Here is a 54,772-nt window from a genome sequence, read left to right as displayed (position 1 = left end):
GTCGTCGTCGGAGCCGGCGGGCTCTGAGCCGGTGGCCTCGAGGTCGGCGAGGATCGCCTTCAGACGGTCGAGGGTCGAGAGGATCAGGGTCACCGAGGCGCCGCTGACGGGCAGGCCGTCGCGGAAACGTCCCATCAGGGTCTCGGCGGCGTGGGCGAGCGCCTCGAGGCGCGGCAGGCCGAGGAAGCCGCAGGTGCCCTTGATGGTGTGGACCAGCCGGAAGATGTTCCGGAGGATCGTCTCGTCGTTGGGGTTCTGCTCGAACCTCACGAGTTCCGTATCGACGGTATCGAGGTGCTCGCTGCTCTCGGTCAGGAATTCACGCAGCAGATCGTCCATCGACGGTACTCGTTCACGCAGCACGACAAGTCCGTGCAGTCGCGACAGTGAACGAGAGAGGTTAGGGAAGCGTTTCGCGCAACCTTTCTAGGCGCGAAGATTAGGTTGACACCCGTTTACCTTTGGACACAACCTCGTGTTCGTGCTTCACGCGAGCCCGGTGTCGCCGGGCCCCTCCTCCGTCGCAGCGGCGGGCGCCGCGCCGGGCTCGGCGTGGACCGTCACGGTGTCGCCCTCGATGGACAGCGACACGCGCATGCCCGCCGCCCGCGCCACGAGGCCGGCGTAGAAGGCCAGGATGCCGTGAGCGTCGACGGTGCCGGTCTCGGAGCGGCCCGCGATCAGCTCCTCGACATGCGGCGGGATGCGCGCGTAGCTGCCCTTGGCCTTGATCGTCATCGTCGCTTCCTCGGCGGTGCCGGCGACGACCACGTCGAGCAGGCCGCCGCGGGGGATGGCGCCGGTGGCGATCATCACGAGGTTGAGGAGCAGCTTGACCTTGTTCTTCGGGAACAGGGCCTGCGGCGCGCTCCAGGTGAGCTGCGTCTTCTCGTCCGCGAACATGCCGCGGGACACCTTCTCGGCGTCGGCGAGATCGATGGAGGAGCCGGCCGAGCCCGCCGCCCCGAAGGCGATGCGCGCGAACTGGAGCCGGGCGGAGGCCGTCTTGGCGCTCTTGCGAATCAGGTCGAGGGCGAACTCGCGCATCGACTCGTCGGAATCGTCCTCCAGCACCTCGAGACCGTTCACGATGGCGCCGACCGGGCTGATGACGTCGTGGCAGACGCGCGAGCACAGCAGGGCGGACAGGTCGAGGGCGTCGAGGTTCAGGGCGGTCATGGCGCGCTCCGCGCGAGGGGCTTCCGATCGGTAGGCGGCACGGATAGACGCCGCGCCGGCCTTTGGAAAGCGTTCGCGGTCCCGGCCGTCGACACGGGGACGGCCCTCGGGCATGACGACCCGATGACACCGAGCCCGACCGAACGCGCCGAGATCGCGGCCGCCCTCGCCGAGATCGCCTGTGCGGCGGGCGAGGTGCTCCGGGCCCATCACGGGGGTCCGTGCGCGCATCACCTCAAGGAGGACGGCTCCCCGGCGAGCGTCGCCGACCTCGAATCCGAGCAGCTGATCCTCGCGGCGCTGGCGGCGCGCTGGCCGGGCATCCCGGTGATCGCCGAAGAGACCTGCCGCGCAGTGCGGCCCGCTCCGCTGTTCTTCCTGGTCGACCCCCTCGACGGGACGCGCGAGTTCCTCGCCCGCAGCCCGGAGTACGCGGTCAACATCGCCCTCGTCGCAGGCGAGCGGCCGGTGGCGGCGGCGCTGGCCGCGCCGGGCCTCGGCCGGGTCTGGTTCGCCGGCGATACGGCGCGGGAGGCGCCGGTCGTCGAGGGGCGGCCGGGCGCCGACAGAGCGGTGCGGGTGCGGGCGGCGCCGGCGGAGGGTCTCACCGCGCTCGTCAGCGGCCGGCATGGCGACGCGGCGACGGAGGCCTGCCTCGCCGCGCTGCCCGTCGCCGGGCGACGCGGTGCCGGCTCGGCCCTGAAGTTCGGCCTCGTGGCCTGCGGGGAAGCCGATCTCTACGTGCGCTGCGGCCCGACCATGGAATGGGACACGGCCGCGGGCGATCACATCGTCGCGGCGGCGGGCGGCGCGGTCGTCACGCCCGACGGCGGCCCGATCCGCTACGGCGGGCACGGCGACGGCTACCGCAACGGCCCCTTCGCGGCGCTCGGCGACAGGGGGCTCGGCGAGCGGATCGCCGAGAGGATCGCCTTGGCGGCCGGCTAATCCGGGGGCGTGCCCTCGGTGACGCCGCGCAGCGCCGGCCACTCCGCCTCGGCCCGCCGGACGAGGTCCGGATCGGCGAGCGCGGCGTCCCGGCGATCGCGATCACGGAACAGGTAGAGCCGGTTCTCGATCACCGCGAAGATCAGCGGATCGGCGTCGACGATGCGCCTGTTCGCCATCCCGACCGGATCGAAGCCGCCGAGGCGCGGCGCGTAGGCCGCCGGATCCCGGCGGAAGGCCTCGCGATTGGCCGCGCCGACGAAGCGCCAGACCCGGCCCCGCCAGGAAAGCTCGAAGGCCGGGTGCCCGGCCCTCGGGCCCTCCGGCAGGAAGTAGCTCACCGGATCGAAGCCGCGCAGCGCCAGCAGGTCGACGTCGGGAAGCGCCGGCAGGGCGTGCGCCGGCCCCGCTCCGAGCAGCGCCAGGGCCAGCGATTGACGGCGCGTTAACCACATCTTGCGGAATTCCGGTCCATGCTCGCGTCCGAATCGTGGGTCCCTGCGCCCGCGCTTCCCGCACGGTTCGTACGCACGAGGCGGCGCGGCGCAAACCTCTCCGGCGAGCCGGCGTCCACCCGTGACGGGTTCGGCCGCAATTGCCGGGTTCAATCGGCCCGGGCCGGTGGCGACGCCCCTCGCCGCCCCGCCCGCGACGGAGCGGCTCCGGCCGCCGTGGAGGACGCATGACGACCCCAGTTCACACCCGCGCCGACCGGCGCGCCAGCCTCGCCCTGATGCTCGGCCTTCTCGGCTCCGTGGCGCTCGGCGGCGTCGCGACCCAGGCCCGCGGCGAGGACCCCGGCAACCCGGACGCGTTCCGCCCCGCCGAGATCGTCGACTCCGGCCACAAGTTCTTCGGCTCGGTCTCCCGCGGCTTGGCCCTCACGGTGCAGGAGGCGACGCGGCGCTGGGGCGAGCCCAACGGCTACATCCTCGGCCAGGAGGCCTCCGGCGCCATCGTCGGCGGCCTGCGCTACGGCGAGGGCACGCTCTACACCCGCAACGCCGGCGAGCGCCGGATCTACTGGCAGGGCCCCACGCTGGGCTTCGACGTCGGGGGCGAGGGCGCCCGCACCATGATGCTCGTCTACAACCTGTCGAGCGTGCGCGACCTCTACCGCCGCTTCGGCGGCGTCGACGGCTCCGCCTACTTCATCGGCGGCTTCGGCATGACGGCGACGACCTCGGACGGCATCGTCGTGGTGCCGATCCGCACCGGCGTTGGCGCCCGGCTCGGGATAAACGTCGGCTATCTGAAGTTCACCGCGCGGCCGACCTGGAACCCGTTCTGAGCCGGCCCCGCGACAGCGCCGGCGGATCGCGCTAAAGGAGCGCTCCGGGCGGCGAGAAAGCGGAAGGACGGCGGGCGGGCGTGATCGAGACGGTGATGATCTTCGCGCTCGGCTTCCTCGTGGCGAGCCTCGGCGCGATCCTGTTCCTGCCGGCCCTGAACGCCCGCGCCCTGCGACTGTCCCGCCGCCGGGTGGAGGCGATGCTGCCGCTCTCGCAGCGGGAGGTCGCCGCGGAGCGCGACCACCTGCGGGCGGCCTTCGCCGTCGAGCAGCGCCGCCTGGAGCGCCGCGTCGAGGCGGCCCACGCCGCCCGTCACGCCGATCTCGCCGCCATCGGCGCTCGCACCATGGAGATCGCGGCGCTCTCCCGCGACGTGAAGGCCCGCGAGGGCGACATCTCCGAGCGGGACCGGCTCCTGGCGGCCGACCGGGCCACCATCGCCCGCATCGAAACCGAGCTCGGTACGACGCGTGGGGAGAACGCGACGGCCCTCGCCGCGCTCGCCGCCCTCGAAGACGCCCATGTCGAGCTTCTCGACGCCCTCGAGGCGCTGCACGAACGGCCGGCGTCCTCCGATGCCAGCCAGCGTGCGGCGCTCGGCGAACGCCTCGCGGCGGCGGAATCCGCCCTGTCCGACGCGCGCGAGGCGGCGCTCGCAGAGATGCGTGCGGAGGATGCCGATCTGAGGCGGCGAATCGGCGAGGTCGCCGATCAGATCACCGGCCGCCAGCGCCTCCCCAAGGCCGAGTCCTTTCCCGCGCGGGCCGTCGGCTCCACCTGAGCCTCGGCCCGAGACGGGGGCGCATCGCGCGCAGTCCCGCCTTTATTCGACCACGCAATGGCATCATCGGGGGGCCATTCTCCCCCGATCATCACGGAATCGAGAGTTCATGCTCAAGCCGCTGACCTCCCTCGCGCTCGCCGTCGGCCTCACCCTCGGCGCGGGCCCAGCCCTCGCCGATCCGGCGCCGAAGATGAAGAAGGGCAACGAGACCATCAAGAAGTACTGCACCGGCGACTACCTGACCTATTGCGGCAACCTCGCCCCCGAGGACCCGGCGCTGGAGCAGTGCTTCGAGAAGAACTGGGACAAGCTCTCCGAGAACTGTCGCCGCGCCATCGACGCCTACGCGGGCAGCGGCGCCGGCAAGAAGGGCAAGTAGGCCCTGTTGCGCGGGGGCGCTCGCGCCGGCCGCAGGATACGGCTAAGGTGCGCCCGGCCCCGCGCACGCGCCGCCGGGCACGCTCTGCCGGAAAGCGGTTTGCTGACGTGACGACGACGCCCTTCCCCGCGCGCCGGGGCTCTTCCCTGAGGATCGCCGCGGCGATCCTGCTGGTCCCGCTGCTGGGCCTGACCGCCGGCTGCGGCCGCAAGGGCGCACTCGAGGCGCCGAACGCCTCCGCCCGCGAGCGGCCTGCGAGCCCCTCGCCCGCCTCGTCGCGGGCCCTGCCGGGCAGCATCGGCCAGAGCGAGGGATCGTCCGCGCCGGCCCGCTCCGCCGTGGCCGAGGGCGACGAGCTACCCGCCTCCGCCCTGGCGCCGGGCGGCTCGGACGCGCCGATCGAGACGAGCCGCGGCGCCAAGCGCGGCTACACCATCCCGAAGCAGCCCTTCATCCTCGACCCGCTGCTGTGATAGGCGGCTGAGCCGCGACGCGGCCGGGCGGGCCCGGTCCCGCGCCCCTGCCGCGCCGAGCCACCGATGCATCATTTCCACTACCGCGACGGACGCCTCCACGCCGAGGAGGTTGACCTCGCCCGCCTCGCCGACGAGGTCGGGACGCCGTTCTACTGCTACAGCCGCGCCACGTTGGAGCGGCACTACCGGGTCTTCGCCGAGGCCTTCGCCGACGATAGCGCCCTCGTCTGCTACGCGATGAAGGCGAACTCGAACCAGGCGGTGCTCACGAGCCTCGCCCGCCTCGGCGCCGGCATGGACATCGTCTCGGAGGGCGAGCTGCGCCGGGCGCTCGCGGCCGGCGTCGACCCGCAGCGGATCGTGTTCTCCGGCGTCGGCAAGACGCGCGGCGAGATGGCCGCCGCGCTGAAGGCCGGCATCCTCTGCTTCAACGTCGAGAGCGAGCCGGAGCTGGAGACCCTTTCCGAGGTCGCGGCCAGCCTGTCGCTCCGCGCGCCGGTCTCGATCCGGGTGAATCCGGACGTCGACGCCGGCACCCACGCCAAGATCTCGACGGGCAAGTACGAGAACAAGTTCGGCATCCCGATCACCCGCGCGCGGGAGGTCTACGCCCGCGCCGCCGCGCTCCCCGGCCTCGCCGTCTCCGGCGTCGACATGCATATCGGCAGCCAGATCACCGATCTCGCGCCCTTCGATTCCGCCGCGCGCCTCCTCGCTGGCCTCGCCCGCGACCTGATCGCGGACGGGCACGCGCTCCATCACATCGATTTCGGCGGCGGACTCGGCATCCCCTACCGGGACGACAACGCGCCCCCACCTGACCCCCAGGCGCTCGCCGCGGTGCTGCGCCCGCATTTCGCGCCGCTCGGCCTACGCCCGGTCTTCGAGATCGGCCGCATGATCGCGGGCAACGCCGGCATCCTGGTCACGCGGGTCCTTTACGTGAAGCGCTCCGAGGGCCGCGTCTTCGTGATCGTCGACGGGGCGATGAACGACCTCATCCGCCCGACCCTCTACGAGGCCTACCACGCGATCCGCCCCGTCGCGGAGCCGGCCGCCGAGACGCCGCGCCTCACCGCCGACGTGGTCGGCCCTGTCTGCGAGAGCGGCGACTATCTCGCCCTGAACCGCGAGATGCCCGAGCCGAAGCCCGGCGACCTTCTGGCCGTGATGACCGCGGGCGCCTACGGCGCCGTCCAGGCCGGCACCTACAACACCCGGCTCCTCGTGCCCGAGGTGATGGTCGACGGCGAGCGCAGCGCGGTGATCCGCCCGCGCCAGACCTATGACGAGCTCATCGGTCTCGACCGCGTGCCGGACTGGCTCTCCGCCTGATCGGCGCAGGCCTCGGCGAGGTCGCGGACCAGCGCGTCGAGGCGGGGGCCTTGCGTGTCCCAGCCGAACATGAAGCGGGCGCCCCCGGCGATGAAGGTGTAGAATCGCCAGCCCCGCGCCCGCAGGGCCTCCATGACCGGCGGCGGCATCCGCAGGAACACCGCGTTCGCCTCGACGGGAAAGAGCGGCTCGATCCCCGGCAGCCCGGCGACGCCCTCCGCGAAGCGCCTTGCGCAGGCGTTGGCGTGGGCGGCGTTCCTGAGCCAGGCCCCGCTCTCCAGCATCCCGACCCAGGGGGCGGCGAGGAAGCGCATCTTCGAGGCGAGCTGCCCGGCCTGCTTGCAGCGGTAGCCGAAATCCTCCGCGAGGCTCGGATCAAAGAAGATCACCGCCTCGCCCGCGTGCATGCCGTTCTTGGTGCCGCCGAAGCAGAGCACGTCGACGCCCGCCCGCCAGGTCATGTCGGCGGGCGCGCAGCCGAGGCTGGCGCAGGCGTTGGCGAAGCGCGAGCCGTCCATATGCAGGCTGAGCCCCAGCACCCGGCAGGTCGCCGCGATCGCCCGGATCTCGTCGAGCGTGTAGACCTGTCCGGTCTCGGTCGGCTGGGTCAGCGTCACCACCCGGCATTTCGGGAAGTGGATGTCGCTGCGGGCCATGGCGACGCTGCGGATCGCCTGTGGGTCGAGCTTGCCGTTTGCGGTGCGCACCGCGAGCAGCTTCGAGCCGTTGGAGAAGAACTCCGGCGCGCCGCACTCGTCGGTCTCGACATGGGCGGAGTCGGCGCAGATCACGCTGTGGTAGGACTGGCAGAGCGAGGCGAGCGCCAGCGAGTTCGCGGCCGTGCCGTTGAAGGCGAAGAACACCTCGCAGCGCGTCTCGAACAGGTCGCGCAGCGCGTCCGCTGCCCGGATCGTCCAGGCGTCCTCCCCGTAGGCCGGGGCGTGGCCGCGATTGGCCGCCTCCATCGCGGCGAAGGCCTCCGGGCAGATGCCGGAGTAGTTGTCGCTCGCGAATTGCTGCGCGTCGTCGCTCATGGCGGCCTCGTCGAGGATGCGTCCGGGAAGATGGGTCCGAACGGTCCCGCTGACAGACGCGGGCTGGGCTGATTTGACCCGGCGTCCGGCGGGGGGCACCGTGCTAGCCTCCCGACCGGCCAGACGAGGAACGGCACATCCGCGTGAGCAGCGACACCAGGCCCGGACACGACTCCGCCGCCGGCCCGGCCCGCGCCCGGCTCGACGCCCTGGTGCGGCGCGCGAGCCTCGCCGGGCTGTGGGAGCGGGCCTGGCCGCTGCTCTGGCGGATCGCCGGCGTCGCCGGGCTCTTCGTGGTCCTGTCCTGGCTCGGGCTCTGGCTCGACCTCGGGCCGCGCTGGCGGATGGCGGGGCTCGCCGTCTTCGCCGGGCTGCTGATCCTCGCCGCCTACCCCCTCGCCGGCCTGCGCAGGCCCGGCCGGCGGGAGGCGCTGGCGCGCATCGACCGGGAGGCCGCCCGCTCCGGCGGCTCCGCGCACGATCCGGCCTCGGCCGTCGAGGACAACCTCGCCCTCGGCCATGCCGACCCGGCCACCCGCGCCCTCTGGGCGCTCCACCAGCGGCGGGCAGCCGAGGCGGTGGCGCGGCTCACCGTCGGCCCGCCCCGCCCGGAGATGCCCCGGCGCGACCCCTACGCGCTCCGCGCCGCGCTGATCGTCGCCTGCGCCGCGAGCCTGTTCGTCGCCGGCAGCGAGTGGCGCGGGCGCATCGGCGCGGCGTTCGACTGGCGCGAGCCTCCGCCTCCCGGCCCGAGCTTCCGGGTCGACGGCTGGATCGATCCGCCCCTCTACACGCGGATGCCGCCGCTCATCGTCGCCCTCTCGGGCGCCGAGCACCGTCTGCGGGCGCCGGTGAATTCCCAGCTCGTGGTGCGCATCGCCGGCGAGGGCGAGGCGAGCCTCGTTCCCCATTCCGGCCTGGAGGGGCTGCCCGGCAAGCCCGCGCGTCCGGATCTGCGTGAGGAGCGCTTCCGCATCGTCGGTCCCGTCTCCGAGCTGAGGGTGACGGCGGGCGGCGCCGAGCAGCGTCTCGTCATCGACGCCATCCCCGATCTGCCGCCGGAGGTGCGCAGCGTCGGCGGCCCGGAGGTGAACGGGCGCGGCACCTTCAACCTCACCTACCGTGCCAAGGACGATTACGGCCTCGCCTCCGCCGAGGGCATCGTCGAGCCGCTGAAGGCGGGGCGCGCCCTGGTGCCGCCGCCGCGCATCCCCCTGGCGCTGCCCTCCGACACCAGCGGCGAGACCGACACCAAGACGCTGGTCGACCTCACCGACAATCCGTGGTCCGGCGCGCGGGTGCGCTTCAACATCGTCGTGAAGGACGAGGCCGGCCAGGAGGGCCGCACCGAGCCCGCCGAGATGACTCTGCCGGCCCGGCCCTTCCGGGACCCGCTGGCGCGGGCGCTTGCAGAAGAGCGCCGCCGGCTCCTCACCGGGCCCGACGAGGGCCGTCTCCATGCCCAGACCGCCCTCGACGCGCTGCTGATCGCCCCCGACCAGTTCACCCCGAACCCGAGCGTCTATCTCGGCCTGCGCACCGCGACCTCGCGGCTGCGCGCGGCCCGCGACGACGACGGCCTGCGCGAGGTCGCCGCGCTCCTCTGGGAGATGGCCCTCAAGATCGAGGATGGCGACCTCTCGGACGCCGAGAAGCAGCTCCGCCAGGCGCAGGACCGCCTCAAGGACGCCATCGACCGCAACGCCTCCGACGAGGAGATCCAGCGCCTCACCCAGGAGCTGAAGCAGGCGCTCGACAAGTTCATGCAGGAGTTCGCCCAGCGCCAGCAGAACAAGGACGGCGCCGAGCGCGGCGAGCAGCAGCAGCCGCAGCGGGGCGCGAAGACGGTCACGCCGGACCAGCTCCAGAAGATGATCCAGGACATGGCCGACGCCATGAAGCGGGGCGACACGGCCGAGGCGCAGCGCCTGATGGAGGAGCTGCGCAACACCCTCGAGAACCTCCAGAGCGCCGACCGCGGGGGTAAGCCCGACCAGACCGCCCGCGAGATGCAGAAGCAGATGCGCGAGCTCGACGCGATGACTCGCGACCAGCAGGAGCTGCGCGACGAGACCTTCCGGGAGGATCAACAGGGCCAGCAGCGCCGTCCCGGCGGGAAGCCGCAGGGACAGCAGCAGGGACAGGGGCGCCAGCCCCAGCAGGGCGGCCAGGGCCAGCAGGGCGAGAGCGGCGACCAGCAGCCGGGCCAGCGCGGCCAGGAGCGCCGCCAGGGTCAGGGGCCGGGTCAGGGCCAGGCGGACGGCAACCCCGGAGAGCGCCAGCAGGCCCTGCGGCGGCGCCTCGAGGACCTCCAGAAGCGCATGAAGGAGAACGGCGCCCAGGGCGAGGAAGGGCTCTCCGACGCCGAGGGCGCCATGCGCGAGGCCGAGCAGGCCCTGCGCGAGGGCCGCCAGGGCGACGCGGTCGACGCGCAGGGCCGCGCCCTCGACGGGCTGAAGCGCGGCGCCGAGGGCATGTCCAAGCAGATGCAGGAGATGGCCGAGGCCGAGGGCCAGGGCCAGGGCGAGCAGGAGGGCAACCAGCAGGGCGGCCCGCAGGGGCAGGCGGGCAACCGCGACGACGACCCCCTCGGCCGCCCGACCAAGGGCCGGGAGACCTCCGACGGAAGGGTGCGCGTGCCGGGCGCCGACGAGTCCGCCGTCCAGCGGGCCCGCAAGATCATGGAGGAGCTGCGCCGCAAGCTCGGCGACCCGAGCCGCCCGCGCGAGGAGCTCGACTATTTCGAGCGACTGCTGCGTCGCAATTGACCGGGCGCGCGGCCTGCCGCCCGGCCGTCCGGAAGCGTAAGACGGCCGCAGACCGATCGTCCCCGGAAAGCTCGACCGATGATGTCCTCCAACACCCTCGTCCTCGTCGCCTGCGCCGCCGTCGCGGTGGTGCTGCTGCTCGGCCTCGTGAACATGATGCGCGGCGGCAGCGCCAACCTCTCGCAGCGCCTGATGCGCCTGCGCGTGCTGCTCCAGTTCGTCGCGATCATCGTCATCATGGGCGTGGTCTGGTGGCGGTCGGCCTGACCGCGGGCTCCGGACACGCGCCTTTGCTCACTCCTTGGCGCGCTCGAAGGTCACGATGCTGCGGGTCTCTCCGCGGTCGGCCCAGTTGGGCATGACCCGCCAGGGGGTGAGCACTTGCAGGCGATCGCCTTCGAGGGTGAAGGAGCGGGTCTGCTCCGTCCCGATCCATTTCGGGTCCCAGGCCACGTCGACGCTGGTCGTCCACTTGTCCCCGTCGAGCCGGTAGCGGCCGGTATAGGAGACGAGCGTCTGCAAGAGGGCCGCGCGCTGCGCGTCGCTCTCCGCCGGCTTGCGGCCCTCGCCGGTGAGGATGAAGAAGACGCGCTTCTCCGGCGTGAAGATGACGTAGCCGGTCGGACGCTCGCCCATCGCCGGCAGCTTCGTGCCGTCGGCGCGGGCCTCCACCTCGTAGGACACGAGCTTCCACAACCCGACCACGCGGGCCTCGTCCTGGGCCCAAACCGCCCCCGGCATCAGGCAGGCCGTCACCGACAGCCCCGCCCCGATCGCGGCTCGCGCCGCCTCGCGCCGGATTGGGAAGCTTCCCTGCGCGAGGGGCGCATCGGCGATGCGGATGCCGTGCCGAGGATGAGTCATCGGTTCATCTCCGTGGCGGCCCCGTCCTGAACGTCCGATCCTCGGCTGGCCGTGCCGGGGATGGCCGGCGAGAGCGGCCGAGTGTGGCGTTCGCGCCCCACAGGTTCAGCAAAAGCACAGGCGCCGGATGAATTCACGGGCTGCGGTCCGGTCGGCGTGATAGTCGAGACGGATTGAAATGGACGGACCGGCCGCCAATGACGTCACCCACTGCCCGGATTCTCCTCGGCGTCCTCGCCGCTTCCGGCCTCACCGTCGCTCAGGCCGCCGATCTCGGGGGCGCCAGGGCCCCCGCCCCGCTCGCCTACGCTCCTCCCGCCCAGCCCTACTCGATCGTCTCGGAGCTGCGCATCGGCGGGACTGTCCAGGATCCCGGCAGCGCCGAGGGCAAGGCCCGCGGTTTCAGCACCGCCAACGTCGTCGGCGAGATCCTGTTCGCGAAGCCGATCGTGTTCCAGGACCCGTTCTGGCAGGCCTTCGTGCCCCGCGCGACGGTCGGCGGCAGCTACAACACCGGCGGCCGCACCAGCTACGCCTATCTCGGCGCGACCTGGAGCGTCGACCTCTTCCCAGAGACCTTCGGGCGCCGGGTGTTCCTCGACGGCTTCTTCGGCGGCGCCGCCCATAACGGCTACACCGGGCCGAAGGCCTTTACCCCCTACGGCTTCAACTCCCTCGGCTGCTCGCCGCTGTTCCGCGAGGCCGCGGCGCTCGGCTTCCGCATCACCGAGCACTGGAGCATCATGGCCACCATCGAGCACATGTCGAACGCCGGCCTGTGCGCCAACAACCGCGGCCTGACGAACTACGGCGGCAAGATCGGCTACACGTTCTGACGTCGGACGGTCCGGCCGCCTTGCGGGCGGCCGGCGTTTTGGCCAGGGTCGCGGCCTCCCGGCGAAACTCGGAAGGCGTGCCGCGTGGTCACTCTCAACAGGATCTACACCCGCACGGGTGATCGCGGCACGACCGCGCTCGCCAACGGCGAGCGCCGCTCCAAGGCCGACCTGCGGGTCGAGGCCTACGGCACGGTCGACGAGACCAACGCCTGCGTCGGCCTCGCCCGGCTGCACGCCGAGCCGGGGCTCGACGCGATGCTCGGCGCCATCCAGAACGACCTCTTCGACCTCGGCGCCGATCTCGCCACGCCGCCGAGCGTCGAGCCGCCGGCCTACGAGCCCCTGCGGATCGTGCCGGCGCAGGTGAAGCGCCTCGAGGAGAACATCGACGCGCTCAACGCGGCGCTGTCGCCGCTCAAGTCCTTCGTGCTTCCGGGCGGATCGCCGGCGGCGGCCGCGCTCCACCTCGCCCGCACCGTCTGCCGGCGGGCCGAGCGGCTCACCGTGTCGCTGGCGGCGGCCGAGACCGTCTCGCCGGAGGCGGTGCAGTATCTCAACCGGCTCTCCGACTTTCTGTTCGTCGCCGCGCGCGCCGCCAATGCCGGCGGGGCCGGCGACGTGCTCTGGGTGCCCGGCCAGAATCGCTGAGGCGACCGCGCTGCCGCAGTGCACACGGCTCGCGTTGACAAGGCGGAAATGTGGCCGTTACGGTCCGCCGCCCTGTAAAGAGGCCGAGCTTGCATGTTGCGGCGCCAACGGCGCCGGACGGGGGCGACGGCCCGCCGGCTCTGTGTCTCACTCGGAGGATCGTGACCGCCATGAAGGTTCTGGTGCCCGTCAAGCGGGTCGTCGACTACAACGTCAAGATCCGCGTCAAGGCCGACGGGTCCGGCGTCGAGCTCGCCAACGTCAAGATGTCGATGAACCCATTCGACGAGATCGCCGTCGAGGAGGCGATCCGCCTGAAGGAGAAGGGCAAGGTCACGGAGATCGTCGCGGTCTCGATCGGGCCGCAGCAGGCCCAGGAGACGCTGCGCACCGCCCTCGCCATGGGCGCCGACCGGGCGATCCTGGTGAAGACCGACGTGAACTGCGAGCCGCTGGCGGTCGCCAAGCTCCTCAAGGCCGTTGTCGAGAAGGAGAGCCCCGGGCTCGTCATCCTCGGCAAGCAGGCGATCGACGACGATTCCAACCAGACCGGCCAGATGCTCGGCGCGCTGCTCGGCTGGCCGCAGGGCACCTTCGCCTTCAAGGTCGAGCTCGGCGACGGCGCCGTCGACGTGGTCCGCGAGGTGGACGGCGGTCTCCAGACCGTGGCCCTCAAGCTGCCAGCGATCGTCACCACGGACCTGCGCCTCAACGAGCCGCGCTACGCCTCGCTGCCCAACATCATGAAGGCGAAGAAGAAGCCGCTCGAGGAGCTGGCCCCCGAGGCGCTCGGCGTCGACGTGACCCCGAAGCTGAAGGTCCTCAAGACCGCCGAGCCGCCGGGCCGCTCGGCCGGCGTCAAGGTCGCCTCCGCGGCCGAGCTCGTCCAGAAGCTGAAGGTCGAGGCCGGGGTCCTCTGATCCCCCTCCGCCGCCGTCCCCTCCGATGCCCGCTCGCGGCCGCCCCCAGGCGCCCGGCGGCCGCGCCCCAGGAAACGCCACGATGACGACCCTTCTCCTGATCGAGCACGACAACGGCGCCGTGAAGGACGCCACGCTGAAGGCCCTCACCGCCGCCAAGGATCTCGGCGCGCCCGTCCACGGCCTCGTCGCCGGCTCTGGGGCCAGCGCGGTCGCCTCGGCCGCGGCCAAGCTCGACGGCATCGAGAAGGTGCTCGTCGCCGAGGACGCGGCCTACGATCACGCCCTCGCCGAGCCGACCGCGGCCCTGATCGCCGCGGTCGCCGAGCCCTACGATGCGATCGTGTCCTCGGCCTCGACCACGGGCAAGAACGTGCTGCCGCGGGTGGCGGCACTCCTCGACGTCGCCCAGGTCTCCGACATCATCAAGGTCGTCTCGCCCGACACGTTCGAGCGGCCGATCTACGCCGGCAACGCCATCCAGACCGTCCAGGCGCCGGGCCCGAAGAAGGTGATCACCGTGCGCACGGCCGCCTTCAAGGCGGCGGCCGAAGGCGGGTCGGATGCGGCGGTGGAAGCGGTCTCGGCGGCCGCGCCCGGCCAGGCCGGCTCCTCCTTCAAGGGCGAGGAGATCGCCAAGTCCGACCGGCCGGAGCTGGCCGCGGCCAGGATCATCGTCTCCGGCGGCCGCTCCCTCGGCTCGGCCGACAAGTTCAAGGAGCTGATCGAGCCGCTCGCCGACAGCCTCGGCGCCGCGGTCGGCGCCTCGCGCGCCGCGGTCGACGCCGGCTACGCCCCGAACGACTGGCAGGTCGGCCAGACCGGCAAGGTCGTGGCGCCCGACCTCTACGTCGCGGTCGGCATCTCCGGCGCGATCCAGCATCTCGCCGGCATGAAGGATTCGAAGGTCATCGTCGCCATCAACAAGGACGAGGACGCGCCGATCTTCCAGGTCGCGGATTACGGGCTCGTCGGCGACCTCTTCCAGGTCGTTCCCGAGCTTCAGGCGGAAGTCGCCAAGGCGAAGGGCTGAGCCTCGGCGCCGCCGGGCGGAGGGCTGCACGGCGGCGCGAGAATGGTCTAGAAGTCCGACGCGGCGGATGATTTCGCGGGGCGGTGGCGTGCTCTCATGGACGTGCGCCGAGGAATGGGCCGAGAGATGAGTATCGACATCAAGCGGATCGGAATCGTCGGTGCCGGTCAGATGGGCAGCGGCATCGCCCATGTCTGCGCGGTCGCCGGGCTCGACGTCCTCATCAACGATCGTGAGACCGAGCGTGTCCACTCAGGACTCGCCACCATCGACGGCTTTCTCGCCCGTCAGGTCGCCAAGGGCACGATCGACGAGGACCAGCGGCGGCAGGCGCGGGAGCGGGTCCAGCGGGCGGACGGCTTCTCCGACCTCGCCACCTGCGACCTCGTGATCGAGGCGGCGACCGAGGACGAGGCCACCAAGCGCCAGATCTTCTCGGCGCTCTGCCCGCATCTCGGCCCTGAGACGCTCGTCGCCACGAACACCTCGTCGATCTCGATCACGCGCCTCGCCGCCTCGACGGACCGGCCGGAGCGCTTCATCGGCATCCACTTCATGAACCCGGTGCCGGCGATGCAGCTCGTGGAGCTGATCCGCGGCATCGCGACCGAGGACCCGACCTACGAGGCGGCCAAGGGCTTCATCGCCAAGCTCGGCAAGACCTCGACGGTGTCGGAGGACTTCCCGGCCTTCATCGTCAACCGCATCCTGCTGCCGATGATCAACGAGGCGATCTACACGCTCTACGAGGGCGTCGGATCGGTCGAGGCGATCGACACGGCGATGAAGCTCGGCGCCAACCATCCCATGGGCCCGCTCCAGCTCGCGGACTTCATCGGCCTCGATACCTGCCTCGCCGTGATGCAGGTGCTCTACGAGGGCCTCGCGGACTCGAAGTACCGCCCCTGCCCGCTCCTCGTGAAGTACGTCGAGGCCGGCTGGCTCGGCCGCAAGACCAAGCGCGGCTTCTACGACTACCGCGGCGAGCACCCCGTCCCGACGCGCTGAAGCCGGCCCGCTCTCGCGGACCGGCTCCCAACGCTCGTCCTGGACGCTTACGGGTTCGGACGCTCCGTGCCCGCGCCCGTCTTCGGCTGGGCCGGCGACGGATAGGCCGGGTTGCCGGCCGGCACGTTGCTCGAGTTCGTCGAAGCCGAGCCGGGCTGGCCGCTGACCGAGCCCGTGACCTCGCCGCGCGCGGCGTCCTGGCTGCGGCTGGCGTAGTCGTTCGGGGACTTGGTGCCCTGCCAGGTCAGCAGGCCGGCGGTGGCGATCCCGAGCAGGAGGAGGCTCGTGATCAGCACGAACAGCATGGGCTTGCCCTTGCTGCCCTGGCGCGCGTCGGTCTCGGGTAGGCGTTCGGCCATCTCTCACCTCGATCGGTAGAGCCCCCCGCGGGGCCGGAACGCGCTCCGCCGGGACGGAGCGCTCGATGGAGGTCGAACGCGAGCTTGGCGCGGCTGGTTCCTGCCGTTTCCCGTCAGCGGCCGGTGACGAGCAGGATCTTCCCGAGATGCGCGCTCGACTCCATCAGCGCGTGGGCCTCGGCCGCGGCCTCCAGGGGGAAGGTGGCGTGGACCACGGGCCGGATCGCGCCGGAGTCGAGATCCGGCCACACGTCCCGGCGCAGGCCCTCGGCGATCTCGGCCTTGTCGGCGTTCGGCCGGGCCCGCAGCGTCGCGCCCGTGAAGGTGAGGCGCTTGAGCATGATCGGCGTGATGTTGACGGTCTCGGCCTTGTGCCCGCCCATCAGGGCGATGAGCACCAGCCGCCCCTCGACGGCGAGCGCCGAGAGGTTCTTCTGGAGGTAGCTCGCGCCGATCATGTCGAGGATCACGTCGACGCCCTTGCCGCCGGTGATCGTCTTAATCTCCTCGGCGAAGTCCGCCTCGCGGTAGTTGATCGCCGCGTCGGCCCCGAGCGCCTCGCAGAAGCGGCACTTCTCGGCCGAGCCCGCCGTGGTGATGACCCGCGCCCCGTGGCGCTTGGCGATCTGGATCGCCGTCGAGCCGATGCCGCTCGATCCGCCATGGACGAGGAAGGTCTCGCCGGCCTTCAGGCGACCGCGCTGGATCACCGTCGAGTAGACCGTGAAGAACGTCTCCGGGATGCCGGCGGCGTCGACCAGCGAGAGCGGCGCCGGGCGCGGCAGGCACTGCGCCGCCTCGGCCACCGCGAACTCCGCGTAGCCGCCGCTGATGACCAGCGCGCAGACCTCCGCGCCGATGGCGGGCTCGCTGACGCCCTCGCCCTGCGCGACGACGCGGCCGGCGATCTCCAGCCCCGGAATCTCGGTGGCGCCCTTCGGCGGAGGGTAGAGGCCCTGGCGCTGCATGACGTCGGGCCGGTTCACGCCCGCCGCGACGACCTCGACCAGCACCTGCCCCGGCCCCGGCTTCGGCAGCGGCGCCGTCTCGACCTTCGCGACCTCCGGTCCGCCGGCACCGTCGAAGCGGATCCGGCGCATGGTCTCGGGAAGCGTGCCTGTCATCGGGTCTCTCCGTGGATGGCCCCTCATTGCGGCGCGGAGCCCGGTTGGCAAGACCGCTGGCTGGCAGGGCCGCGCTCAGCGGGTGCCGTACATCCGGTCGCCGGCATCGCCGAGGCCGGGCACGATGTAGCCGTGGTCGTTGAGGTGGCTGTCGATCGCCGCCGTCCAGATCGGCACGTCCGGATGGGCCGATTGCAGGCGGGCGATGCCCTCGGGCGCGGCGAGCAGACAGACGAAGCGCAGGTCGCGGGCGCCGCGCTTCTTCAGCTGGCCGATGGCGGAGACGGCCGAGTTCGCGGTGGCGAGCATCGGGTCGAGGACCAGCACCGTGCGGTCGGCGAGGTCCGAGGGTGCCTTGAAGTAGTACTCGACGGCCTCGAGCGTCTCCGGGTCGCGGTAGATGCCGACATGGGCGACGCGGGCGGAGGGCACCAGCGAGAGCATCCCGTCGAGGAAGCCGACGCCCGCGCGCAGGATCGGCGCCAGCACCAGCTTCTTGCCCTGGATGCGCTGCGCCTCCATCCGCGCGACCGGCGTCTCGATGCTCACGGGCTCCAGCGGCAGGTCGCGCGTGACCTCGTAGGCGAGCAGCATGCCGATCTCGTTGAGGAGCTGGCGGAAGCCCTTCGTGGAGCAGTCCCGGTCGCGCATCACCGTCAGCTTGTGCTGCACCAGCGGATGATCGACCACCGTCACGGTTGCGTTCATGTCTCGCGCCCTCCCCGGACCGTTTCCGCATGGCGGACGGCCGGATGCAAGAAGGGCTCCCGCCTCGCGACGGGAGCCCTCCTCACCACTCAGGACGATCGGATCAGACGGCCGGGCCGCCCTCGCTCCGGCGCTCCTCGCCGCGGCGCTTGGCCATGAAGGCGTCGAACTCCTCGCGGTCCTTGGCCCGGCGAAGCTCCTCCACGAAGGCCGTGAAGGCGCGGCTCTCCTCCTGGAGCGCCCGGCGCTGGGCGTCGAGCTTGTCGAGCTCCGCCCGGCGGTAGTCGTCGAAGGCCCGGTTGCCGGTGAAGCCGCCAGCACCCGCCGCGGCGAAGGCCCGGGCGAAGCGGGACGGCGGACGCATGTCGCCGCTCTGCCAGCGCTTGAGGCCGCCCTTGACGAGGTCCCGCAGCTCGGAGGCCGCTGGGTAACCCGCGAGCTTCCAGCCGACCAGGGCGAGCCCCAGCGGCCACCAGTAGATGAAGCTCACGACGATGGCGCCGATCTCGATCGAGCGCCGGGGAAAGGGGCCGCTGCGGCAAGCGCCGCCACCGGCCCAACGCGACGTTGTGGAAAAGCTCACGGCTCACGGCTCCCATTGATGTGAACAGCATTCACATGCGGATGCCGAGAGGCGGTTTCAAGGGCCTTGCCGCTGCGCGGGGGAGCCGGCCCCGTGGACGATGGCGAGGACGCCGGCCCGCAGCAGCTCGTACTTGTCCGGCACGCCCGGACCCTTGGGGAGTTGGCCCGCTGCCGCCAGCGTCGCGAGGCCGTGCGAGAGCGCCCAGACCTCCAGCGCCACGAAGCGCGGATCGACGCCGCCGAAGCCGGCGGGGAAGGTCGAGCGCAGCGCCTCCACGAGGAGGTCGAAAGGGCCGGGCCGCGTCTCCGCCGCCTGCACGGGCGCTCCGAAGCTGCGGGTGTCGAAGATCGCCGCGTAGTAGCCCGGCTCCTCCTCGGCGAAGGCGAGATAGGCCTCGCCCATCCGGGTGAAGCGTTCGAGCGGCGTGCCCTGCGAGCCGATCGCCCGGGCCAGCCGGTCGGCGAGATCCGCGAAGCCGCGGCCGGCGACCTCCTCGAGCAGCGCCTCCCGGCCGCGGAAATGCCGGTAGAGCGCGGCCGGCGTCACGCCGACGAGACGAGCCGCATCGACCAGGGTGAAGCCGCCGACCCCGCGTTCCGCGATGAAGCGGCGCGCCGCCTCGATCAGCGCCTCCTTGAGGTTGCCGTGGTGGTAGCTGCGCCGGTCCTTGGGGCTGTCCCGCCAGGGTCGCACGTCGGCTCCTCGTGTCCGTCCTGAGGGGAGACGAGCGACGGGCCTCCCAGGTTGCACCGGCGCCGCTGTAGCACACCGAAAACGCGCCCAGGCATTCATTGTCGAGAAGTGGACTGAAATCTCCCGGACGACGCTTGACGGCCACACTTCATGCAAGCAATGTAATAATGTTGCATATGGAGCCTGCCGTGGATCGTCGATTGCCCGTCACCGTCCTGTCAGGCTTCCTTGGGGCCGGCAAGACGACGCTGCTCAACCACGTCCTGAACAACCGAGAGGGCCGGCGCGTCGCCGTCATCGTCAACGACATGAGCGAGGTGAACATCGACGCTGATCTCGTCCGCGAGGGCGGCGCCGGGCTGTCGCGCACGGACGAGCGGCTCGTGGAGATGACCAACGGCTGCATCTGCTGCACCCTGCGGGACGACCTCCTGGCCGAGGTGCGCCGCCTCGCCGAGGAAGGCCGCTTCGACTACCTGCTCATCGAGGGCACGGGCATCGCCGAGCCGCTGCCGGTGGCAAGCACCTTCTCGTTCCGCGACGAGGACGGGGCCGCGCTCAGCGACATCGCGCGCCTCGACACCATGGTGACCGTGGTCGACGCCCTGAACCTCCTGAAGGATTACGGATCCAACGCCTTTCTGCGCGACCGCGGCGAGACGGCGGGCGACGGCGACGAGCGGACGCTGGTCGACCTCCTCGTGGAGCAGATCGAGTTCGCGGACGTGATCGTCATCAACAAGGCCGGCGACGCAAGTTCCGCGCAGCTCGACCTCGTGCGAGCAGTGGTGCGCGGGCTCAACGGCGACGCCCGCATCGTCGAGGCGCGCCACGGGCAGGTGCCGCTCGCCGAGGTGCTCGACACCGGCCTGTTCAGCGAGGAGCGCGCCGAGCGGCACCCGCTCTGGTTCAAGGAGCTCTACGCCCCGCACGAGCACCGGCCGGAGACGGAGGAGTACGGCATCGGCTCCTTCGTCTACCGGGCACGGCGGCCCTTCCACCCGGAGCGCTTCGGCGCCTTCGTCGCGCAGACTTGGCCGGGGTTGATCCGCGCAAAGGGGCATTTCTGGCTGGCGACGCGGCCGAACTGGGTCGGCGAGTTCTCGCTCGCCGGGGCGGTCGCGCGGGTCTCGGCGATGGGCTACTGGTGGGCGGCGGTGCCGCGCGCCCGCTGGCCCGGAGACGATGCCATGCAGGAACGCCTGACGAAGGTCTGGAGTCCGGTCTGGGGCGACCGCCGCCAGGAGCTCGTCTTCATCGGCACGAATCTCGACCGGGACGCGATCACCACGGCGCTCGACGCCTGCCTCGTCGGCTCGGTGGCGACGACGCGCTTCGATCCGGCGCCCTTCCGCTCCCTGCCCGACCCGTTCCCCGTCTGGGACCGGGCGGCCTGACGCCGGGCGCGATGGCCTTCGTCAGCCTCAAGGCCTGGCGGTCGCGCTCCGCCGAGCGCGCCGCGCTGGCGGGCCGCCTCAAGGGCGAGATCTCCGCCGCCCTCGCCCTCGGCGAGGACGACGCGCTGCATCTCAACGAGCTGGCCTGCCCCGATCCGGGCTGTCCCGACATGGAGACGGTGGTGCTGGTGATGCGCGCGGCCGAGCCGACCCGCGCCTTCCGCATCCGCCAGACGATGGACCGGGTCGAGCCGGAGGACGTGGCCCGTCTCGTCGAGGAGGAGCGCGCCCAGCGCGCTACAGCTTGAACACCGAGCCCGCCGCCTCCAGGGCGGCGCGCTTGGCGGTGATCGCCGCCTCGATACGCTCGATCTCGGCGCGCAGCGACGCGGCGCGGGCCTCGAGATCGTCCACGGAGAGGTCGTCGAGCTTCTGGCCGATCTCGTGGGCGGCCGGACGCTTCGGCGTCCAGATGTCGTCGTCCATGGGCGGCGTCTCCCTCCGATCCGATCCTCGGCCGTCTTACCAGGGCTTTCCATACTCTAGGGCGGGCAGCCCGAGATGCCGGGCGACGCTCGCGCCGATGTCGGAAAAACTCTCGCGGCATCCCAGCGCGCGGGCGGGCAGACCCGGCCCGAAGGCGAGGATCGGCACCTGTTCGCGGGTGTGCTCGGTGCCCGTCCAGGTCGGATCGTTGCCGTGGTCGGCGGTGACGAGGCAGAGGTCGCCCGGCTGCAGAGCGGCCTCGATCTCGGGCAGGCGGGCGTCAAAGGCCTCGAGTTCCGCCGCGTAGCCCGGCACGTCCCGCCGGTGGCCGTGGTCGGTGTCGAAATCGACGAGATTCACGAAGACGAGCCCGCCCTCGGGCAGGTCGGCCATGGCGGCGAGCGCCGCGTCGAGGCAGGCGCCGTTGCGGCCGGGTTTCAGCTCGGTGCCGGTGGCGCGGTGGGCGAAGATGTCGCCGATCTTGCCGACGCTGACGACCGCGCGGCCGTCTCCGACGGCGATGTCGAGGAGCGTCGGCCCCGGCGGGGCGACGGAGAAATCCTTGCGGTTGCCGGTACGCCGAAAGCCCTGCTCGGCCGAGCCGATGAACGGCCGGGCGATGACGCGCCCCACCCGGTAGGGGTCGCAGAGCCGGCGGGCGATCCCGCAGAGATCGTAGAGCCGCTGGAGGCCGAAGGTCTCCTCGTGAGCGGCGATCTGGAAGACGCTGTCGGCCGAGGTGTAGCAGATCGGCTTGCCCGTCCGCAGATGCTCCGCGCCGAGTTCGTCGACGATGGCCGTGCCGGAGGCGTGGCGGTCGCCGAGGATGCCGGGAAGGCCCGCTTCCGCGACGAGCGCCGCCGTCAGCTCCGGCGGGAAGGAGGGAAGCAGGTCTGGGAAGTGTCCCCAAGGCTCGGTGAGGGGCAGTCCGGCGATCTCCCAGTGGCCGGAGGGCGTGTCCTTTCCGGCGGCGGTCTCGACGGCGTGGCCATGGCTGCCGCGCGGGCCGCTCTCGGGCGGTTCAAGCCCCGGCGGGATGCGGCCCGTGGCGCCCTGCGCCGCGAGGCCGAGGCCGAGGGCGGCGAGATTCGGCAGGCGCAGAGGTCCCCGCCGCAGGCCCTCGCGGTCGCCCCGCCCCTCGGCGCAGCGCGCGGCGATGTGCCCGACGGTGTCGGCGCCGGCATCGCCGTAGCGAGCCGCGTCGGGCGCGCCGCCGATGCCGACGGAATCGAGGACGATCAGCAGCGCGCGCACCATCTCAGGCCGACTCGGACTCGAGCGCCGGCTCGGCGAGCGTCTCGCTCTTCAGGGCGAAGGCCGCGGTGAACAGGGCGCGGGTATAGGGCGTCGTCGGGTTCGCGAAGATGCTCTCGGCGGGTCCCTCCTCCACGATCTGCCCGTGCTGCATCACGACGACGTAGTTCGCGAGCGCCCGCACCACCTTCAGGTCGTGGCTGATGAACAGGTAGGCGAGCCCGCGCTCGGCCTGGAGCCGGCGCAGCAGCGTCACGATCTGCGCCTGCACGGAGCGGTCGAGGGCCGAGGTCGGCTCGTCGAGCACCACGAAGCGGGGCTCCAGCACCATGGCGCGGGCGATGGCGATGCGCTGGCGCTGGCCGCCGGAGAACTCGTGCGGGTAGCGGTCCATGGTCGCCGGATCGAGCCCGACATCGGTGAGCGCCCGGGCGACGATCGCCCGTCGCTCGGCCCGCAAGCCGCCCCGCCCCTGCACGACGAGACCCTCGGCCACGATGTCGGCCACCGACATGCGAGGGGAGAGCGAGCCGTAGGGGTCCTGGAAGACCACCTGCATCTCCCGCCGGAGCGGGCGCATGGCGGCGGGGCCGTAACCTTCGATGTCGCGGCCGAGAAAGACGATCGGTCCCTCCGAGCCCGTCAGGCGCAGCAACGCGAGGCCGAGCGTGGTCTTGCCCGAGCCCGACTCGCCGACGACGCCGACCGTCTCCCCCGCCCGCACCCGCACGCTGACGCCGTCGACGGCGCGCACGTGGCCGGTGGTCCGGCGCAGCAGCCCTTCCTTGATCGGAAAGTGGACCTTGAGCGGCCCCGCTTCGACCAGCACCGGGGCGTCCGGCGCGACGGGGTTCGCGGCGCCCTCGGGCTCGGAGGCGATGAGGCGCTGCGTGTAGGGGTGCTGCGGGCGGGCGAAGACCTCCGCAACGGGACCCTCCTCCACGATCTTTCCGCGCAGCATCACGCAGACCCGCGAGGCGATGCGCTCGACGATGCCGAGATCGTGGGTGATGAACAGCATCGCCATGCCGAGCCGCTTCTGGAGGTCGGCCAGCAGCGACAGGATCTGCGCCTGCACGGTCACGTCGAGGGCGGTGGTGGGCTCGTCGGCCACGAGCAGGTCGGGCTCGCAGGCGAGCGCCATGGCGATCATCACCCGCTGGCGCTGGCCGCCGGACAGCTCGTGCGGGTAGGCGCCCATGCGCCGCTCGGCGTCGCGCAGGCCGACGAGCTCCAGCAGCTCGAGGATGCGCGCCCGCGCCTTGCGGCCGCTCAGGCCCCGGTGGAGCGCCAGCACCTCGCCGATCTGCCGCTGGATCGTGTGCAGCGGGTTCAGCGAGGTCATCGGCTCCTGGAAGACCATGGTGATGTCGGCGCCGCGCACCTCGCGCATCGCTCGCTCGGGCAGAGCCAGCAGGTCGCGGTCCCGGAAGACGATGCGCCCGCCCGGATGATGCGCGGCCCCGTCGAGGAGACGCAGGATGGAGAGCGCCGTCACCGACTTCCCCGAGCCGGACTCGCCGACGAGCGCCAGGGTCTCGCCGGGGGCGATCGTGAAGCTGACGTCGTCCACGGCGAGGGTCTCGCCCTCGCGACCGCGGAAGGCGACGGACAGGTTCTCGACGGACAGGAGCGGCGCGGTCATGCGTTCCGGAGGCTCGGCGCCGCCACTGGCGCGGCCGGCAGATATAGCGCGCCGCCGCCGGATCGCGAACGACTTGGGATCGCGAACGCCCCGCCATTGCCTCGGGGGAGCGCGACGCTAAAACCTGCGCCGTGAGATCCCCCATTCCTCTCGTCGCCTTGCTCGGGCTGATCGCGCTCGGCCTGCCGGCCCCCGCGCGCGCCGCGCCCTCCGAGAGCGGCGAGACCGTCGAGCAGGCGCTCTGCCGGCTGATCGAGGGTGCCGCCCGGAGCCACGCCCTGCCCGTGCCCTTCCTGACCCGGCTGATCTGGCGGGAGAGCAGCTTCCGGGTCGGCGCGGTGAGCCCGGTCGGCGCGCAGGGCGTCGCCCAGTTCATGCCCGGCACCGCCAAGGAGCGCGGCCTCTCGGACCCGTTCGACCCGGAGCAGGCGATCCCGCACGCGGCGCATCTGCTGGCCGATCTCAAGCGGCAGTTCGGAAATCTCGGGCTCGCGGCGGCGGCCTACAATGGCGGCCCGACGCGGGTCACGAACTGGCTCGCCGGCTCCGGCGGCCTGCCCTCGGAGACCCGCGCCTACGTCTACGCCATCACCGGACAGCCGGCGGAGGACTGGCGGCCGCGCGCCGCCGTCGAGCTGGGACCGCCGGAGGGCGGCCCCGCGAGGAAGCCCGGCGAGACCGCCGAGAAGCCCGGCGCACCTGCGAAACCCGAGGCCAAGGCGGAGGCGAAGCCGGATGCGCCCCAGACCTGCCTTCAGACGACGGCGGCCCTGCGGGTGCCCTCGCGCGGCGACCGCTTCGCGCTGGCCCTCAACGAGGGGCCGGCGGCCCCCTGGGGAATCCAGCTCGCCGGCAACTTCTCGAAAGCGCTGGCGCTGCGCAGCTTCTCCGCCACCCGCTCCCGCTACGCCGGGGTGATCGGCGAGGTCCGCCCGATGATCATCGGCACCCGCCTGCGCTACCGGGGTACGCGCGCCTTCTACCGGGTGCGCATCCCCGCCGAGAGCCGGCAGGCCGCCGATACGCTCTGCGGGCGGATTCGCACCGCGGGCGGAGCCTGCATCGTGCTCAAGACCTGACCAGCGCCGCCGATCCGTCATGAAACGGCCCCGACGCGCGTGCGATCACGCCGACTCGCGGCCCTCCGGAACCCGAATGACCCGAATTCTCACCGCCCTGGCGAGCTTTCTGTGCCTCGCGCTCTCGGCCGCGGGGCTCGCCGCCTGCTCGCCGCTCGGGCTCTTCGACGCCATCGGCCCGCGCGATGCCGGCGCACGGCAGGCGGCGAAGAACCAGCCCTTCGGCCAGCACCCGCGCCAGCATCTCGACGTCTACGTCCCCGAGGACCTGTCCGAGCCGGCGCCGGTCGTGGTCTTCTTCTACGGCGGCTCCTGGTCGAGCGGCGCGAAGGAAGATTATGCCTTCGTCGGGCATGCGCTCGCGGCGCAGGGCTTCGTCACGATCGTCCCGGACTATCGGCTCGCCACCGAGGCGCCCTACCCCGCCTTCCTCGAGGACGGTGCGGCGGCGGTGGCCTGGGCGCAGCACAACGCGGCCCGCTTCGGCGGCGATCCCCGCCGCGTGGCGCTCGCCGGGCACTCGGCCGGCGCCTACAACGCACTGATGCTCGGGCTCGACCCGCGCTATCTGCGTGCCGCCGGCGCCGATCCGCGGGTGGTGAAGGCGGTTGCGGGCCTCTCCGGGCCCTACGATTTCCTGCCGCTCGACAACGACACCACCAGGCGCGTCTTCGGGCAGGCGCCGGACCTGAAGGGCACGCAGCCGGTCGCCTTCGTGGGGCCGATGTCGCCGCCGGCCTTCCTCGCGACGGGTGACGGCGACACCGTGGTGCGCCCGCGCAACACGCAGAGCCTCGCCGAGCGCCTGCGGGCGGCGAACGTGCCGGTCCAGGAACGCGTCTACGCCGGACTCGACCACACCGACACGCTGCTCGCGCTCTCCGTCACCTTCCGATCCAAGGCGCCGGAACTGGCCGAGATGGCCGCCTTCCTGCGCGGGCAGACCGCCTCGCGGGCGCGGGGTCGGGTCGGATTTCGTTAAGGTCTTCGCCGGGCCCCTCTCGACATTCAGCGAAATCCTGCCACGAACGCATGCGGAGCCGCCTCCCTCCTGAGGTTGCCGAGTTCCCGCGCCCGATGCCGTTCTCCGCGACAGAGAAGCCCCTCGTCCTCGTCGCCGAGGACGAGTTCGTGACGCGACAGGCAGCCATCGACATGCTGCGGGAAGCCGGCTTCGCCGCGCTCACCGCCACCAACGGCACCGAGGCGATCCGGCTTCTGGAGGATTGCCGCGAGATCCGCGCCGTGCTCACCGACATCGACATGCCCGGCGGACCCGACGGCATCCGTCTCGCGGCCTGCATCCAGCATCGGCGCCCGGACGTGCACGTCATTATCGTGTCGGGAAAGGTCATTCCCGTCGAGGGCGACCTGCCGAGCGGCTCCCTGTTCTTCGCCAAGCCCTACAACGAATCCGAACTGATCGACGCGCTTCGCGGCCTGCTGGCCTGAGCTCAGGCCTTTCGCAACCCGGCGCGGGCCGCCGCGTGGTCCGGCGCGGCCTCGAAGGCGCGCTTCATGGCCTGCAGAGCGGCTTTCGCCGATACTGCGCGTCGAGCGGCAGGGCCCGCTGCGGCAGCCCGTCCGGACGGCGCCGGATCGGCGAGGCGTTCAGCCATGTGCCGCGATCGGTGACGTTCCAGGTGACGACGTTGAGCACTGCCGGCTCGTCGAGCACCGTGTCGAGGAAGCGCCGTCCGAGATCGGCGACGCCCTGGTCGCGCTTCTGCGGATCGGCGGGGAAGGCGCGGTCGTCCACGTCGAGCTCGGTGATCTCGATGGCGAGGCCGAGGCCCGCGACCTCCCGCAGGAAGGCCCGCAGCTTGCCCTGATCGAGGGGGAAGGTGCTGTAGAGGTGTCCCTGTAGGCCGAGCCGGCGGATTGGCACGCCGCGCCGCTTCAGGCCCTCCAGGGTGCGCAGGACGAGGGCGCGGCGGGCCTCCATCCAGGGCGCGGCCTGCTCGCAGTCGTTCTCGTTCCAGACGCCCGCGGCGGCGGGGTCGACCTCGGCGAGCATCTGGAAGGCGAGGTCGACGTAGCGCGGACCGAGCGCGGCGAGCCAGGGCGAGCGGCGCAACCCGTCCGCCCGGCCCTCCTCCGGCGCGACGATCTCGTTGACCGCGTCCCAGCTCTCGAAGCGGCCGCGGAAATGCCCGGCCGCCGAGGTGATCCACTGCCGCAGAAAGGTCTCCGCGCCCGGTCCCGCGATGCGCGGGCGGACCCAGGCGGGGATCGCCTCGTGCCAGATGAGCGTGTGTCCCCGCATCCGCATCCGGTGCCGCGTGGCAAAGGCCAGGGTCGCGTCGGCTGCGGCGTAGCTGACGAGATCGGGGCGCGGCAGCACCGCGTCCATCTTGGTGGCGTTCTCGCAGACGAGGAGGCCGCATTCCCGCGCCAGCGCCGCCGCGTAGTCCGGATCGCGCTCGATCATCGGGTGGACCGCCGCGCTGCCATAGGCGATGCCGATCCGGCCTGCGGCGGCGGCGAGACCGTCCGGCGCGTAGGCCAGGGCCGGCAAGGCGCCGAGCGTGGCCGCGCCGGCGATCCATTCGCGGCGGCTGAGCGTCGGTCCGGGCAGGCGTGGGGGCATGGCGACAGGCTAGCACGGCCCGCCGCGCGGAGGCGCCGGAGGCGGCATCAACCTTAAGGGGCGAAACCCGCGGGAGCCCGCCGCCGCCGCGCTATACTCCGCCCGAGGGCGACGAGGGGTGCGCCCGCGCGAGGCCCCGTCCCGATGTCGTCGGCTGCCGACCACGCCCTGCGAGCGGGAACCGGACGGGACGCGGCCGCCCGCGACCTGCCGGACGGCCTGCGCATGGGGCTCGCCGGGGCCTGTCTCCTCGCCTTCCTCAACCACACGCCGCTGACCGACCTCAGCAACCCGGCCCATCTCGACGCCTGGGAGGGCGGCAACCTCAAGACCCAGGTGCTGTTCCTCGGCCTGTTCGCGGCGATGGCCTGGGCCCTGTGGCGGCTCGGGATCGAGCGGCTGCGGCCGCTCCTGAGCCTGCCGCTGCTCGCCTGCGCCGCCTGGCTCGGCGCGACGCTGCTGACCTCCGCCGATCCGCTGCTCTCGATCCGCCGCGCCGTGCTCCTCGGGATCGTCGCGGTGCTCGCCGCCGGGGTGCTGGTGCTGATGCGCTCGGTCCGCCAGTTCGCGCTGACCTTGGCGGGCGTCAGCGCGGTGCTGATCGGCGGCTCCTTCCTCGCCGTGGCGCTGGTGCCGGGCCTGTCCGTTCACAACAGCTTCGACCTGCTCAACGAGCCCGCTCATACCGGCCTGTGGCGGGGCCTCTTCGCGCACAAGAACGAGGCCGGCGGCGTCATGGCGATGTTGGTCCTCGTCGGGCTGTTCGTGGTCGCGAGCGGCGAGCGGGCGATCGGCTGGGCGATCGTCGCGGGCGCGGCCGTGTTCCTGGCGGGCACGACCTCCAAGACAGCGATCGCCCTGGTGCCGATCGTGCTCGTCTCCACAGGCCTCTGCCGGCTGCTCCCGGGGCGGCTGCTGCGGGCTGGGCTGCTGCTCGGGCCGGTGCTGGCGCTCTCCGTCATCACCCTCGGATCGGTCTTCGTGCCGGCCGTCGAGGAGAATGTCGGCAAGGTCCTGCCGGACACCTCCTTCACCGGCCGCACCGAGATCTGGGAGTTCGCCGCCGAGAAGATCTCCGAGCGGCCCGTCACCGGCTGGGGCTACGGTGCGTTCTGGCGGACCGAGCGGACGATGTACGGCGGCGCCGAGGCGCTGACCTGGGTGCAGACCGCCGACCACGGCCACAACGGCTTCATCGACACGGCGCTGGTCATCGGCCTGCCCGGCCTCGCCCTGACGCTGATCGCCTTCGCCTGGATGCCCCTGCGCGACCTCCAGCGGGCGGCGCCGACCGGCGCCATCGATCCGGCGACGATGCTGTTCCTGCGCCTGTGGATGTACGGGCTGACCTCCGCCTCGTTCGAGTCGACCCTCTACAGCCCGAACGCGCCGCCCTGGTGCCTGTTCATCCTCGCGGTATTCGGGCTGCGGATGCGGGCGGCGCTCAAGCCCGTCGCCGGCTGAGCCTCAGTCCGGCAGCGCGAAGACGACCAGCGCGTCGCCGGTGCCGAAGCCGGACGACTTGGTGAAGGAGGCGCCGCCCGCCGCCACTGCCACGTACTGCCGCCCCTCGACCGAGAAGGTCATCGGCGGCCCGCCGATCCCGGCGCCGCACTGGAAGCGCCAGAGCATCTGGCCGGTCTCGGCATCGTGGGCGTCGAGATGCCCGTCTTCCTCCCCGGATAAGACGAGGCCGCCGGCCGTGGCGAGCGTCCCGCCGGAGAGCCGGCTGCCGGCCTTCACCGTCCAGGCGATCCCGCCGCCCTCGGCGAGGTCGACGGCCGTCAGGGTACTGAAGCTCGGTTCGGCCCTGGCCTCCCCGGTCTCGGTGTAGCGGATCGGCGGGCGGCCCTCCGCGCCCGGCAGCGTCTTGACCGTGTAGGTCGCCGCCCCGTGGCGGACCTGCGCGAAGGCGAGGCCGCGCGCGGCATCGTAGGCGACGGGATGCCAGGAGATGGCGCCGAGGGGGCCCGGGCTCACCACGGTGCCTTCGGGGGTCGGTGGCGCGAACAGGTTCTTTTGCGTGATGAGGGGCCGCGAGCGCGCCAGCAGCCGCCCGTCCCGCCGGTCGTGCACGAAGATCCAGCCGGTCTTGCTGCCCTGGGCGACCGCCTTCACCGGTCCGTCCTCGCCGGGATGATCGAGGAGGAAGGCCGGGCTCGCGACGTCGTAGCCCCACTCCTCGTGAGGCACCTGCTGGAAGTGCCAGCGCAGCTTCCCGGTCGCCACGTCGAGGGCGACGAGGCTCATCGTGTAGAGGTTGTCGCCGGGCCGGGAGAGGCCGAGGTTCTGCGGCGCTGGGTTGCCGGTGCCGAGGTAGATCAGCCCCAGTTCGGCGTCGTAGGCCGGCGTCATCCAGAGGGATCCGCCGCCGACCCGCCAGGCGTCGCGGTTGGCGGGCGCGGCCGCCTTCTCCGCCGCGACGTCCCGGTGCAGCGGCGTGCCGTCCGGCGTCGCGGTGACGTAGCCGCCCTCCCAGCCGTCCGCCTTGGTGACGTACCAGCGCCAGCGCTCCTCGCCGGTGCGCGCGTCGTAGGCGGCCAGCCAGCCCCGGCGGCCGTAGCCGCCCTCGATGCCGATCACCGAGCCGCCGTCGAGGCCGCCCTTCTCGTCCTCGACGTGGAGGCCGTAGCCCGCCCCCGTCACGCCGACGATGACGAGCCCGTCCGCCACCAGCGGCGGCATCTTGAAGCCGAGGCGGCTCGAGCCCTGCACGGGCTTGCCGCCGAGCTGCGCGGCGAGACCGGAGGCTGTCTCGCTCTCGCCCTCCTCCGGCCGCACCGCCTCCTTGTCCCAGACGACACGCCCGCTGCCGGCGTCGAGGGCGAGGAGGCGCCCGTCCATGGTCGCCTCGAAGACGAGCCCGCCCGAGACCGCGACGCCCCGGTTCGAGGGCGGGCCGAACACCTTCTCCGTGCGGGCGCGATGCGTGTAGGTCCAGAGCACGCGGCCGGACTTCGCCTCGATCGCCGCGACGTGGTTCTGCGTGGTCGAGACGTAGAGCGTCCCGTCGACCACGACGGGCTGCGCCTGGAAGGTGCCGGTGACGCCGGTCTGGAAGATCCAGGCGGGGCGCAGGCGGGCGACGTTGCCGCGGTCGATCTGCGCGAGCCCCGAGAAGTTGCGGTTCTCCGGCCCGCCTGCGAAGGCCGGCCAGTCGCCCTCCGCCGCCCTCGCGGATGACACGCCGATGAGGATCGCCAGCAGCGCCGGCCCCGTGATCGATCCGCCGCGCATCATGCCGCCCTCCCCCCGTCGCGTCAGGCCTTGCCGGCCGCCGCTTCGTCCAGCCTCGCGGGCGTGACTTGCGCGCCCATGGCGCGGGCCATGTCGGCGGCGGTCTGGCCGGAGCCGTCCAGTCGGGCCGGGTCGGCGCCTTCGGCGAGGAGCAGGTCGACGATCTCGATCCGGTCGAACATCGCCGCGACCATCAGGGCGGTGCGGGTGCCGTCTCCGGCGCCGTCGACGGGCGCGCCGTGATCGAGGAGGAGCCGCACCATGCCTGCGTCACCCTTGAAGGCGGCGCCGGCGAGCGGCGTCTGGCCGCGATCGTTGGCGAGCTCGGTGTCGCCACCGGCTTCCAGGATGACGCGGGCGGCCTCGGCCTGGCCGTTATAGGCGGCGAGCATGAGCAGGCTGTCGCCCTTGTCGTTGCGCAGGTTCGCCGGCAGCCCCTGGGCAAACAGCTCCGCCAACTCGGCGGCGTGGCCCATCCGCGCGAACTGGAAGACACGGCCGGCGAAGGCGAGGGTCGCGTCGTCGAGGGCGGGGCGGGCGTCGTCGGTCATGAAGGGCTCCGGTGTACCGCCGAATCTGGCGCGCTCGCCCCTCCGGTAAAGGCGTCAGCGCTCCCGGCGCAGGGCGTCGAGGTCGAGCCGGCGCGTCACCATGGCGAGGCCGCCCCGCGAGTCCTGCGGCCATTCCGCCTCCGGGCGGTCGCGGTAGAGCTCGACGCCGTTCCCGTCCGGATCGCGCAGGTAGAGCGCCTCGCTGACGCCGTGGTCGCTCGCCCCGTCGAGGGGGATGCCGGCGGCCTCGACCCGGCGCAGGGCGTCGGCGAGCGCCGCCCGCGTCGGGTAGAGGATCGCGAGGTGGTAGAGCCCGGTCGTGCCGGGCGGAGGCGGACTGCCGCCGGCGCTCTCCCAGGTGTTGAGGCCGATATGGTGGTGATAGCCACCGGCCGAGACGAACGCCGCCTGACCGCCGAAGCGCTGCGTCAGCGCGAAGCCGAGAACGCCGCAGTAGAAGCCCAGCGCCCGCTCGATCTCCGCCACCTTGAGGTGGACGTGACCGATCCGGGTGCCGGGATCGATGGGCCGGCCGCCGTCGCCGCTCGCGACCGTCAACGGGGTGCCACCGGCATCTTCACCACCTTGCCGTCGGGCAGGATGATGTCGCCGGGGCTCTGGCCCTTCTCGCAGGGGCCGAGCCAGGTCGCCTCGATGACCATGGACTTGGTGACGGGCTCCTTCGTGTTCGGGATGCCCGTGAGAACGCTCGTCGTCTCGATGCGGATGCGGCTGTTGAAGTCGCCGGTGATCGTGCCTTTGCCGGAGGCGGAGATGGGGCCGATCTTGCAGTCCGACTCGGTCGCGTAGCCGGTGCTCGTCTTGACGAGCGCGCGCTTCGAGCAGGTGCCGAGGCCGCCCAGCGTGCTCTCGGCGAGCTGGTCGGTCTTCTCGTCGATGCACTGGCGCGCCGTGACGTTGGCGTCGGCGGAGGTGGTCTTCGACTCCCAGAGGCCGGCCTTGCGGGCGGGCAGGGTCTCGGCGGCCATGGCGAGGCCGGACCCGGCGAGCATGGCGGCTCCGAGGCTCAGGCGGACGATCGTGTGGCGCATGGGCATCCTTCTTGCCGGTCCGGACCCGGCAGGGCGCGAAGGGCTAGCCGCCCATAGCCGTGCCGACAAGCGCGCGACGGCACAGACCTTTGCGACGCGCCGGTTCGCGGCCATATCTGTCGGATGCCGACTCCGAAGAAGCCTCGCTCCGCCTCCGGGAAGGCGGAGAAGCCCGAGCTGAAGCCGCTCGACGAGCATCTCGCCGCGCTTCTCAGCCCCGCCCTCAACCGGGAGCGGGTGAAGGCGGAGGCGCCCGCGAAACCCGCCAAGGGCCGCAAGCGGGCGGAGAACGGCTTCGCCGAGGCCCCGCAGTCGGGCTACGCGATCGGCGACGCCGCCGAGGTCGACCCGCGCCTCGCCCAGGCGCTCGGCCTCGCCGCGCCCGAGGACGGTCCGCTGCCCGCCGGCGCGCCCGACCCGGAGCCGGTATCGCTGGCCAGCGAGGGCGTCTCGGCCACCGTCGAGGCCCTCGAGAAGCTTCTCACCGAGGGCAACCCGCTCTTCAAGAACGGGCAGGCCTGGGTGCCGCACCGGCCGGAGCGGCCGGCGAAATCCGAGGGCGGCGTCCGCTTCACGCTGAAATCCGAGTTCACTCCGGCCGGCGACCAGCCCACCGCCATCGCCGAACTCGTCCAGGGCGTGAAGGCCGCGGAGCGCGATCAGGTGCTGCTCGGCGTTACCGGCTCGGGCAAGACCTTCACGATGGCCAAGGTCATCGAGGAGACGCAGCGCCCGGCCCTGATCCTGGCGCCGAACAAGACCCTCGCCGCCCAGCTCTACGGGGAGTTCAAGAGCTTCTTCCCCGAAAACGCGGTGGAGTACTTCGTCTCCTACTACGACTACTATCAGCCGGAAGCCTACGTCCCGCGCTCGGACACCTTCATCGAGAAGGAATCCTCGATCAACGAGCAGATCGACCGCATGCGGCACTCGGCGACCCGGGCGCTCTTGGAGCGGGACGACGTGATCATCGTCGCCTCGGTGTCGTGCATCTACGGCATCGGCTCGGTCGAGACCTACACGGCGATGTCCTTCACCGTGACGCTCGGGGAGAAGATCGAGCAGCGCCAGCTCGTCGCTGACCTGGTGGCGCTGCAGTACAAGCGCATCCAGTCGGATTTCGCACGCGGCACCTTCCGGGTCCGCGGCGACGTGATCGAGCTGTGGCCCGCCCACTTGGAGGATCGCGGCTGGCGCATCGGCCTGTTCGGCGACGAGATCGAGTCGATCGTCGAGTTCGATCCTCTCACCGGCAAGAAGATCAACGAGCTGAAGTTCGTGAAGGTCTACGCGAACTCGCACTACGTGACGCCACGCCCGACCCTCCAGCAGGCGATCAAGGGCATCAAGAGCGAGCTGAAGCTCCGGGTCGACGAGCTGACCCGCATGGGCCGGCTCATCGAGGCGCAGCGGCTGGAGCAGCGCTGCACCTTCGACATCGAGATGATCGAGGCCACCGGTGCCTGCAACGGGATCGAGAATTATTCGCGGTATCTGACGGGGCGGAAGCCTGGAGAACCCCCGCCGACCCTGTTCGAGTACCTGCCCGACAACGCCCTCGTCTTCACCGACGAGAGCCACGTCACGGTGCCGCAGATCGGCGGCATGTACCGGGGCGACTTCCGGCGCAAGGCGACGCTCGCCGAGTACGGCTTCCGCCTGCCTTCCTGCCTCGACAACCGCCCGCTCCGCTTCGAGGAGTGGGACGCGATGCGGCCGCAGTCGGTCCACGTCTCGGCGACGCCGGGCAAGTGGGAGATGGAGCGCACGGCGGGCGTCTTCGCCGAGCAGGTCATCCGCCCGACCGGCCTCATCGACCCTGTGATCGACGTGCGCCCGGCGCGCTCCCAGGTGGACGATCTGTTGGGCGAGGTCCGCGAGGTCGCCCAGGCCGGCTACCGGACGCTGGTGACGACGCTCACGAAGCGCATGGCCGAGGATCTCACCGAGTATCTCCACGAGAACGGCGTGCGTGTGCGCTACATGCACTCGGACATCGATACCCTGGAGCGCATCGAGATCATCCGCGACCTGCGGCTCGGCGCCTTCGACGTGCTGATCGGCATCAACCTGCTGCGCGAGGGGCTCGACATCCCGGAATGCGCCCTCGTCGCGATCCTCGACGCCGACAAGGAGGGCTTTCTCCGCTCCGAGACCTCCCTGATCCAGACCATCGGCCGCGCCGCCCGCAACGCGGACGCCCGCTGCATCCTCTATGCCGATCAGGTCACCGGCTCCATGGAGCGGGCGATGGCCGAGACCGAGCGCCGCCGCCAGAAGCAGCTCGCCTACAATGCCGAGCACGGCATCACGCCCCAGAGCGTGAAGCGCGGCATCGCCGACATCCTGGAGAGCGTCTACGAGCGCGACCACGTCAAGGTCGACACCGGCCTCTCCAAGACGGAGGCCACCGTCGGCCACAACCTCAAGGCGGTGATGGCCGACCTCGAGAAGCGCATGCGCGCGGCCGCCGCCGACCTCGACTTCGAGGAGGCGGCGCGGATGCGCGACGAGCTCAAGCGCCTCCAGGCGACGGAGCTTCTTGTCTCCGACGACCCCCTCGCCCGTCAGGGCGACGTCGAGCGAGAGGCCGGCCGCTACGGGCAGAAGGGCAGCCGCATCTCGAAGCCCACCCTCGACAACATGGGCCCCGGAACCGACCGGGAACTGCCCGTCGGCGCCCCCGTCTGGCAGGAGCGCCCGAAGGCGCGCTCGACGCAGGGCCTCGGCGGCCAGCGGCCGAAGTACAAGGGCCGCGGCTCGGGCTCGAACCGCGGGCGCTGACGCTCACCGGGCCGGGAGCACGGCGGGCGCGCCCCGGCGGAAGCCCCGCAGGATGAGGCGCCGCGCCGGCTCCTCCACGAGCAGGTGCGCGAGCGTCGCTGCGGCGAGCGCCGCGAGGCTCGCCACCGTCGCGCCGAGCCAGGGATGGGCGAGCAGCGCCCCGTGCAGCACCGCCCGGTCGATCGTGTTCAGGGCCGCGTAGACGGGGATGTGCAGCAGGTAGAGGGCGAAGGAGACCTTGCCGAGGAACACGAGCGGCCGCGCGCAGAGCGGTCCGCCCCGCATCCCGGCGCCTGCGAGGATCAGTGGCCCCCAGGCCAGGATCGACAGCCCGTTATGGACGACGGCCTGCGGCGCGGCGTGCATCAGGGCCAGCGTCGCCGCGAAGCCCGCCGCGGAGAGCGCTAGAAGGACCGGCACCGGTGGCCGCACCCGCTGCCAGAGCGTGAAGAGCAGAAGCCCGGCCATGAACTCCGGCAGGTGCATCAGCGGGAAGTACTTGATGAATTGCGCCGCCAGCACCGGCAGGAGGCCGCCGGGCTCCGGCTCGATCAGCGAGACGCCGGCCCCGTAGGCGCTCCAGACCAGCGTCGCGATGGCGGCGAGCCCGCCCCAGAGGGCGAGCGTGGCGAACAGCGCCCGCGAGGGGCGCCGGAGCACCAGCGGCAGCAGCACGGGGAACAGGGCGTAGAAGAAGATCTCCACCGAGATCGACCAGCTCGGGCAGTTGAGCGAGCAGGCGGCCCCCGGCAGCCAGGCGTGGAGGCCGAGCGGCGCCAGGACGGCGCCCGAGGCCATCAGCCCCTGAAGAGGCGGCTCGCTCTTCATCACCCAGCCCGCGAACCAGGGCAGGTGCAGCGCCAGCGACAGCAGGAACAGGGGATACACGCGCGCCAGCCGCGCCCGGTAGAACCGGCCCCGCGCCTCCGGCGCCGAGAGGTCCACGCCGCAGTAGTTGTAGGCCAGGATGAAGCCGGACAGGACGAAGAAGAAGGTCACGCCGGTGAAGCCGAGCCCGATCACGTCGAGGCGCGGCGCGGCGGCGAAGTAGTAGCGGTCGTAGTGGAAGGCGACGACGTAGACGGCCGCGAGGAAGCGCAGGGACGTCAGCGCCGGCAGCGGCTCGACGCGGGGATGCGCCGGCCTATCCCGATCCCCGAACGCGCTTGCCGCCTCGCCCGCCATGACGCCCGTCTCGACCCCGGCTCCCGGCCACATGCCGTGCCCTGTCCCGAGAGTACCGCGGCGCCGTCACCGCTTTCCCAAGGTCGCGATGCGGGCGAAGGCTTTCTGCGGACAAGCTTACCGAAATTCCGGCTGCGACCGGATGGCCCCGGAACCGGAAAAGCGTCCCCGCTTTCTCTCACCAAGATCGAGGCCGCTGCCTCTCACCCCTTGCGAATGTTCAGCGCCATGACCGGAAAGACCCTTCGCCGCTCCGTCCTCCGCTCCCGCGCCGGTGCCGGCGTGCGCACGCTTTTCCTCGCCGGGCTCGTCGCCTCGGCCGGTCTCGCCACCCTCGGGAGGCCGGCCGCGGACGCAGGCGCGCCCCATGACGGCCGCGTCGCCGCCGCCTCGAATTCCACCGCCGCGCGGACGAACTGAGCGCAACCGGGGCCGCCCTCCGCCCGTTGAACGCCGGCGCGGAGCCTGTCGCGCGGGAGATTCGGCACATGGGTTTGCTCGACAGCGTCATCGGCGGCGTTCTCGGACAGGTGCTCGGCGGTGGCCGCGGCGCGCCGGGCGGCCAGAGTTCCGGCGGCTCGGCGATGTCGCCGCTGGTGAAGGCCCTGCTGATGCTGCTCCTCGCCAAGGGCATGAGCGGCGGCTTCGGAGACATCTTCGGCCGGCAGGGCCATCCCCCGTCCGGGCCGGATGCCGGGCACGCGCCGGAGCCTCGGGACGCCGATCCGCGCTCGGGCGACATCGGCGGCTTCGATCAGTACGGCGGCCGCCGCGACGGCCCGTCCCGCGAGGGCGACTACAGCGACCTTTCCGGCATGCTCGACGGCCCCGGTGGCACTTCGGCCGAGCGCTCTCCGGGCGCTGGCCCCTATGCCGATCTCGACCGGGAGCCCGGCGGGCAGCGGCCCGATCTCGGCGGTCTCGACGGCCTCGTGGAGCGCTTCGAGCGTGGCGGCCTCGGCGACGTGATCGGCTCGTGGATCGGCCACGGCAGCAACCGGCCGGTGCAGCCGCAGCAGCTCGCGAGCGCGCTCGGTCCCGACACGATCGACACCCTGGAGCGCCAGACCGGCCTGGACCGCGACACGCTGCTCACGCAGCTCGCGCAAGTGCTGCCGGAGGTCGTGCACCAACTCACGCCGCAGGGGCGTCTGCCGGGTGAGGAAGACCGCAGAAACTGGTAGCGCGTATCGGGCTCAGCCCTGGCGGCGCGTCCTAGTCGACGCGCCGCATCACCAGCGAGGCATTCGTCCCGCCGAACCCGAACGAGTTGGACAGCGCCACGTCGATGCGGCGGCGCTTCGCCTCGTGGGGGGTGAGATCGATCTTCGTCTCGACGCTCGGATTGTCGAGGTTGAGGGTCGGCGGCACGATGCCGTCGCGGATCGCGAGGACGGCGAAGATCGCCTCGACGGAGCCGGCGGCGCCCAGCAGGTGGCCGATGGCCGACTTGGTCGAGGACATCGAGACGCGAGAGCCGGCATCGCCGAGCAGCCGCTCGACGGCCTTGAGCTCGAGCTCGTCGCCCATCGGCGTCGAGGTGCCGTGGGCATTGATGTAGTCGATCTGGCCCGGGTCGATGCCGGCCCGCTTCACGGCCGCCGTCATGCAGCGGAAGGCGCCGTCCCCGTCCGGCGAGGGCGAGGTGATATGGTAGGCGTCGCCCGAGAGGCCGTAGCCGATGATCTCGGCATAGATCTTGGCGCCGCGCGCCTTGGCGTGCTCGTACTCCTCGAGCACGACGATGCCGGCGCCCTCGCCCATGACGAAGCCGTCGCGGTCCTTGTCGTAGGGGCGCGAGGCGCGGGTGGGCTCGTCGTTGAAGCCCGTCGAGAGGGCCCGGCAGGCGGCGAAGCCCGCGAGCGAGAGCCGGTTGACCGGTGATTCCGCCCCGCCCGCGACCATCACGTCGGCATCGCCCAGCGCGATCAGCCGCGAGGCGTCGCCGATGGCGTGCGCGCCCGTAGAGCAGGCGGTGACGACCGCGTGGTTCGGGCCCTTCAGCCCGTGGGCGATCGAGACCTGGCCCGACGCGAGGTTGATGATGCGGCCGGGGATGAAGAAGGGCGAGATGCGCCGCGGCCCCTTCTCGTGGAGGGTCACGGAGGCGTCGTAGATGCCGCCGATGCCGCCGATGCCGGAGCCGATCAGCACGCCGGAGGCGTACTGGTCTTCCGGCTCGGTCGGGTGCCAGTTGGCGTCGTCGAGGGCCTGGCCGGCGGCCGCGACGGCGTAGACGATGAAGGGGTCGACCTTGCGCTGCTCCTTGGCCTCCATCCAGGTATCGGGATGGAAGGTGCCGTCGGAGCCGTCGCCGAGGGGGATCTGGCAGGCGATGCGGCAGGCGAGGTCGTCGCTCTCGAAGCCGTGGACCTTGGCCGTGCCGCTGTCCCCGGCGACCAGGCGGCTCCAGGTGTGCTCCACCCCGCTGCCGAGCGGCGTGACCATCCCGAGACCCGTGACTACGACCCGACGCATCGCCCTACCCTGAAAACATCCTCACCCGTTCGAGACAACGGCGGACGGGGCGCTTCCGCCCCACCGCCGCCGATGAACGCCTTAAGCCGAGTTCTTCTCGAGGAACTTCACCGCGTCGCCGACCGTCTGGATCGTCTCGGCGGCATCGTCGGGGATCTCGACGTTGAACTCTTCCTCGAACGCCATCACGAGCTCGACCGTGTCGAGGCTGTCGGCGCCGAGATCGTCGATGAAGTTCGCGCCCTCGACCACCTTCTCGGGCTCGACGCCCAGGTGCTCGACGACGATCTTCTTCACGCGCTCAGCGATATCGCTCATCGTTGTCCGTCCTCGTTGGTCTTCACGTTCGTGATGGTTGACGCGCCGTGGCCGCTCGCCACCCCGGTCCCTGCGCGAGGCTGTCCTCGCGGGAAACGGGGCGGCCGGTGTCCGTCCGGGTGTGTTGCTCTCAAGTGCCGGCCTTCGCCGACCCCCAGGGCGCCTCGCGACGCCGTAACCCGCTGAACCGTCAAACCCCCCTGCCAGGCTGCCGCGGGTTGTTAACACAGGGTTCCCCCGCTGGCGAGGGGCGGTTCAGGGACGGTTCATCGAAATGGATTGGGCATCCTGGCCAAGGGGTTGGCCGGTCAGAGCATGGCCATGCCGCCGTTGACGTGGAGCGTGTGGCCGGTGACGTAGGCCGCCTCGTCCGACGCGAGGTAGACGGCGGCGGCCGCGACCTCCTCGCCCATGCCGAGGCGCCCGGCCGGCACGCGGGCGAGGATGCCCTCGCGCTGCTTCTCGTTCAGCGCATCCGTCATCGGCGAGGTGATGAAGCCCGGCGCGATGCAGTTCGCGGTGATGTTGCGCGAGGCGACCTCGGCCGCGAGCGCCTTGGTGAGGCCGACGAGCCCGGCCTTGGCCGCCGCGTAGTTGCCCTGGCCCGGGTTGCCGGTCGCGCCGACCACCGAGCCAATGTTGACGATGCGCCCGTGCCGGCGGCGCATCATGCCCTTCACGGCCGCCCGCGACAGGCGGAAGGCGGCGGTGAGGTTCACGGCGATCACCGCGTCCCACTCCTCGTCCTTCATGCGCATGAAGAGGTTGTCGCGGGTGATGCCGGCGTTGTTGACGAGGATGTCGAGGCCGCCGAGCGCGCTCTCCGTAGCCGGGACCAGCGCCTCGACCGCGTCGCGCTCCGACAGATTCGTCGGCAGCACGTGGACGCGCTCGCCGCCGAGCTCGGAGGCCAGGGCCTCCAGCGCCTCCCGCCTTGTGCCGGAGAGCGCGACGGCCGCGCCCTGGGCGTGGAGCGCCTTGGCGATGGCGCCGCCGAGGCCGCCAGTCGCGCCGGTGACGAGGGCCTTGCGGCCGGTGAGATCGAACATCGGACGGGCTCCTGTCGTTTGTGCCGCCGGGCCGGGGCTATCACCCGGCCGGCGCGTGGCGGCGCGGCATGCGGTTCAGATAGGGCGGTCTCAGGCGAAGGCCGCGACGTCGTCCGGCGTGCCGACCGCCTGCCCGCTCGCGCCCGGCGCGATGCGCTTGACGAGGCCGGTCAGCACCTTGCCCGAGCCGATCTCGGCGAAGCGGTCGACCCCGGCCGCGGCCATCGCCGCGACGCTCTCGCGCCAGCGCACCGTGCCGGTGACCTGTGCGACGAGCCCGTCCCGGATCGCGGCGGCGTCGGTGACGGCGCCGGCGGCGACGTTCGTGTAGACAGGCACCGTAGGCGCGTTCATCCGCACCTCGGCCAGGGCGGCGCGCATGGCCTCGGCGGCGGGCGCCATCAGGCGGCAGTGGAAGGGCGCGGAGACGTTCAGCATCACCGCGCGCTTGATGCCGCGGGCCTGCGCCAGCGCCACCGCGCGCTCCACGGCGGCGCGATGGCCGGACAGCACGACCTGGCCGCCGCCGTTGTCGTTGGCGACGTCGCAGACCTGCCCGTCCGCCGCCTCGGCGGCGATCTCGGAGGCGGCATCGACCTCGGCGCCGATCAGCGCGGCCATGGCGCCCTCCCCCGGCGCGACGGCCCGCTGCATGGCCTCGCCGCGGATGCGCAGCAGGCGGGCGGTGTCGGCAATCGAGAAGGTGCCGGCAGCCGAGAGCGCCGAATACTCGCCGAGCGAGTGCCCGGCGACGAAGGCCACGTCCCGCTTCAGGTCGAGGCCGCGCTCGGCTTCCAGCACCCGCAGGGCCGCGAGGCTCGCCGCCATCAGGGCCGGCTGGGCGTTGGCGGTGAGGGTCAGTTCCTCCACGGGGCCCTCGAACATCAGCCGCGAGAGGTTCTGGGAGAGGGCCGCGTCGACCTCGTCGAACACCGCGCGGGCCTGCGGAAAGGCCTCCGCCAGGGCCTTGCCCATGCCGACGGCCTGGCTGCCCTGGCCGGGAAACAGAAAAGCCCGCGTCATGATGCTCCGTACCGCCTGCGCCGCCCCGTCACGGGCGGGCGGCCCGTGAGAGCGCGGCGCAGTCGCACCCGGCACCGTGCCTGTCAACAATGCGGCGCACAAGCCGGACGCCTCTCGTCGGGTGCCTCCGCCCGCGGACATGCCCCGCGATCGCTCCCTCGTGCGCTTCGTGCTTGTTGCAGGGCGGCATCCTCTGCTAAGAGACGGCTTCATCACCGCAAAATCCGTTCGTCCGCTCAAAGGAGCCGCCATTCATGGCTCGCGTCACTGTCGAAGATTGCATCGAGAAGGTCGAGAACCGGTTCGAGCTCGTGCTGCTCGCCAGCCACCGGGCCCGCCTGCTCGCCGCGGGCGCCCCCCTCACCGTCGACCGCGACCGCGACAAGAACCCGGTGGTGGCGCTGCGCGAGATCGGCGACGAGACGATCACCGCCGACGACCTCAAGGAGCAGCTCATCCACTCGATGCAGAAATACGTCGAGGTGGACGAGCCCGAGGCCGAGACCGTGCCGCTGCTCTCCAGCTCGCCGGCCGCCGCGGCCGTGGCGCCGCAGCAATCGAGCGACGACAGCGCCGTGCAGTTCGACCGCATGAGCGAGGAGGACCTGCTCCGCGGCCTCGAGAACCTAGCCCCGCCGGTCGAGACAGACGACGAGGGCGAGTAGGCCCCGGCCGCGTCTCCGCTCCCGGAGACGCGAGAGACGGTCCGGGTCCGCACCGAGCGCGGCGGACCCGTTGGCGGCAGGGCCGACCATGGCCGATCCCGGCCGACGCGGCAGGTTGGGCCCGGCGCGCACCTCGGAGGGCGCGGGCGGCGAGGGAAGGGTCAGCCGGCGGATGATGCGCCAGTACGAGCTGGTGGAGCGGGTCAAGCGCTACAATCCCGCCGCGGACGAAGACCTTCTCAACCGCGCCTACGTCTACGCGATGCGTGCCCACGGCGCCCAGAAGCGCGCCTCCGGCGATCCGTTCTTCGCCCATCCCCTCGAGGTGGCGGGGATCCTCACGGACCTGCGGCTCGACGACGCCACCATCATCGCCGCTGTCCTCCACGACACCGTCGAGGACACCTCCGCGACCCTCGATGAGATCCACGCGATCTTCGGCCGCGAGATCGGCGAGCTGGTCGACGGCCTGACCAAGCTCAAGCGCCTGGATCTCGTCTCGAAGCGGGCGGTGCAGGGCGAGAACTTCCGCAAGCTGCTGCTCGCCGTCGCGGCGGACGTGCGCGTGCTGCTCGTCAAGCTCGCCGACCGGCTTCACAACATGCGCACCCTCCAGCACATGCCGGCGGAGAAGCGCGCCCGCATCGCCCAGGAGACGCTCGACATCTATGCGCCGCTCGCCGGCCGCATGGGCATGCAGGAGCTGCGCGACGAGCTGGAGGACCTGTCCTTCGTCAACCTCAAGCCGGACGTCTACAAGACCATCACCCAGCGGCTCGCGGACCTGTCCCTCAAGTCCGAGCGGCTCGTGGAGAGCATCGAGATCGACCTCGCCGCCAAGCTCAAGGCCCAGGGCATCGACGCCGAGGTGACGGGCCGGCGCAAGCGGCCCTTCTCGATCTGGTCGAAGATGGAGCGCAAGTCCGTCGCCTTCGAGCAGCTCTCGGACATCTTCGGCTTCCGCGTCGTCGTGGAGACGACGGCCGAGTGCTACGCGGCGCTGGGCGTCGTCCACACGACCTGGCCGATGGTGCCGGGCCGCTACAAGGACTACGTCTCGACGCCGAAGCAGAACGACTACCGCTCGATCCACACCACGGTGATCGGCCCACGCAGCCAGCGGGTCGAGCTTCAGATCCGCACCCACGCCATGGACGAGATCGCCGAGTACGGCATCGCGGCCCATGCCAGCTACAAGGAGGGCAGCCGGCGGACCGAGCCGGGCGGCATCCATCCCCGCCTCGCCACCGAGAGCGGCGCCTATCAGTGGCTGCGCCGGACCATCGAGCTTCTCGCCGAAGGCGACAGCCCGGAGGAGTTCCTGGAGCACACCAAGCTCGAGCTGTTCCAGGACCAAGTGTTCTGCTTCACCCCGAAGGGCCGGCTCATCGCCCTGCCGCGGGGCGCGACGCCGATCGATTTCGCGTATGCCGTGCACACCGATGTCGGCAACACGGCGGTGGGCGCCAAGATCAACGGCCGCATGGCGCCGCTCCTGCACGAGCTCGCCAACGGCGACGAGGTCGAGATCGCCCGCGCCGACGGCCAGTCGCCGCCGGCCGCCTGGGAATCGCTCGTCGTCACCGGCAAGGCGCGGGCCGCCATCCGCCGGGCGACGCGGGCCGCCGTGCGCCGGCAATATGCGGGCCTCGGGCGCCAGATCCTCGACCGGGCCTTCGAGCGGGCCGGCAAGAGCTTCTCCGAGGACAAGCTGCGCGGCGCCCTGCCGCGCTTGGCGCGCACCTCCACGGACGACGTCTTCGCCGCGGTCGGCCGAGGCGAGATGTTCTCGGGCGACGTCGTGCGGGCGGTCTACCCCGACTACAAGGATGAGCGCCGGCCCGGAGGCACGAGCGTGCCGTCGGTCCCCGTCAGCGGGGCCGTGCGGCTTAGCCGCTCGAAGGACCAGACGATGCGAATCACCTTCCCCGCCGCCGAGGGCGCGGCCGGGCAGGACGCGGGCGCCATCCCGATTCGCGGGCTCGACGGCGATCTGCCGGTCAGCTTCGCGCCGAACGGCGGCGCCGTGCCCGGCGACCGCATCGTCGGCATTCTCACGCCCGGCATCGGCGTCACCATCTACCCGATCCAGTCGACGGCGCTCGCCGCCTTCGACAACGAGCCCGACCGCTGGCTCGACGTGCGCTGGGACGTGGAGGCGGGCTCGACCGAGCGCTTCCCCGCCCGGCTCGTCCTACAATCGATCAACGAGCCCGGCGTGCTGGCGCAGATCGCCCAGGTGATCGCCGACCACGACGGCAACATCGACAACGTCTCCATGCGGCGCCGCACGCCGGACTTCACCGACATCGTCATCGATCTCGCGGTCTGGGACCTCCAGCACCTGAACGCCATCGTCGCCGAGCTGCGCGGGAAGCGGGCCGTGAGCCGGGTCGACCGCTTCAACGGCTAGGCAGAACCCGTTAGGGTGTGCCGGCTAAAACGTAGGACATTGTTTTCGAGGCGCAGGCCAAGACGACGCCGGGCGTCTCGATCGTTTTGTCGATACTCAACTCAAGATTGAAACATAATGGCACATTCTCCGAAGATCGCTCTCTTCATCGATGGCGTGAACCTCTACTCGACCACGAAGGTCCTCGGCTTCGAGATCGACTTCCGGCGGTTGCTGAAGGAGTTCCAGTCCCGCGGCCAGCTGATGCGGGCCTTCTACTACACCGCCCTGGTCGAGGATCAGGAATACTCCTCGATCCGTCCGCTCGTGGATTGGCTGGCCTATAACGGCTACCGGGTCGTGACGAAGCCCGCCAAGGAGTTCACGGACTCCGCCGGCCGCCGCCGGGTGAAGGGCAACATGGACATCGAGCTCGCCATCGACGCGATGGAACTCGCCCCGCATCTCGACGAGATGGTGCTGTTCTCCGGCGACGGCGACTTCCGTCCCCTGGTCGAGGCGATGCAGCGCAAGGGCGTGCGCGTCACCGTGGTCTCGACCATCCAGAGCCAGCCCGGAATGATCGCCGACGAGCTGCGCCGTCAGACCGACGAGTTCCTCGACATCGTCCACCTCATCCCGCGGATCGGCCGCGAGGGCAGCGAGCGCGCCCCGCGCTCGGAATCGAGCTATCGCGGCCGCGTCGAGCGGGGCCCGCGCGGCCCGGCGCCCCTCGAGAGCCGCTACGGCATCCGCCAGGGCGGGGACGAGGAGCCTGGTTCGTCGGAAGACTGAGGGCGCGGGTCAGCCGCGATCGCGCAGCAGCCGCGCGCGGTCGCGGTCCCAGTCGCGCTGCTTGGCGGTCTCGCGCTTGTCGTGGAGCTGCTTGCCCTTGCCGAGCCCGAGCTCGACCTTGGCCCGGCCGCGCTCGTTGAAGTAGATCTTCAGCGGGATCACCGTGTAGCCTTGGCGCTGCGTGGCGCCGATGAGCTTGTCGATCTGCTTGCGGTGCAGGAGCAGCCGGCGCGGCCGCTTGGTGTCGTGGTTGAAGCGGTTCGCCTCCAGGTATTCCGGGATGTAGGCGTTGAACAGCATCATGTCGTTGCCGGACGGGCCGGCATAGGACTCGCCGATGGTCGCCTTGCCCCCGCGCAGGGATTTCACCTCGGTGCCGGTGAGCGCGATGCCGGCCTCGAGCGTGTCCTCGATGGCGTAGTGGTAGCGGGCGGCCCGGTTGTCGGCGACGACCTTGCGGGACGGATCGGATTTCGGGGCCATCGCTGTGCCGGTTGGGGCCGGGCGCCCGTCGCGCCCGGCTCTGACGTGTCGATATGGTGATCCGCGCCCGTCAGGGCGAGGCGCGGTTTCAGGCCGCGATCAGCCCGGCATGGGCGAGCGACGCGTCGACCGCCCGGCGGGTCTCCTCGCCGACCGGCAGCAGCGGCAGGCGCACGTCCTCGGTCATCAGGCCGAGGCGGGCGAGCGCGTACTTCACCGGCGAGGGGTTCGTCTCCAGGAAGAGCGTCGTCTGGAGCGGGAACAGCCGGTCCTGGATGCGCAGCGCCTTGGCGTAGTCGCCGGCGAGCGAGGCGTTCTGCAACTCGGCGCAGAGCCGGGGCGCCACGTTCGACACCACCGAGATACAGCCGACCCCGCCCTGGGCGTTGAAGCCGAGCGCGGTCGCGTCCTCGCCGGAGAGCTGGACGAAATCCTCCCCGAGCACCTGCCGCTGCAGGCTGACGCGGTCGAGCTTCGCCGTCGCGTCCTTCACGCCGGCGATGTTCTTGAGTTCGAACAGGCGCTTCATGGTGTCGACGCTCATGTCGACGACCGAGCGGCCGGGGATGTTGTAGATGATGATCGGGATGCCGACGGCGTCGTTCACGGCCTTGAAGTGGGCATACATCCCGGCCTGCGTCGGCTTGTTGTAGTAGGGCGTCACGATCAGCACGGCGTCGGCGCCGGCCTTCTCGGCATGCTGCGCGCGGGAGACGGCCTCGGCGGTGGAGTTCGAGCCCGCGCCCGCGATGACGGGCACGCGGCCGGCGGCTGCGGCGATGCAGGCCTCGACCACCCGGTCGTGCTCGGCGTGGCTCAGGGTCGGGGTCTCGCCGGTGGTGCCGACGGGCACGAGCCCGTGGGTGCCCTCCCCTATCTGCCAGTCCACGAACTTTCGGAACGCGTCCTCGTCGAAGGCGCCGTCGCGGAAGGGCGTCGCGAGGGCGGTGATCGAGCCCCTCAGGCGGCGCGTGTCTGTGTCGGTCATCTCGGGCGTCCCGGCCGGGTCCTGTCCTCGCGCCGGCTCTCCGGCGCGGCTGAGACATAGGCTTTCGCCCACCGCCACGCAAACGCCTTACGGACGCGGTTAATGCCTTCTTTACGGTCCCGGGGAGACCCTGGCCGATGTCCGTCGTCGCCGGGGACCGAACACGAGCCATGGCGTCTTTCAAGCGCGCGCAGATCGGGGGCCTCGCCCTCGCGGTGACGGCCGGGATCGGGCTCGCCGCCGCGGCGGGAGCCCCGAACGGCACACCCGTCACCGCTCCGGCGATCGAGCCCTCGAAGCTCGCGGCCGCCCCCTCCGAGCCGGCGACGGCCGCCGCCGCGAGCGACGAGAGCCGCTCCGCCGCGCGCGAATCCGGCGAGGGCAAGAACGAGACGCCCGCCCTGCCGAAGGCGGCTGCGGCCTACGCCTCCGCCGATCCCGAGGCGCCGATCCCGTTCCCGGTGCCCGGGGCCGCCAACACGACGCCGGCCGCGCCCCTGCCCGAGGTTCCGGACCCCGCCCGCGCCGCCCGCTCCGGCGACACCGACGTCACGCTCCTGCGCCAGGCGATCGATCTCTACCGCCGCGGCAAGGTCGCGGACGCCGACCGCCTGCGCGACGGCTTCTCCGATCCCGCCGCGCGGGCGCTGCTCGAGTGGCTGGCAATCCGCTTCGGCGCCGGCATCGGCTTCGAGCGCACCATCGCCTTCACCCGCGCCAATCCGGATTGGCCCGCCGGCCCACTCCTGCGCCGCCGGGCGGAGGAAGCGCTGCTGACCGAGCGCAAGGCCCCGGCCGTGGTGCGCGCCTACTTCGCCTCGGCCCGTCCGGCGAGCGCGCCGGGCAAGTTCGCTCTGGCGCTCGCCTTCCGCGCCGACGGGCTCGACGCGGACGCCGCCGGCCTCGTGCGCGAGCTGTGGCGGGAGGACAGCTTCGGCCGCTCCCTCGAGGCGCGGGTGCTCGACGCCTTCCCCGACGCGCTCACCCGGATCGACCACCGTTACCGCATGGAGCGCGCTCTCCTGAAGGAGGACTGGGAGACGGCGGGCCGCGCGGCCGGCTACGCGGGCGGCGCCTATGCAAGCCTCGTCCGCGCCCGCCGCGCCGTCGAGGATAAGAGCTCCGGGGCCGCCGCGGCGCTCGCCGCCGTGCCGCCGAGCCTGCGCAACGATTCCTCCTACCTGTTCTCCCGCGCCCAGTACCTGCGCCGCGCCGACAAGCCCGCCGAGGCCGCCGCCATCCTCGCCGCGGCGCCGACGAACCCAGAGGTTCTCGCCGACGGCGACGAGTGGTGGGTCGAGCGCCGGATCGTCGCGCGCAAGCTCATCGATCTCGGCGATGCCAAGGCCGCCTACGCCGTCGCCGGCGGCCACAGCGCCCGCACCACCGAGAAGCGGATCGAGGCCGAGTTCCACGCCGGCTGGATCGCGCTGCGCTTCGGCGACGACCGCGCCGCCGCGACCCGGCACTTCGACCGGGCCATGGCCATCGCCGAGACGCCGATCTCGCTCGCCCGCGCCGCCTACTGGCGCGGCCGCGTCGCCGAGGCCGAGGCGGGCATGGCCGAGGCGCGGCCCTTCTACGAGAAGGCCGCCCTTCAGCCGATCGCCTATTACGGCCAGCTCGCCCGCGCCCGCCTCGGCCAACGCGACCTGACGCTACGCGCACCCTCCGAGCTGGACGCCGCGAGCCGCAAGGCCTTCGACGACCGGCTCTGCGTGCGGGCCCTGCGCCTGCTCGGCGAGGCCTCGCTGAAGGAGCTGGCGCTGCCGCTCTACATCGACACCGCCCAGAAGCTTTCCGATGCCGGTGCTCTCCAGGCGCTCGGCGATCTCGCGGTGGAGATGAAGGACGCCCGCGCCCTGGTCGCCATCGGCAAGCTCGCCGTGCAGCGCGGCCTGCCGCTCGACGCCCATGCCTACCCGACCATCGGCATCCCCACCTACGAGGCGTCGCAGGCGGTGCCGCTGGTCGAGCGGGCCATGGTCTTCGCTATCGCCCGGCAGGAGAGCCAGTTCGACCCGCGTGCCCAGTCCGGCGTCGGGGCGCGGGGCCTGATGCAGATGATGCCCGCCACCGCCCAGCGCACCGCCCGCCGGGTGAGCGCCGCCTACGACCAGGACAAGCTCACGAGCGACCCCGCCTACAACGCCCGCCTCGGCCAGGCCCATCTCGGCGAGCTGATGGAGGATTGGCGCGGCTCTTACATCCTCGCCTTCGCCGCCTACAATGCAGGCGGCGGCAACGTGAAGAAGTGGATCGACGCCTACGGCGACCCGCGCCGGCCGGAGGTCGACCCGGTCGACTGGGTGGAGCGCATCCCCTTCACCGAGACGCGCAACTACGTGCAGCGGGTGATGGAGAACCTGCAGGTCTACCGGAACCGCCTCGACGCCAAGAGCACGCTGCTCATCGAGGGCGATCTGCACCGCGGCGCCCGCTGACGGACGGGTCCGCCGATCAACCCTGAGCGCGGCCCGCCGCGAGATGGGCGAGGCCGCCGAGCAGGCAGCCGAGCGCGTAGGCGGGCAACAGCAGCGCGGCGCTTTCCACGAACAGGCCGCCCCGGCCCGGCACCCATCCCGAAAGGTCGAGCGCGAAAGCCGCCGCGATGGCGGCGGCCAGGACGAGGGGAGCCGTCAAGCGGTTGGGCAGGCCCGATAGCCAGCCGATTCCCGTTCCGAGCAGCAGAGCGGCGGCCAGAGCCGGCCATAGCATCGTCACCAGAAGCGTCATGCGTCTGCGCTCACGGCATCCTTGAAGGCGTTGGCGCGCATCAGCGCAGCTCGAAGACGGCTTCGGGCGCGGCGGTATCGCCGGGGACGAGCTGGCCGGTGCGCATGCCTGCGGTCATCAGGTACTCGGTCAGCGCCAGCGCCCGCTGACGCGCGAGGGACGGCTCGTCCGGGACGGCCGGCTTCGCCTGAGCGGCCGTGTCGGGCTTCTGCGCGGGCGTCTTGGTTTGGGCCTTGTCCTGGGCCTTGCTCGGGGCCGGTTTCGCGGACGGCTTCTTCGTGTCCGCAGCGGCGGCCGGAGCGGGCTCCGGGTCCTTCTCGGGGATCGGCTTGCTGCCCGGCGGATCGGTGGGGCCGAGCACCGCGACCTTCAGATCCGGGCAGCGCTTCGCCAGCGCAGCGAGCGCGTCGAGCGGCGGATAGAAGCTCGCCTTCAGGAGCGCGCTGCCGGGCTCGAAGCGCAAGCGCCGGTCTGTCGCCTCCGATTGGAACAGGGCGCGGCAGGAATCCGCGTCCTGCCGGGGCTCCCGGCCGTCCCTGGTCTCGACGGCCGCCTGCACCGTCCAGCCCCGCGGCATCGCCCGCGTCAGCGTCTCCGCGAGACGTGCGCCGCTCTCCGCGTAGAGGCTCTCTCCCCGCAGGGAGAGCGTCCGGTCCGACACGGCGAGCTCCCCGGATACGAGCAGCGCGAAGGCGGAAACCGCCGGAGCGAGAGCCTCGCTCAAGCCCTCGGGCGCCCCGTCGGCGATGCGCAGCCGGTCCACCACGCGCTCGCGGTAGAGGCGCGCAGTCAGGTTCGCGCGGAGCCGGTCGCGGGTAGCGGCGTCGGGCAGATGGCCGGAAAGCGTCACGCTGTCGGCGTCCCGCCGCAGCACGACCCGGTAGGGTGAGAGCGGACGGACCGTCAGCGCCACGTCGCCCGCCGAAACGCCGCTGGGAACGTCGGCTCTCAGGAACGACGCGATCTCCTCGCGGGCCTGGGGATCGAGGGCATCGCCGGAGACCGAGATTCGTCCCCCCTCGTAGCGAACGCGGCCCTCGCTCAGCAGACCGGCGACGCGGACGAGCGCGCGGGCCAACGCGTCGGCATCGAGATCGGCCGGCAAGCCTCTGGCCGCCCGCGTCCGGTCGTCGACGAAGGCACCCTCGGCGGCCTCGGCGGCGAGGGCGCGCAGGCCGCCGCGCGCGGCTTCCGACGGGACGTTCCCATCGAGCACGAGGCCGCCGTCGCGGCGGCGCTCCACGGCGAGTTGGAAGTCGGACACGGTCGGCGGCAGGATCTCGGCACGGTCGATCCGGAAACCGAGGGGTGGTTCTGCGAGAGCCCTGCGCAGGGTGTCGTAGTCGGCCAGGCTGCGGGCCGCGCCGCGCAGGCTCAGCCCGGTATCGGTGATGGAGACGCTGGCGCCCGGGGCGAGCTGGCGCAGGCGCGCCACGGCATAGGCGGCCGCGACCGCGAAGTCCGGCGGCGCGCCGCGGGCCGCCCGCGCCTCGTCCCGCACCACGATCGACCCCGTCGCCTCCGGCACGATCAGGTTTGTGAGATGCCGCGCGCCGATCTCCGCCGGGCGGCTGCCGGCGACGGCGATGGCCCCGTCCGTCTCGCGCACCGCCGTCCAGACGAAGGGCGAGGCGTCCACGATCAGCCCGATCTCCGAGCGGATCGTGCGAGGGCCCTCGAGGCGCGCCAGGCGCGCGAGGGCGGCATCGCGGGCGGCGGCATCGGGAGCCTCGCCGCCGGCGACGAGCTGGCGTCCCTCGGCATGCACCCGCAGCCACGGGTCGGAGCCGCCCTCCGCGATGGCGGCGAGACGCCCGGCGCCCTCGATCGCCCGTTCGATCCGCGGCTCGGCGACGAGGGTCGCGCCGATCCAGAGGAGGCCGAGGACGGGCAGTCCGAGGAACCAGCCATGGCGCGGATCGGTGAGGTGTTTCGAAAGCGGCCGCATGCTGCCCGTCGAACGGCATCCGCCGGACGCGCGTGTCCGGCGGATGCCACGGTGGCCTCGCTTCGCGGCATCTTGATGTCGGTCGCCCCCGTCCTTCGCCTCGACGGAAGCCGGCCAAGAAAAAACCCCAGCCGCGAGGCTGGGGTTCGAGAGGGACGCGCCACGTGATCGAGCAGGCTGGCGCGCCCGGAGGCCGGCCCTTGCGGGCCGGCCCCGTTTCTTAGAAGTCGCGCTGGACGCGGAAGCGGGTCTGGAACGTGTCCTGAGCCGTGACCGGGTAGAGCGGCAGACCGCCGACCGTGGTCGAACGATCGGAGTTGGTGACCCGGCCGTTCAGGGTGCCGACGCGGATGTACTGGGCCTCGGCGCCGATATCGAGGTCCTTGACCGGCGACCAGATCAGGCTCGCGCCGGCGACGACCTGGTAGGTGTCGCGCAGGACCGGGCTGAGGGCGAAGCCCGCGGTGCCCGGAGCGGAGGTGATCAGGTTGGTCGTCGGGTAGGCGGTGCCGGCGGCGTTGGCGAGGCCGGCGGTGCCGATCTGCGCCAGGGCGGTGCGGACGCCGTTCGGGAAGCGCATCTCGCCGTAGCTGCCGAAGAAGGCCGAACGCCACTGCGGCGACCAGTAGTGGAGGTAGGAGCCCACCACCGTGAAGCTGTTCGAGAGCTCGACGCGGCCCGTGTTCGGGTTCACGACGGCATCGGCCAGCCACTGGTTGAAGGGGTTGCCGCCGTAGACCGCGGTCTGGTTGGCGTAGGTGCCGGTGAAGGAGGTGTAGCCCGTGTAGATCGAGGCACCCTCACCATAGGCACCCTGGAGGTACAGGGCGTCGCCGGGAGCGATGAAGGGCGCGTTGACCTTCAGGCCGCCCTGCACGGCCCAGCCGTAGGTGGTCTGCGAGCCGTAGTAGGCGCCGGTGCCGATGCGGGCGGCGGCCGGGCCGGCCACGAACAGGTTGGCGTTGGTCAGCAGCGGGCCGCCGGTGTTGATGTCCTTGACCGCCGCCGAGACCTGAGCCGAACCCCAGGCCGCGTCGTAGCGCAGGGCGCCGACGAAGTCGGGGAGACGCGAACGCTCGACCGCGTCGATCTGGCCGACCGCGACGACGGCACCGGCCGCGTTGCGGGCCAGGATGACCGGGGTCGGAGCGTTGGTGCCGACGAAGAGCGACGAGGCCGTGCCGGCGCCCGGCGCCGTACCGGCAGCCTGCGAGTACAGCGGGTTCTTGCGGAAGTTCGGGTCTTCCATCGACAGCGTGGCCGACCAGCCCTCGCCGAACTTCGCCGTGTAGGCGAGGAGGTTCGTGGAGGGGACGTCGGAGCCCAGCGTCGAGCCGATGATCTCGAAGTCGTGGGCGTAGAAGTCGAAGAACGAGGACGCGCGACCGGCGGTGAGGCCGGCGAACTGCACGAAGGCCTTGTCGGCGGTCACGTACTCCTGCACGCGGCCGAACGAGTCCTGGCCGGTGGCGAAGAAGGCGTTGGCGATACGCAGCTGCGTGCCCGACGACATCTTGCTCTGGCCGGTGCGGCTCGCGATCTCGACGCGGAGGAAGGCGCGGAGCGTGCCGTAGCCGGTCTGGGTGCGGGCATCGACGTTGATGCGGGCGAGGCCGCGGAACTGCGAGGCGTCGCCGGCGCCGGCGGCGTTGCGGGTCCCTTCGGTCATGTAGCCGGCTTCGAAGCGGGCACGGCCGCCGACGCGCAGGCAGGTATCGGTGCCCGGGATGTAGAAGAAGCCCGCGCCGTAGGCGCCGCAGACCCGCACGTACTCGATCGGGATCGCCTTCTTAACGGGAAGGTCGGCCGCCTGTGCACCCGCAACGGTGGCCAGCCCCGCCGCCGTTCCGAGAAGAAGGCTCTTCACGAGCTTCATAGTGAAACCTCCAAAAGCTTCGAGACCCATTGATCGGACCTGTCGCGATCGGCGCCCTTATTTCGGTCGCCTTGTCTCGCCGGTCCTATTCTTAATCCGATGAGGTCGCCCCGACTCTTTCGTGGGCTCGCTGCACGGCGCGCTGTTTCCTGTCGCCCCGGCACCATGTTCGAGCCGGCCTCCGCGGGCAACACGCATCCGTGATTCAGAAAGGCTCCGGACAGGCTTTGGCGGGCCGTGTTGCAGTCTCGCAACGACATCTGTGGCCCCGAAGGGGTGTTTGTCGCGTGTTCGACTGTGAAAGAGAACGTTTTGCCGGTTAACTCGTCTTCCCCGGCGCCGAAATGCGATCGTCCCGTGCTCCGGACCGGATTCGGACCGGGATCAGCGGGCCGCCGATTCCTCGCGCAGCATCTCGAGGGTCAGCCAGCGCTCCTCGCAGGCGGCCAGATCCCCCTGCGCCTCGACCAGCAGCGCCGAGGCCTTCTCGAACCGGGCCGAGTCGCGGGCGTAGAGATCGGCGTCGTCGAGCACTGCGCGCAGCTTGGCGATCGCGGCCTCGAGCTTCTGCATCCGCTCGGGCAGCGTCTTGAGCTCGTGCTGCTCCTTGAAGCCGAGCTTCGTCCGCTGGGCGGGCGCCTCGGCGGCGTCCGGGTCCGAGGGGCGGGACGCCGGCTGGCGGCGCGGCGCCGCCGTGCCGGCCTGCGGGCGCGCCTGCACGCCCTTGCCGCGCTGGGCGACCATGTCGCTGTAGCCGCCGGCATACTCCACCCAGCGGCCGTCGCCCTCGCTGACGAGGACGCTGCCCGCCACCCGGTCGAGGAAGTCGCGGTCGTGGCTGACGAGGATCAGCGTGCCGGCATACTCGCCGAGCATCTCCTGGAGGAGGTCGAGGGTCTCGAGGTCGAGATCGTTGGTGGGCTCGTCGAGGACGAGGAGGTTCGCGGGCTGGGCGAGCGCGCGGGCGATGAGCAGGCGGTTGCGCTCTCCGCCGGAGAGCACGCTCACCGGCGTGCGCGCCTGCTCGGGCGAGAACAGGAAGTCCTTGAGATAGCCGATGACGTGCCGGCTCTGGCCGCCGACGATCACCTGATCGCCGCGGCCGCCGGTGAGCACGTCGCTCACGGTCATGGTCGGCTCCAGCACGGCGCGGCCCTGGTCGAGCAGCATCATCCGCAGGTTGGTGCCGAGCCTGACGCGGCCCGAATCGGGCTCCAGGCCGCCGGTGAGAAGGTTGACGAGGGTGGTCTTGCCGGCGCCGTTCGCCCCGACGATGCCGAGCCTGTCGCCGCGCAGCAGCCGCATCGACAGGGAATCGACGATGCTGCGCGCGCCGTAGGCCTTCGAGACGCCGTCCATCTCGACCACGAGCGTTCCGGACGCCTCCGCCTCGCTCGCGGTGAGCTCGGCGCTGCCGACCGGGCGGCGGGCCTCGGCGCGCTGGCGGCGCAGGTCGTGAAGGTTGCCAAGGCGTCGGACGTTGCGCTTGCGCCGGGCGGTGACGCCGTAGCGCAGCCAGTCCTCCTCCGCCGCGATCTTGCGGTCGAGCTTGTGCCGGTCGCGCTCCTCCTCCTCGAAGAAGGCATCGCGCCAGGCCTCGAAGCCGGAGAAGCCCTGTTCGATCCGGCGCGTCACGCCGCGGTCGAGCCAGACCGTGGAGCGGGAGAGTGCCGAGAGGAAGCGGCGGTCGTGGCTGATGAGGACGAGGGCGGAGCGCGTGCCCTTCAACTCCTCCTCCAGCCACTCGATCGCCGGAAGGTCGAGATGGTTGGTCGGCTCGTCGA

55 protein-coding genes (1 of these 55 cut by a window edge) are annotated in these 54,772 nt (G+C 71.8%); 26 read left to right on the top strand and 29 right to left on the bottom strand.

The features are described 5' to 3' along the window. Window positions 1-339 carry the beginning of a hybrid sensor histidine kinase/response regulator gene (locus MFF04_RS06140; protein ID WP_238274567.1) on the bottom strand. The gene continues 2,346 nt to the left of window position 1, outside the view, so only the first 339 of its 2,685 coding nucleotides appear in the window; it begins with the start codon at window positions 337-339; its stop codon lies off the left edge, out of view. Window positions 340-486: 147 nt separating this feature from the next. Beyond that, on the bottom strand, window positions 487-1,179 hold the full coding sequence (gene chpT, locus MFF04_RS06135; protein ID WP_238274566.1) for a histidine phosphotransferase ChpT: 693 nt from the start codon (window positions 1,177-1,179) through the stop codon (window positions 487-489). 123 nt (window positions 1,180-1,302) lie between these two features. On the opposite strand from chpT, the gene MFF04_RS06130 reads away from it, so the two are divergent. After that, a complete protein-coding gene (locus MFF04_RS06130; RefSeq protein ID WP_238274565.1) occupies window positions 1,303-2,127 on the top strand; it encodes a 3'(2'),5'-bisphosphate nucleotidase CysQ family protein in 825 nt (274 codons plus the stop codon). Here MFF04_RS06130 and MFF04_RS06125 read toward each other — a convergent pair. Further along, the gene (locus MFF04_RS06125; protein WP_238274564.1) at window positions 2,124-2,582 is read right to left on the bottom strand and encodes a YHS domain-containing (seleno)protein; all 459 of its coding nucleotides are present in this window, start codon (window positions 2,580-2,582) and stop codon (window positions 2,124-2,126) included. The genes MFF04_RS06130 and MFF04_RS06125 overlap by 4 nt on opposite strands. 227 nt (window positions 2,583-2,809) lie before the next feature. Here MFF04_RS06125 and MFF04_RS06120 point away from each other — a divergent pair, with 227 nt between their 5' ends. The 5 genes from MFF04_RS06120 to lysA all read left to right on the top strand — a co-directional run bounded on the left by MFF04_RS06120 (window position 2,810) and on the right by lysA (window position 6,393). After that, complete coding sequence (locus MFF04_RS06120) at window positions 2,810-3,418, top strand: DUF1134 domain-containing protein (protein ID WP_373319971.1); 609 nt, start codon at window positions 2,810-2,812, stop codon at window positions 3,416-3,418. An 80-nt stretch (window positions 3,419-3,498) separates the two neighbouring features. Further along, on the top strand, window positions 3,499-4,200 hold the full coding sequence (locus tag MFF04_RS06115) for a hypothetical protein (protein ID WP_238274563.1): 702 nt from the start codon (window positions 3,499-3,501) through the stop codon (window positions 4,198-4,200). Window positions 4,201-4,309: 109 nt separating this feature from the next. After that, complete coding sequence (locus MFF04_RS06110) at window positions 4,310-4,582, top strand: 3',5'-cyclic-nucleotide phosphodiesterase (RefSeq protein WP_238274562.1); 273 nt, start codon at window positions 4,310-4,312, stop codon at window positions 4,580-4,582. A 107-nt stretch (window positions 4,583-4,689) separates the two neighbouring features. Beyond that, window positions 4,690-5,055, top strand: a complete 366-nt coding sequence (locus MFF04_RS06105; protein ID WP_238274561.1) for a hypothetical protein — start codon at window positions 4,690-4,692, stop codon at window positions 5,053-5,055. 66 nt (window positions 5,056-5,121) lie between these two features. Further along, a complete protein-coding gene (lysA, locus tag MFF04_RS06100; RefSeq protein ID WP_238274560.1) occupies window positions 5,122-6,393 on the top strand; it encodes a diaminopimelate decarboxylase in 1,272 nt (423 codons plus the stop codon). On the opposite strand, the gene MFF04_RS06095 is transcribed toward lysA, so the two are convergent. Continuing rightward, window positions 6,342-7,427 (bottom strand): threonine aldolase family protein, encoded by a 1,086-nt coding sequence (locus MFF04_RS06095; RefSeq protein WP_238274559.1) that lies wholly within the window; start codon window positions 7,425-7,427, stop codon window positions 6,342-6,344. The genes lysA and MFF04_RS06095 overlap by 52 nt on opposite strands. 137 nt (window positions 7,428-7,564) lie before the next feature. Between MFF04_RS06095 and MFF04_RS06090 the strand changes: the two genes are divergently transcribed. Next, a complete protein-coding gene (locus MFF04_RS06090; RefSeq protein ID WP_373319972.1) occupies window positions 7,565-10,195 on the top strand; it encodes a TIGR02302 family protein in 2,631 nt (876 codons plus the stop codon). 81 nt (window positions 10,196-10,276) lie between these two features. Further along, window positions 10,277-10,462 (top strand): twin transmembrane helix small protein, encoded by a 186-nt coding sequence (locus MFF04_RS06085; protein WP_163535937.1) that lies wholly within the window; start codon window positions 10,277-10,279, stop codon window positions 10,460-10,462. Between the two features lie 27 nt (window positions 10,463-10,489). Here MFF04_RS06085 and MFF04_RS06080 read toward each other — a convergent pair whose 3' ends face one another. Next, window positions 10,490-11,059 (bottom strand): lipocalin-like domain-containing protein, encoded by a 570-nt coding sequence (locus MFF04_RS06080; protein WP_373319970.1) that lies wholly within the window; start codon window positions 11,057-11,059, stop codon window positions 10,490-10,492. Between the two features lie 197 nt (window positions 11,060-11,256). Here MFF04_RS06080 and MFF04_RS06075 point away from each other — a divergent pair, with 197 nt between their 5' ends. The 5 genes from MFF04_RS06075 to MFF04_RS06055 all read left to right on the top strand — a co-directional run bounded on the left by MFF04_RS06075 (window position 11,257) and on the right by MFF04_RS06055 (window position 15,507). Then, window positions 11,257-11,895, top strand: a complete 639-nt coding sequence (locus tag MFF04_RS06075; RefSeq protein WP_238274557.1) for an acyloxyacyl hydrolase — start codon at window positions 11,257-11,259, stop codon at window positions 11,893-11,895. Between the two features lie 84 nt (window positions 11,896-11,979). Next, the gene (locus MFF04_RS06070) at window positions 11,980-12,546 is read left to right on the top strand and encodes a cob(I)yrinic acid a,c-diamide adenosyltransferase (protein ID WP_238274556.1); all 567 of its coding nucleotides are present in this window, start codon (window positions 11,980-11,982) and stop codon (window positions 12,544-12,546) included. Between the two features lie 170 nt (window positions 12,547-12,716). Further along, on the top strand, window positions 12,717-13,466 hold the full coding sequence (locus MFF04_RS06065; RefSeq protein WP_238274576.1) for an electron transfer flavoprotein subunit beta/FixA family protein: 750 nt from the start codon (window positions 12,717-12,719) through the stop codon (window positions 13,464-13,466). An 82-nt stretch (window positions 13,467-13,548) separates the two neighbouring features. Further along, the gene (locus tag MFF04_RS06060; RefSeq protein WP_238274555.1) at window positions 13,549-14,499 is read left to right on the top strand and encodes an electron transfer flavoprotein subunit alpha/FixB family protein; all 951 of its coding nucleotides are present in this window, start codon (window positions 13,549-13,551) and stop codon (window positions 14,497-14,499) included. A 126-nt stretch (window positions 14,500-14,625) separates the two neighbouring features. Then, the gene (locus MFF04_RS06055) at window positions 14,626-15,507 is read left to right on the top strand and encodes a 3-hydroxybutyryl-CoA dehydrogenase (protein WP_238274554.1); all 882 of its coding nucleotides are present in this window, start codon (window positions 14,626-14,628) and stop codon (window positions 15,505-15,507) included. A gap of 47 nt (window positions 15,508-15,554) precedes the next feature. On the opposite strand, the gene MFF04_RS06050 is transcribed toward MFF04_RS06055, so the two are convergent. The 5 genes from MFF04_RS06050 to MFF04_RS06030 all read right to left on the bottom strand — a co-directional run bounded on the left by MFF04_RS06050 (window position 15,555) and on the right by MFF04_RS06030 (window position 18,977). After that, window positions 15,555-15,866, bottom strand: coding sequence for a hypothetical protein (locus tag MFF04_RS06050; protein WP_238274553.1), 312 nt, complete (start codon window positions 15,864-15,866; stop codon window positions 15,555-15,557). Window positions 15,867-15,979: 113 nt separating this feature from the next. Beyond that, window positions 15,980-16,990 (bottom strand): NAD(P)H-quinone oxidoreductase, encoded by a 1,011-nt coding sequence (locus MFF04_RS06045; RefSeq protein WP_238274552.1) that lies wholly within the window; start codon window positions 16,988-16,990, stop codon window positions 15,980-15,982. 75 nt (window positions 16,991-17,065) lie between these two features. After that, window positions 17,066-17,698 (bottom strand): uracil phosphoribosyltransferase, encoded by a 633-nt coding sequence (gene upp / locus MFF04_RS06040; protein WP_238274551.1) that lies wholly within the window; start codon window positions 17,696-17,698, stop codon window positions 17,066-17,068. Window positions 17,699-17,801: 103 nt separating this feature from the next. Further along, a complete protein-coding gene (locus MFF04_RS06035; protein ID WP_238274550.1) occupies window positions 17,802-18,281 on the bottom strand; it encodes a DUF2852 domain-containing protein in 480 nt (159 codons plus the stop codon). 57 nt (window positions 18,282-18,338) lie between these two features. Then, complete coding sequence (locus tag MFF04_RS06030) at window positions 18,339-18,977, bottom strand: TetR/AcrR family transcriptional regulator (protein ID WP_238274549.1); 639 nt, start codon at window positions 18,975-18,977, stop codon at window positions 18,339-18,341. 188 nt (window positions 18,978-19,165) lie between these two features. Here MFF04_RS06030 and zigA point away from each other — a divergent pair, with 188 nt between their 5' ends. Next, window positions 19,166-20,374, top strand: coding sequence for a zinc metallochaperone GTPase ZigA (gene zigA / locus MFF04_RS06025; RefSeq protein WP_238274548.1), 1,209 nt, complete (start codon window positions 19,166-19,168; stop codon window positions 20,372-20,374). A gap of 11 nt (window positions 20,375-20,385) precedes the next feature. Further along, window positions 20,386-20,682 (top strand): hypothetical protein, encoded by a 297-nt coding sequence (locus tag MFF04_RS06020; protein WP_238274547.1) that lies wholly within the window; start codon window positions 20,386-20,388, stop codon window positions 20,680-20,682. Here the strand turns inward: MFF04_RS06020 and MFF04_RS06015 are convergent. Genes MFF04_RS06015 through MFF04_RS06005 form a run of 3 tightly spaced genes read right to left on the bottom strand, consistent with a single transcriptional unit; the run spans window position 20,672 to window position 23,759 of the window. After that, window positions 20,672-20,860: a DUF1192 domain-containing protein gene (locus MFF04_RS06015; RefSeq protein ID WP_238274546.1), complete on the bottom strand. Its 189-nt coding sequence runs from the start codon at window positions 20,858-20,860 to the stop codon at window positions 20,672-20,674. The two genes, MFF04_RS06020 and MFF04_RS06015, sit on opposite strands and share 11 nt — an antisense overlap. Before the next feature lie 36 nt (window positions 20,861-20,896). Then, window positions 20,897-22,117, bottom strand: a complete 1,221-nt coding sequence (locus MFF04_RS06010; RefSeq protein ID WP_238274545.1) for a phosphopentomutase — start codon at window positions 22,115-22,117, stop codon at window positions 20,897-20,899. Window position 22,118: 1 nt separating this feature from the next. After that, window positions 22,119-23,759, bottom strand: a complete 1,641-nt coding sequence (locus MFF04_RS06005) for an ABC transporter ATP-binding protein (protein ID WP_238274544.1) — start codon at window positions 23,757-23,759, stop codon at window positions 22,119-22,121. A gap of 131 nt (window positions 23,760-23,890) precedes the next feature. On the opposite strand from MFF04_RS06005, the gene MFF04_RS06000 reads away from it, so the two are divergent. The 3 genes from MFF04_RS06000 (at window position 23,891) to MFF04_RS05990 (ending at window position 26,290) form a co-directional block, all read left to right on the top strand. Beyond that, a complete protein-coding gene (locus MFF04_RS06000; RefSeq protein ID WP_238274543.1) occupies window positions 23,891-24,838 on the top strand; it encodes a lytic transglycosylase domain-containing protein in 948 nt (315 codons plus the stop codon). A 76-nt stretch (window positions 24,839-24,914) separates the two neighbouring features. Continuing rightward, on the top strand, window positions 24,915-25,820 hold the full coding sequence (locus MFF04_RS05995) for an alpha/beta hydrolase (protein WP_238274542.1): 906 nt from the start codon (window positions 24,915-24,917) through the stop codon (window positions 25,818-25,820). Between the two features lie 95 nt (window positions 25,821-25,915). Then, window positions 25,916-26,290 (top strand): response regulator, encoded by a 375-nt coding sequence (locus tag MFF04_RS05990; RefSeq protein ID WP_238274541.1) that lies wholly within the window; start codon window positions 25,916-25,918, stop codon window positions 26,288-26,290. A 64-nt stretch (window positions 26,291-26,354) separates the two neighbouring features. Here the strand turns inward: MFF04_RS05990 and MFF04_RS05985 are convergent, their stop codons facing one another. After that, the gene (locus tag MFF04_RS05985; protein ID WP_238274540.1) at window positions 26,355-27,428 is read right to left on the bottom strand and encodes an endo-1,4-beta-xylanase; all 1,074 of its coding nucleotides are present in this window, start codon (window positions 27,426-27,428) and stop codon (window positions 26,355-26,357) included. Between the two features lie 144 nt (window positions 27,429-27,572). Between MFF04_RS05985 and MFF04_RS05980 the strand changes: the two genes are divergently transcribed. After that, a complete protein-coding gene (locus MFF04_RS05980) occupies window positions 27,573-28,892 on the top strand; it encodes an O-antigen ligase family protein (RefSeq protein WP_238274539.1) in 1,320 nt (439 codons plus the stop codon). 3 nt (window positions 28,893-28,895) lie between these two features. Here MFF04_RS05980 and MFF04_RS05975 read toward each other — a convergent pair whose 3' ends face one another. From MFF04_RS05975 to MFF04_RS05960, 4 genes are read right to left on the bottom strand one after another with little or no spacing between them, the layout of a single operon-like run. Beyond that, a complete protein-coding gene (locus MFF04_RS05975) occupies window positions 28,896-30,668 on the bottom strand; it encodes a pyrroloquinoline quinone-dependent dehydrogenase (protein WP_238274538.1) in 1,773 nt (590 codons plus the stop codon). 20 nt (window positions 30,669-30,688) lie between these two features. Then, window positions 30,689-31,216, bottom strand: a complete 528-nt coding sequence (locus tag MFF04_RS05970; protein ID WP_238274537.1) for an ankyrin repeat domain-containing protein — start codon at window positions 31,214-31,216, stop codon at window positions 30,689-30,691. Between the two features lie 54 nt (window positions 31,217-31,270). After that, complete coding sequence (locus MFF04_RS05965; protein ID WP_238274536.1) at window positions 31,271-31,774, bottom strand: VOC family protein; 504 nt, start codon at window positions 31,772-31,774, stop codon at window positions 31,271-31,273. Next, complete coding sequence (locus tag MFF04_RS05960) at window positions 31,771-32,268, bottom strand: DUF3617 domain-containing protein (RefSeq protein WP_238274535.1); 498 nt, start codon at window positions 32,266-32,268, stop codon at window positions 31,771-31,773. The genes MFF04_RS05965 and MFF04_RS05960 overlap by 4 nt, the downstream gene beginning before the upstream one ends. Window positions 32,269-32,391: 123 nt before the next feature. Between MFF04_RS05960 and uvrB the strand changes: the two genes are divergently transcribed. Further along, window positions 32,392-35,052 (top strand): excinuclease ABC subunit UvrB, encoded by a 2,661-nt coding sequence (gene uvrB, locus MFF04_RS05955; RefSeq protein ID WP_238274534.1) that lies wholly within the window; start codon window positions 32,392-32,394, stop codon window positions 35,050-35,052. Between the two features lie 3 nt (window positions 35,053-35,055). Here the strand turns inward: uvrB and MFF04_RS05950 are convergent, their stop codons facing one another. Further along, on the bottom strand, window positions 35,056-36,270 hold the full coding sequence (locus MFF04_RS05950; RefSeq protein WP_238274533.1) for an acyltransferase family protein: 1,215 nt from the start codon (window positions 36,268-36,270) through the stop codon (window positions 35,056-35,058). Between the two features lie 195 nt (window positions 36,271-36,465). Between MFF04_RS05950 and MFF04_RS05945 the strand changes: the two genes are divergently transcribed. Together MFF04_RS05945 and MFF04_RS05940 are read left to right on the top strand one after the other, a co-directional pair. Beyond that, the gene (locus MFF04_RS05945) at window positions 36,466-36,657 is read left to right on the top strand and encodes a hypothetical protein (protein ID WP_238274532.1); all 192 of its coding nucleotides are present in this window, start codon (window positions 36,466-36,468) and stop codon (window positions 36,655-36,657) included. 68 nt (window positions 36,658-36,725) lie between these two features. After that, entirely contained in the window at window positions 36,726-37,421 is a 696-nt protein-coding gene (locus MFF04_RS05940; RefSeq protein WP_238274531.1) for a YidB family protein, read from the top strand. A gap of 31 nt (window positions 37,422-37,452) precedes the next feature. Here the strand turns inward: MFF04_RS05940 and fabF are convergent, their stop codons facing one another. The 4 genes from fabF to fabD form a co-directional block, all read right to left on the bottom strand. Next, window positions 37,453-38,715: a beta-ketoacyl-ACP synthase II gene (gene fabF / locus MFF04_RS05935; RefSeq protein ID WP_238274530.1), complete on the bottom strand. Its 1,263-nt coding sequence runs from the start codon at window positions 38,713-38,715 to the stop codon at window positions 37,453-37,455. Between the two features lie 81 nt (window positions 38,716-38,796). Further along, window positions 38,797-39,033 carry an acyl carrier protein gene (locus tag MFF04_RS05930; protein WP_018044468.1) on the bottom strand — a complete coding sequence of 79 codons (237 nt, stop codon included), beginning with the start codon at window positions 39,031-39,033 and terminating at the stop codon, window positions 38,797-38,799. A 308-nt stretch (window positions 39,034-39,341) separates the two neighbouring features. Continuing rightward, window positions 39,342-40,082, bottom strand: a complete 741-nt coding sequence (gene fabG / locus MFF04_RS05925; RefSeq protein WP_238274529.1) for a 3-oxoacyl-[acyl-carrier-protein] reductase — start codon at window positions 40,080-40,082, stop codon at window positions 39,342-39,344. 90 nt (window positions 40,083-40,172) lie between these two features. Next, window positions 40,173-41,105, bottom strand: a complete 933-nt coding sequence (gene fabD, locus MFF04_RS05920) for an ACP S-malonyltransferase (RefSeq protein ID WP_238274528.1) — start codon at window positions 41,103-41,105, stop codon at window positions 40,173-40,175. 254 nt (window positions 41,106-41,359) lie between these two features. Between fabD and rpoZ the strand changes: the two genes are divergently transcribed. The 3 genes from rpoZ to MFF04_RS05905 all read left to right on the top strand — a co-directional run bounded on the left by rpoZ (window position 41,360) and on the right by MFF04_RS05905 (window position 44,957). Continuing rightward, complete coding sequence (rpoZ, locus tag MFF04_RS05915) at window positions 41,360-41,770, top strand: DNA-directed RNA polymerase subunit omega (RefSeq protein WP_238274527.1); 411 nt, start codon at window positions 41,360-41,362, stop codon at window positions 41,768-41,770. Between the two features lie 172 nt (window positions 41,771-41,942). Further along, the gene (locus MFF04_RS05910; protein ID WP_238274526.1) at window positions 41,943-44,183 is read left to right on the top strand and encodes a RelA/SpoT family protein; all 2,241 of its coding nucleotides are present in this window, start codon (window positions 41,943-41,945) and stop codon (window positions 44,181-44,183) included. Window positions 44,184-44,300: 117 nt separating this feature from the next. Further along, window positions 44,301-44,957, top strand: coding sequence for a LabA-like NYN domain-containing protein (locus MFF04_RS05905; protein WP_238274525.1), 657 nt, complete (start codon window positions 44,301-44,303; stop codon window positions 44,955-44,957). 9 nt (window positions 44,958-44,966) lie between these two features. On the opposite strand, the gene smpB is transcribed toward MFF04_RS05905, so the two are convergent. After that, window positions 44,967-45,440 carry an SsrA-binding protein SmpB gene (gene smpB / locus MFF04_RS05900; RefSeq protein ID WP_238274524.1) on the bottom strand — a complete coding sequence of 158 codons (474 nt, stop codon included), beginning with the start codon at window positions 45,438-45,440 and terminating at the stop codon, window positions 44,967-44,969. Window positions 45,441-45,528: 88 nt separating this feature from the next. Next, window positions 45,529-46,428, bottom strand: a complete 900-nt coding sequence (gene dapA, locus MFF04_RS05895; RefSeq protein WP_238274523.1) for a 4-hydroxy-tetrahydrodipicolinate synthase — start codon at window positions 46,426-46,428, stop codon at window positions 45,529-45,531. Between the two features lie 170 nt (window positions 46,429-46,598). On the opposite strand from dapA, the gene MFF04_RS05890 reads away from it, so the two are divergent. Next, the gene (locus MFF04_RS05890) at window positions 46,599-48,872 is read left to right on the top strand and encodes a transglycosylase SLT domain-containing protein (RefSeq protein WP_238274522.1); all 2,274 of its coding nucleotides are present in this window, start codon (window positions 46,599-46,601) and stop codon (window positions 48,870-48,872) included. 16 nt (window positions 48,873-48,888) lie between these two features. Here MFF04_RS05890 and MFF04_RS05885 read toward each other — a convergent pair whose 3' ends face one another. From MFF04_RS05885 to MFF04_RS05870, 4 genes are all read right to left on the bottom strand, one after another. Next, a complete protein-coding gene (locus tag MFF04_RS05885; protein WP_238274521.1) occupies window positions 48,889-49,164 on the bottom strand; it encodes a hypothetical protein in 276 nt (91 codons plus the stop codon). A gap of 40 nt (window positions 49,165-49,204) precedes the next feature. Then, window positions 49,205-51,112 carry an OmpA family protein gene (locus MFF04_RS05880; protein WP_238274520.1) on the bottom strand — a complete coding sequence of 636 codons (1,908 nt, stop codon included), beginning with the start codon at window positions 51,110-51,112 and terminating at the stop codon, window positions 49,205-49,207. A 220-nt stretch (window positions 51,113-51,332) separates the two neighbouring features. After that, window positions 51,333-52,988, bottom strand: a complete 1,656-nt coding sequence (locus MFF04_RS05875) for a porin (protein ID WP_238274519.1) — start codon at window positions 52,986-52,988, stop codon at window positions 51,333-51,335. 384 nt (window positions 52,989-53,372) lie between these two features. Continuing rightward, on the bottom strand, window positions 53,373-54,772 hold a 1,400-nt coding region (locus MFF04_RS05870), incomplete at its 5' end, for an ATP-binding cassette domain-containing protein (RefSeq protein WP_238274518.1).

The organism is Methylobacterium jeotgali, assembly GCF_022179345.1.
Taxonomy (GTDB): Bacteria; Pseudomonadota; Alphaproteobacteria; order Rhizobiales; family Beijerinckiaceae; genus Methylobacterium; species Methylobacterium jeotgali.
Note: the sequence above shows the minus strand (reverse complement) of the source record. Positions and strands in the feature narration are given on the sequence as shown.

Coding starts and splice junctions, on each gene's coding strand:
- chpT (WP_238274566.1), bottom strand. CDS start 1,179: ATGACCGCCCTGAACCTCGACGCCCTCGACCTGTCCGCCCTGCTGTGC.
- MFF04_RS06130 (WP_238274565.1), top strand. CDS start 1,303: ATGACACCGAGCCCGACCGAACGCGCCGAGATCGCGGCCGCCCTCGCC.
- MFF04_RS06125 (WP_238274564.1), bottom strand. CDS start 2,582: ATGTGGTTAACGCGCCGTCAATCGCTGGCCCTGGCGCTGCTCGGAGCG.
- MFF04_RS06120 (WP_373319971.1), top strand. CDS start 2,810: ATGACGACCCCAGTTCACACCCGCGCCGACCGGCGCGCCAGCCTCGCC.
- MFF04_RS06110 (WP_238274562.1), top strand. CDS start 4,310: ATGCTCAAGCCGCTGACCTCCCTCGCGCTCGCCGTCGGCCTCACCCTC.
- lysA (WP_238274560.1), top strand. CDS start 5,122: ATGCATCATTTCCACTACCGCGACGGACGCCTCCACGCCGAGGAGGTT.
- MFF04_RS06095 (WP_238274559.1), bottom strand. CDS start 7,427: ATGAGCGACGACGCGCAGCAATTCGCGAGCGACAACTACTCCGGCATC.
- MFF04_RS06085 (WP_163535937.1), top strand. CDS start 10,277: ATGTCCTCCAACACCCTCGTCCTCGTCGCCTGCGCCGCCGTCGCGGTG.
- MFF04_RS06080 (WP_373319970.1), bottom strand. CDS start 11,059: ATGACTCATCCTCGGCACGGCATCCGCATCGCCGATGCGCCCCTCGCG.
- MFF04_RS06075 (WP_238274557.1), top strand. CDS start 11,257: ATGACGTCACCCACTGCCCGGATTCTCCTCGGCGTCCTCGCCGCTTCC.
- MFF04_RS06065 (WP_238274576.1), top strand. CDS start 12,717: ATGAAGGTTCTGGTGCCCGTCAAGCGGGTCGTCGACTACAACGTCAAG.
- MFF04_RS06060 (WP_238274555.1), top strand. CDS start 13,549: ATGACGACCCTTCTCCTGATCGAGCACGACAACGGCGCCGTGAAGGAC.
- MFF04_RS06055 (WP_238274554.1), top strand. CDS start 14,626: ATGAGTATCGACATCAAGCGGATCGGAATCGTCGGTGCCGGTCAGATG.
- MFF04_RS06050 (WP_238274553.1), bottom strand. CDS start 15,866: ATGGCCGAACGCCTACCCGAGACCGACGCGCGCCAGGGCAGCAAGGGC.
- MFF04_RS06045 (WP_238274552.1), bottom strand. CDS start 16,990: ATGACAGGCACGCTTCCCGAGACCATGCGCCGGATCCGCTTCGACGGT.
- upp (WP_238274551.1), bottom strand. CDS start 17,698: ATGAACGCAACCGTGACGGTGGTCGATCATCCGCTGGTGCAGCACAAG.
- MFF04_RS06020 (WP_238274547.1), top strand. CDS start 20,386: ATGGCCTTCGTCAGCCTCAAGGCCTGGCGGTCGCGCTCCGCCGAGCGC.
- MFF04_RS06015 (WP_238274546.1), bottom strand. CDS start 20,860: ATGGACGACGACATCTGGACGCCGAAGCGTCCGGCCGCCCACGAGATC.
- MFF04_RS06010 (WP_238274545.1), bottom strand. CDS start 22,117: ATGGTGCGCGCGCTGCTGATCGTCCTCGATTCCGTCGGCATCGGCGGC.
- MFF04_RS06005 (WP_238274544.1), bottom strand. CDS start 23,759: ATGACCGCGCCGCTCCTGTCCGTCGAGAACCTGTCCGTCGCCTTCCGC.
- MFF04_RS05995 (WP_238274542.1), top strand. CDS start 24,915: ATGACCCGAATTCTCACCGCCCTGGCGAGCTTTCTGTGCCTCGCGCTC.
- MFF04_RS05990 (WP_238274541.1), top strand. CDS start 25,916: ATGCCGTTCTCCGCGACAGAGAAGCCCCTCGTCCTCGTCGCCGAGGAC.
- MFF04_RS05985 (WP_238274540.1), bottom strand. CDS start 27,428: ATGCCCCCACGCCTGCCCGGACCGACGCTCAGCCGCCGCGAATGGATC.
- MFF04_RS05980 (WP_238274539.1), top strand. CDS start 27,573: ATGTCGTCGGCTGCCGACCACGCCCTGCGAGCGGGAACCGGACGGGAC.
- MFF04_RS05975 (WP_238274538.1), bottom strand. CDS start 30,668: ATGATGCGCGGCGGATCGATCACGGGGCCGGCGCTGCTGGCGATCCTC.
- MFF04_RS05970 (WP_238274537.1), bottom strand. CDS start 31,216: ATGACCGACGACGCCCGCCCCGCCCTCGACGACGCGACCCTCGCCTTC.
- MFF04_RS05960 (WP_238274535.1), bottom strand. CDS start 32,268: ATGCGCCACACGATCGTCCGCCTGAGCCTCGGAGCCGCCATGCTCGCC.
- uvrB (WP_238274534.1), top strand. CDS start 32,392: ATGCCGACTCCGAAGAAGCCTCGCTCCGCCTCCGGGAAGGCGGAGAAG.
- MFF04_RS05950 (WP_238274533.1), bottom strand. CDS start 36,270: ATGTGGCCGGGAGCCGGGGTCGAGACGGGCGTCATGGCGGGCGAGGCG.
- MFF04_RS05945 (WP_238274532.1), top strand. CDS start 36,466: ATGACCGGAAAGACCCTTCGCCGCTCCGTCCTCCGCTCCCGCGCCGGT.
- MFF04_RS05940 (WP_238274531.1), top strand. CDS start 36,726: ATGGGTTTGCTCGACAGCGTCATCGGCGGCGTTCTCGGACAGGTGCTC.
- fabF (WP_238274530.1), bottom strand. CDS start 38,715: ATGCGTCGGGTCGTAGTCACGGGTCTCGGGATGGTCACGCCGCTCGGC.
- MFF04_RS05930 (WP_018044468.1), bottom strand. CDS start 39,033: ATGAGCGATATCGCTGAGCGCGTGAAGAAGATCGTCGTCGAGCACCTG.
- fabG (WP_238274529.1), bottom strand. CDS start 40,082: ATGTTCGATCTCACCGGCCGCAAGGCCCTCGTCACCGGCGCGACTGGC.
- fabD (WP_238274528.1), bottom strand. CDS start 41,105: ATGACGCGGGCTTTTCTGTTTCCCGGCCAGGGCAGCCAGGCCGTCGGC.
- rpoZ (WP_238274527.1), top strand. CDS start 41,360: ATGGCTCGCGTCACTGTCGAAGATTGCATCGAGAAGGTCGAGAACCGG.
- MFF04_RS05910 (WP_238274526.1), top strand. CDS start 41,943: ATGATGCGCCAGTACGAGCTGGTGGAGCGGGTCAAGCGCTACAATCCC.
- MFF04_RS05905 (WP_238274525.1), top strand. CDS start 44,301: ATGGCACATTCTCCGAAGATCGCTCTCTTCATCGATGGCGTGAACCTC.
- smpB (WP_238274524.1), bottom strand. CDS start 45,440: ATGGCCCCGAAATCCGATCCGTCCCGCAAGGTCGTCGCCGACAACCGG.
- dapA (WP_238274523.1), bottom strand. CDS start 46,428: ATGACCGACACAGACACGCGCCGCCTGAGGGGCTCGATCACCGCCCTC.
- MFF04_RS05890 (WP_238274522.1), top strand. CDS start 46,599: ATGGCGTCTTTCAAGCGCGCGCAGATCGGGGGCCTCGCCCTCGCGGTG.
- MFF04_RS05885 (WP_238274521.1), bottom strand. CDS start 49,164: ATGACGCTTCTGGTGACGATGCTATGGCCGGCTCTGGCCGCCGCTCTG.
- MFF04_RS05880 (WP_238274520.1), bottom strand. CDS start 51,112: ATGCGGCCGCTTTCGAAACACCTCACCGATCCGCGCCATGGCTGGTTC.
- MFF04_RS05875 (WP_238274519.1), bottom strand. CDS start 52,988: ATGAAGCTCGTGAAGAGCCTTCTTCTCGGAACGGCGGCGGGGCTGGCC.